General features: G+C 44.5%; 59 protein-coding genes (2 of these 59 running past the window's edge). 24 read left to right on the plus strand and 35 right to left on the minus strand.

Annotated elements, in window-relative coordinates; all coding sequences use genetic code 11:
• A protein-coding gene (locus EMP01_RS00815; RefSeq protein ID WP_161971181.1) for a 3-deoxy-D-manno-octulosonic acid transferase crosses the window boundary here: on the plus strand, window positions 1-635 show its 3' portion. 520 nt of this gene lie to the left of the window's left edge; the window shows 635 of its 1,155 coding nt (coding positions 521-1,155); its start codon lies off the left edge, out of view; its stop codon occupies window positions 633-635.
• Here the strand turns inward: EMP01_RS00815 and EMP01_RS00820 are convergent.
• The 9 genes from EMP01_RS00820 to EMP01_RS00860 all read right to left on the minus strand — a co-directional run bounded on the left by EMP01_RS00820 (window position 616) and on the right by EMP01_RS00860 (window position 8,570).
• On the minus strand, window positions 616-1,551 hold the full coding sequence (locus EMP01_RS00820; protein WP_129019600.1) for a hypothetical protein: 936 nt from the start codon (window positions 1,549-1,551) through the stop codon (window positions 616-618). The two genes, EMP01_RS00815 and EMP01_RS00820, sit on opposite strands and share 20 nt — an antisense overlap.
• A 36-nt stretch (window positions 1,552-1,587) precedes the next feature.
• Window positions 1,588-2,376 carry a hypothetical protein gene (locus EMP01_RS00825; protein WP_129019601.1) on the minus strand — a complete coding sequence of 263 codons (789 nt, stop codon included), beginning with the start codon at window positions 2,374-2,376 and terminating at the stop codon, window positions 1,588-1,590.
• Window positions 2,377-2,387: 11 nt separating this feature from the next.
• Window positions 2,388-3,014, minus strand: coding sequence for a glycoside hydrolase family protein (locus tag EMP01_RS00830; protein ID WP_129019602.1), 627 nt, complete (start codon window positions 3,012-3,014; stop codon window positions 2,388-2,390).
• Window positions 3,015-3,127: 113 nt separating this feature from the next.
• Window positions 3,128-4,144 carry a nucleoid-associated protein gene (locus EMP01_RS00835; protein ID WP_129019603.1) on the minus strand — a complete coding sequence of 339 codons (1,017 nt, stop codon included), beginning with the start codon at window positions 4,142-4,144 and terminating at the stop codon, window positions 3,128-3,130.
• Between the two features lie 20 nt (window positions 4,145-4,164).
• Window positions 4,165-5,445: a TCR/Tet family MFS transporter gene (locus EMP01_RS00840; RefSeq protein ID WP_129019604.1), complete on the minus strand. Its 1,281-nt coding sequence runs from the start codon at window positions 5,443-5,445 to the stop codon at window positions 4,165-4,167.
• 106 nt (window positions 5,446-5,551) lie between these two features.
• Entirely contained in the window at window positions 5,552-6,436 is an 885-nt protein-coding gene (gene ygiD / locus EMP01_RS00845) for a 4,5-DOPA-extradiol-dioxygenase (RefSeq protein WP_129019605.1), read from the minus strand.
• 144 nt (window positions 6,437-6,580) lie between these two features.
• A complete protein-coding gene (locus tag EMP01_RS00850) occupies window positions 6,581-7,111 on the minus strand; it encodes a YceI family protein (protein ID WP_129019606.1) in 531 nt (176 codons plus the stop codon).
• Between the two features lie 99 nt (window positions 7,112-7,210).
• Window positions 7,211-8,041: a helix-turn-helix domain-containing protein gene (locus EMP01_RS00855; protein WP_129019607.1), complete on the minus strand. Its 831-nt coding sequence runs from the start codon at window positions 8,039-8,041 to the stop codon at window positions 7,211-7,213.
• Between the two features lie 73 nt (window positions 8,042-8,114).
• The gene (locus EMP01_RS00860) at window positions 8,115-8,570 is read right to left on the minus strand and encodes a DUF1569 domain-containing protein (RefSeq protein ID WP_129019608.1); all 456 of its coding nucleotides are present in this window, start codon (window positions 8,568-8,570) and stop codon (window positions 8,115-8,117) included.
• 221 nt (window positions 8,571-8,791) lie between these two features.
• On the opposite strand from EMP01_RS00860, the gene EMP01_RS00865 reads away from it, so the two are divergent.
• Together EMP01_RS00865 and EMP01_RS00870 are read left to right on the plus strand one after the other, a co-directional pair.
• Entirely contained in the window at window positions 8,792-9,136 is a 345-nt protein-coding gene (locus tag EMP01_RS00865; RefSeq protein ID WP_129019609.1) for a hypothetical protein, read from the plus strand.
• Window positions 9,137-9,203: 67 nt separating this feature from the next.
• Window positions 9,204-10,589, plus strand: a complete 1,386-nt coding sequence (locus EMP01_RS00870) for a hypothetical protein (protein ID WP_129019610.1) — start codon at window positions 9,204-9,206, stop codon at window positions 10,587-10,589.
• Between the two features lie 62 nt (window positions 10,590-10,651).
• Here the strand turns inward: EMP01_RS00870 and EMP01_RS00875 are convergent, their stop codons facing one another.
• Both EMP01_RS00875 and mnmA read right to left on the minus strand, forming a co-directional pair.
• Window positions 10,652-11,383, minus strand: coding sequence for a hypothetical protein (locus EMP01_RS00875; RefSeq protein ID WP_129019611.1), 732 nt, complete (start codon window positions 11,381-11,383; stop codon window positions 10,652-10,654).
• Window positions 11,384-11,439: 56 nt separating this feature from the next.
• Entirely contained in the window at window positions 11,440-12,549 is a 1,110-nt protein-coding gene (gene mnmA, locus EMP01_RS00880; protein WP_129019612.1) for a tRNA 2-thiouridine(34) synthase MnmA, read from the minus strand.
• 168 nt (window positions 12,550-12,717) lie between these two features.
• Between mnmA and EMP01_RS00885 the strand changes: the two genes are divergently transcribed.
• The 3 genes from EMP01_RS00885 to EMP01_RS00895 all read left to right on the plus strand — a co-directional run bounded on the left by EMP01_RS00885 (window position 12,718) and on the right by EMP01_RS00895 (window position 15,354).
• On the plus strand, window positions 12,718-14,145 hold the full coding sequence (locus EMP01_RS00885) for a leucyl aminopeptidase family protein (RefSeq protein WP_129019613.1): 1,428 nt from the start codon (window positions 12,718-12,720) through the stop codon (window positions 14,143-14,145).
• 1 nt (window position 14,146) lies between these two features.
• Entirely contained in the window at window positions 14,147-14,926 is a 780-nt protein-coding gene (locus tag EMP01_RS00890; RefSeq protein WP_129019614.1) for an alpha/beta fold hydrolase, read from the plus strand.
• Window positions 14,927-15,126: 200 nt separating this feature from the next.
• Window positions 15,127-15,354: a hypothetical protein gene (locus EMP01_RS00895; protein WP_129019615.1), complete on the plus strand. Its 228-nt coding sequence runs from the start codon at window positions 15,127-15,129 to the stop codon at window positions 15,352-15,354.
• A 138-nt stretch (window positions 15,355-15,492) separates the two neighbouring features.
• On the opposite strand, the gene EMP01_RS00900 is transcribed toward EMP01_RS00895, so the two are convergent.
• The 3 genes from EMP01_RS00900 to EMP01_RS00910 form a co-directional block, all read right to left on the minus strand.
• Window positions 15,493-16,494: a dioxygenase family protein gene (locus tag EMP01_RS00900; protein WP_129019616.1), complete on the minus strand. Its 1,002-nt coding sequence runs from the start codon at window positions 16,492-16,494 to the stop codon at window positions 15,493-15,495.
• Window positions 16,495-16,578: 84 nt separating this feature from the next.
• Window positions 16,579-18,093, minus strand: coding sequence for a trypsin-like peptidase domain-containing protein (locus EMP01_RS00905; protein WP_129019617.1), 1,515 nt, complete (start codon window positions 18,091-18,093; stop codon window positions 16,579-16,581).
• 99 nt (window positions 18,094-18,192) lie between these two features.
• Window positions 18,193-19,218 carry an acyl-CoA reductase gene (locus tag EMP01_RS00910; protein ID WP_129019618.1) on the minus strand — a complete coding sequence of 342 codons (1,026 nt, stop codon included), beginning with the start codon at window positions 19,216-19,218 and terminating at the stop codon, window positions 18,193-18,195.
• 67 nt (window positions 19,219-19,285) lie between these two features.
• Here EMP01_RS00910 and EMP01_RS00915 point away from each other — a divergent pair, with 67 nt between their 5' ends.
• Entirely contained in the window at window positions 19,286-19,633 is a 348-nt protein-coding gene (locus EMP01_RS00915; RefSeq protein ID WP_129019619.1) for a 4Fe-4S dicluster domain-containing protein, read from the plus strand.
• Window positions 19,634-19,699: 66 nt separating this feature from the next.
• Here the strand turns inward: EMP01_RS00915 and EMP01_RS00920 are convergent, their stop codons facing one another.
• From EMP01_RS00920 to EMP01_RS00930, 3 genes are read right to left on the minus strand one after another with little or no spacing between them, the layout of a single operon-like run.
• Entirely contained in the window at window positions 19,700-21,190 is a 1,491-nt protein-coding gene (locus EMP01_RS00920) for a hypothetical protein (RefSeq protein WP_129019620.1), read from the minus strand.
• 5 nt (window positions 21,191-21,195) lie between these two features.
• Window positions 21,196-23,763 carry an Hsp70 family protein gene (locus EMP01_RS00925; RefSeq protein WP_129019621.1) on the minus strand — a complete coding sequence of 856 codons (2,568 nt, stop codon included), beginning with the start codon at window positions 23,761-23,763 and terminating at the stop codon, window positions 21,196-21,198.
• A gap of 43 nt (window positions 23,764-23,806) precedes the next feature.
• Window positions 23,807-24,112, minus strand: a complete 306-nt coding sequence (locus tag EMP01_RS00930) for a hypothetical protein (RefSeq protein ID WP_129019622.1) — start codon at window positions 24,110-24,112, stop codon at window positions 23,807-23,809.
• Window positions 24,113-24,305: 193 nt separating this feature from the next.
• On the opposite strand from EMP01_RS00930, the gene EMP01_RS00935 reads away from it, so the two are divergent.
• The 4 genes from EMP01_RS00935 (at window position 24,306) to EMP01_RS00950 (ending at window position 27,680) form a co-directional block, all read left to right on the plus strand.
• Window positions 24,306-25,205, plus strand: coding sequence for a DnaJ C-terminal domain-containing protein (locus tag EMP01_RS00935; RefSeq protein ID WP_129019623.1), 900 nt, complete (start codon window positions 24,306-24,308; stop codon window positions 25,203-25,205).
• Between the two features lie 3 nt (window positions 25,206-25,208).
• Window positions 25,209-25,499, plus strand: coding sequence for a chaperone modulator CbpM (locus tag EMP01_RS00940; protein WP_129019624.1), 291 nt, complete (start codon window positions 25,209-25,211; stop codon window positions 25,497-25,499).
• A 124-nt stretch (window positions 25,500-25,623) separates the two neighbouring features.
• The gene (locus EMP01_RS00945; protein ID WP_129019625.1) at window positions 25,624-26,802 is read left to right on the plus strand and encodes an acetyl-CoA C-acyltransferase; all 1,179 of its coding nucleotides are present in this window, start codon (window positions 25,624-25,626) and stop codon (window positions 26,800-26,802) included.
• A gap of 146 nt (window positions 26,803-26,948) precedes the next feature.
• Window positions 26,949-27,680, plus strand: coding sequence for a hypothetical protein (locus tag EMP01_RS00950; protein WP_129019626.1), 732 nt, complete (start codon window positions 26,949-26,951; stop codon window positions 27,678-27,680).
• Window positions 27,681-27,685: 5 nt separating this feature from the next.
• On the opposite strand, the gene EMP01_RS00955 is transcribed toward EMP01_RS00950, so the two are convergent.
• Window positions 27,686-31,198, minus strand: coding sequence for a hypothetical protein (locus EMP01_RS00955; RefSeq protein ID WP_129019627.1), 3,513 nt, complete (start codon window positions 31,196-31,198; stop codon window positions 27,686-27,688).
• A 247-nt stretch (window positions 31,199-31,445) separates the two neighbouring features.
• On the opposite strand from EMP01_RS00955, the gene EMP01_RS00960 reads away from it, so the two are divergent.
• From EMP01_RS00960 to rpsG, 5 genes are all read left to right on the plus strand, one after another.
• Window positions 31,446-34,202, plus strand: a complete 2,757-nt coding sequence (locus tag EMP01_RS00960; RefSeq protein ID WP_129019628.1) for a 2-oxoglutarate dehydrogenase E1 component — start codon at window positions 31,446-31,448, stop codon at window positions 34,200-34,202.
• Between the two features lie 69 nt (window positions 34,203-34,271).
• Window positions 34,272-34,607, plus strand: a complete 336-nt coding sequence (locus tag EMP01_RS00965; protein WP_129019629.1) for a hypothetical protein — start codon at window positions 34,272-34,274, stop codon at window positions 34,605-34,607.
• Between the two features lie 67 nt (window positions 34,608-34,674).
• Window positions 34,675-35,661, plus strand: coding sequence for an ADP-glyceromanno-heptose 6-epimerase (gene rfaD, locus EMP01_RS00970; RefSeq protein ID WP_129019630.1), 987 nt, complete (start codon window positions 34,675-34,677; stop codon window positions 35,659-35,661).
• A gap of 123 nt (window positions 35,662-35,784) precedes the next feature.
• Window positions 35,785-36,165 (plus strand): 30S ribosomal protein S12, encoded by a 381-nt coding sequence (rpsL, locus tag EMP01_RS00975; protein ID WP_129019631.1) that lies wholly within the window; start codon window positions 35,785-35,787, stop codon window positions 36,163-36,165.
• Window positions 36,166-36,245: 80 nt separating this feature from the next.
• Window positions 36,246-36,713, plus strand: coding sequence for a 30S ribosomal protein S7 (rpsG, locus tag EMP01_RS00980; protein WP_129019632.1), 468 nt, complete (start codon window positions 36,246-36,248; stop codon window positions 36,711-36,713).
• Window positions 36,714-36,787: 74 nt separating this feature from the next.
• On the opposite strand, the gene EMP01_RS00985 is transcribed toward rpsG, so the two are convergent.
• Both EMP01_RS00985 and EMP01_RS00990 read right to left on the minus strand, forming a co-directional pair.
• Window positions 36,788-37,093, minus strand: coding sequence for a hypothetical protein (locus EMP01_RS00985; RefSeq protein ID WP_129019633.1), 306 nt, complete (start codon window positions 37,091-37,093; stop codon window positions 36,788-36,790).
• 218 nt (window positions 37,094-37,311) lie between these two features.
• Complete coding sequence (locus tag EMP01_RS00990; RefSeq protein ID WP_129019634.1) at window positions 37,312-37,725, minus strand: MaoC family dehydratase; 414 nt, start codon at window positions 37,723-37,725, stop codon at window positions 37,312-37,314.
• Between the two features lie 160 nt (window positions 37,726-37,885).
• On the opposite strand from EMP01_RS00990, the gene EMP01_RS00995 reads away from it, so the two are divergent.
• The gene (locus tag EMP01_RS00995) at window positions 37,886-38,155 is read left to right on the plus strand and encodes a hypothetical protein (protein WP_129019635.1); all 270 of its coding nucleotides are present in this window, start codon (window positions 37,886-37,888) and stop codon (window positions 38,153-38,155) included.
• A 10-nt stretch (window positions 38,156-38,165) separates the two neighbouring features.
• Here EMP01_RS00995 and EMP01_RS01000 read toward each other — a convergent pair whose 3' ends face one another.
• Both EMP01_RS01000 and pyrE read right to left on the minus strand, forming a co-directional pair.
• Complete coding sequence (locus EMP01_RS01000) at window positions 38,166-38,738, minus strand: hypothetical protein (RefSeq protein WP_129019636.1); 573 nt, start codon at window positions 38,736-38,738, stop codon at window positions 38,166-38,168.
• Between the two features lie 10 nt (window positions 38,739-38,748).
• Window positions 38,749-39,378 (minus strand): orotate phosphoribosyltransferase, encoded by a 630-nt coding sequence (pyrE, locus tag EMP01_RS01005; protein ID WP_129019637.1) that lies wholly within the window; start codon window positions 39,376-39,378, stop codon window positions 38,749-38,751.
• Between the two features lie 59 nt (window positions 39,379-39,437).
• On the opposite strand from pyrE, the gene EMP01_RS01010 reads away from it, so the two are divergent.
• The 4 genes from EMP01_RS01010 to EMP01_RS01025 are packed head-to-tail and all read left to right on the plus strand — an operon-like array spanning window position 39,438 to window position 42,950.
• Window positions 39,438-40,073 (plus strand): NUDIX hydrolase, encoded by a 636-nt coding sequence (locus EMP01_RS01010; protein ID WP_129019638.1) that lies wholly within the window; start codon window positions 39,438-39,440, stop codon window positions 40,071-40,073.
• Entirely contained in the window at window positions 40,070-40,513 is a 444-nt protein-coding gene (locus tag EMP01_RS01015) for a GNAT family N-acetyltransferase (protein WP_129019639.1), read from the plus strand. Before EMP01_RS01010 ends, EMP01_RS01015 begins: the two co-directional genes overlap by 4 nt.
• A 57-nt stretch (window positions 40,514-40,570) precedes the next feature.
• Window positions 40,571-41,653 (plus strand): peptide chain release factor 2, encoded by a 1,083-nt coding sequence (gene prfB / locus EMP01_RS01020; protein WP_129019640.1) that lies wholly within the window; start codon window positions 40,571-40,573, stop codon window positions 41,651-41,653.
• On the plus strand, window positions 41,646-42,950 hold the full coding sequence (locus EMP01_RS01025; RefSeq protein WP_129019641.1) for a phenylacetate--CoA ligase family protein: 1,305 nt from the start codon (window positions 41,646-41,648) through the stop codon (window positions 42,948-42,950). Before prfB ends, EMP01_RS01025 begins: the two co-directional genes overlap by 8 nt.
• A 24-nt stretch (window positions 42,951-42,974) precedes the next feature.
• On the opposite strand, the gene EMP01_RS01030 is transcribed toward EMP01_RS01025, so the two are convergent.
• Together EMP01_RS01030 and EMP01_RS15575 are read right to left on the minus strand one after the other, a co-directional pair.
• Window positions 42,975-44,243: an NAD(P)/FAD-dependent oxidoreductase gene (locus tag EMP01_RS01030; protein WP_129019642.1), complete on the minus strand. Its 1,269-nt coding sequence runs from the start codon at window positions 44,241-44,243 to the stop codon at window positions 42,975-42,977.
• A 245-nt stretch (window positions 44,244-44,488) separates the two neighbouring features.
• Window positions 44,489-45,346 carry an energy transducer TonB gene (locus tag EMP01_RS15575; protein ID WP_202615967.1) on the minus strand — a complete coding sequence of 286 codons (858 nt, stop codon included), beginning with the start codon at window positions 45,344-45,346 and terminating at the stop codon, window positions 44,489-44,491.
• Between the two features lie 84 nt (window positions 45,347-45,430).
• Here EMP01_RS15575 and EMP01_RS01040 point away from each other — a divergent pair, with 84 nt between their 5' ends.
• Window positions 45,431-45,859 (plus strand): OsmC family protein, encoded by a 429-nt coding sequence (locus EMP01_RS01040; protein ID WP_129019643.1) that lies wholly within the window; start codon window positions 45,431-45,433, stop codon window positions 45,857-45,859.
• On the opposite strand, the gene EMP01_RS01045 is transcribed toward EMP01_RS01040, so the two are convergent.
• The 6 genes from EMP01_RS01045 to miaB form a co-directional block, all read right to left on the minus strand.
• Window positions 45,848-46,234 carry a DUF3037 domain-containing protein gene (locus EMP01_RS01045; RefSeq protein WP_129019644.1) on the minus strand — a complete coding sequence of 129 codons (387 nt, stop codon included), beginning with the start codon at window positions 46,232-46,234 and terminating at the stop codon, window positions 45,848-45,850. The two genes, EMP01_RS01040 and EMP01_RS01045, sit on opposite strands and share 12 nt — an antisense overlap.
• Entirely contained in the window at window positions 46,212-47,000 is a 789-nt protein-coding gene (locus EMP01_RS01050) for a HipA family kinase (protein WP_129019645.1), read from the minus strand. The genes EMP01_RS01045 and EMP01_RS01050 overlap by 23 nt, the downstream gene beginning before the upstream one ends.
• A 4-nt stretch (window positions 47,001-47,004) precedes the next feature.
• Window positions 47,005-47,913, minus strand: a complete 909-nt coding sequence (gldA, locus tag EMP01_RS01055) for a gliding motility-associated ABC transporter ATP-binding subunit GldA (protein WP_129019646.1) — start codon at window positions 47,911-47,913, stop codon at window positions 47,005-47,007.
• A 41-nt stretch (window positions 47,914-47,954) separates the two neighbouring features.
• Window positions 47,955-48,821 (minus strand): KPN_02809 family neutral zinc metallopeptidase, encoded by an 867-nt coding sequence (ypfJ, locus tag EMP01_RS01060; protein WP_129019647.1) that lies wholly within the window; start codon window positions 48,819-48,821, stop codon window positions 47,955-47,957.
• A gap of 67 nt (window positions 48,822-48,888) precedes the next feature.
• Window positions 48,889-50,208 carry a sigma-54 interaction domain-containing protein gene (locus EMP01_RS01065; RefSeq protein ID WP_129019648.1) on the minus strand — a complete coding sequence of 440 codons (1,320 nt, stop codon included), beginning with the start codon at window positions 50,206-50,208 and terminating at the stop codon, window positions 48,889-48,891.
• 19 nt (window positions 50,209-50,227) lie between these two features.
• On the minus strand, window positions 50,228-51,649 hold the full coding sequence (gene miaB / locus EMP01_RS01070; protein ID WP_129019649.1) for a tRNA (N6-isopentenyl adenosine(37)-C2)-methylthiotransferase MiaB: 1,422 nt from the start codon (window positions 51,647-51,649) through the stop codon (window positions 50,228-50,230).
• Between the two features lie 223 nt (window positions 51,650-51,872).
• Between miaB and EMP01_RS01075 the strand changes: the two genes are divergently transcribed.
• Complete coding sequence (locus EMP01_RS01075; protein WP_129019650.1) at window positions 51,873-53,414, plus strand: hypothetical protein; 1,542 nt, start codon at window positions 51,873-51,875, stop codon at window positions 53,412-53,414.
• A complete protein-coding gene (locus EMP01_RS01080) occupies window positions 53,411-54,256 on the plus strand; it encodes a tetratricopeptide repeat protein (RefSeq protein ID WP_129019651.1) in 846 nt (281 codons plus the stop codon). Before EMP01_RS01075 ends, EMP01_RS01080 begins: the two co-directional genes overlap by 4 nt.
• Before the next feature lie 379 nt (window positions 54,257-54,635).
• Here EMP01_RS01080 and EMP01_RS01085 read toward each other — a convergent pair whose 3' ends face one another.
• The 5 genes from EMP01_RS01085 to EMP01_RS01105 form a co-directional block, all read right to left on the minus strand.
• Window positions 54,636-54,860, minus strand: coding sequence for a hypothetical protein (locus EMP01_RS01085; protein ID WP_129019652.1), 225 nt, complete (start codon window positions 54,858-54,860; stop codon window positions 54,636-54,638).
• A 261-nt stretch (window positions 54,861-55,121) separates the two neighbouring features.
• Complete coding sequence (gene rplI / locus EMP01_RS01090; RefSeq protein ID WP_129019653.1) at window positions 55,122-55,565, minus strand: 50S ribosomal protein L9; 444 nt, start codon at window positions 55,563-55,565, stop codon at window positions 55,122-55,124.
• 15 nt (window positions 55,566-55,580) lie between these two features.
• Complete coding sequence (rpsR, locus tag EMP01_RS01095; RefSeq protein WP_124635268.1) at window positions 55,581-55,847, minus strand: 30S ribosomal protein S18; 267 nt, start codon at window positions 55,845-55,847, stop codon at window positions 55,581-55,583.
• A 57-nt stretch (window positions 55,848-55,904) separates the two neighbouring features.
• On the minus strand, window positions 55,905-56,246 hold the full coding sequence (gene rpsF / locus EMP01_RS01100) for a 30S ribosomal protein S6 (protein ID WP_237559440.1): 342 nt from the start codon (window positions 56,244-56,246) through the stop codon (window positions 55,905-55,907).
• Window positions 56,247-56,379: 133 nt separating this feature from the next.
• Window positions 56,380-56,900, minus strand: the 3' portion of a protein-coding gene (locus EMP01_RS01105) for a SprT-like domain-containing protein (RefSeq protein WP_129019654.1). It continues 121 nt past the right edge of the window; 521 of the gene's 642 nt are visible here — the last part of the coding sequence; its start codon lies off the right edge, out of view — the gene reads right to left on this strand; the stop codon is at window positions 56,380-56,382.

The following is a 56,900-nucleotide window of genomic DNA, read 5'->3' on the forward strand; positions in this document are numbered from 1 at the left end:
ATACCCGCCTGGACCGGGCAATGGCTATTGCTGCTGAACAAAAGGAAATAGAGGGGATTGCTACATTTAAAGGCAATGATCAGGTGATCGTAGCTGGTAGTACCTGGGCAGCCGATGAGCAACTGCTGGCAGAAACATTGAGCACCCTTCCCGAAGGCACCAAGTTGCTGATGGCACCGCATGAGATTGACGAGGTGCATATCAGGCAGATACAAGAGCTGTTCGGTTCGCAAAGCTGCCTGTACGATCAGCCCGAACGCTTTGCGTCAAGTCGTGTACTGATCGTCAACAAAATAGGACTACTGGCCTATCTATATCGTTATGCTGATTATGCCTGGATTGGTGGTGGCTTCAATAAAACGGGCATTCACAACAGCATCGAAGCAGCAGTATATGGCAAGGCATTGTGCTGGGGACCTAATTATGATCGCTACCAGGAGGCGCTGGACCTGATCGATTGCCAGGCGGCAAAATCATGTACACATGTTGAGGAGCTGGCTGCACAACTCCGTGAATGGCAGAGTGATACACAAAAATACACCTTTGCATCACAGGCATCATTAACATATGTCCTGAAACACAAAGGTGCAACACTGCGTATTATGCAATACTTAGCTACGCAAAATATTTTTTAACGGTGGTCAGTAAGGACTGATAGGTTTCATCTTCTTCCGACCAGTTATATTGTCCGCGCGCTTCATTGGCAATCCATTCTTCTGCTTCATCTAGTGTACTACAGAAGTTTATCTTATCCAGGGTTGTCTCGTAAGCTGTTTTATTATTCGAAAACAGTTCATTCATAAACTGGTACTTATCATTGATCCCGATAAAAGAGCGTACATCTTTAAATGATTTCTGAAACAAATATCCGGATGTAGCATTATGTTCCGGTGCTGATTTTCGTTCCCGTTCCGGCTCCGCTACTATTACCGGCTCAAGCTCCTGCTCTTCAGCGGCGGCAGGCAGCTCCAGGTGTATTTCAGACTGGATCGGTTCATCCATATGTTCCAGCACAGGCTTTAAAGCTTCTTCTTCCGCTTCCGGCATGGTCTGCACTTCAGCTACCGGCTCTTCTTCGGCCGGCAATACGGGTTCTTCGGTGGTAATCTCTGCTACTTCATCGACTACATGCGGTACCACTTCCTGCGGAGTTTCAGCAACGGCAACTTCAGTTTCTGCTTCAGCAGTTTCTTCTGCCACTGGCATTTCTGCTTCCGGTTCTTCCGTTTGTTCCGGCTCAGGAGGAATAACCTCCTGCACTGTATTGGTCACCACAGGAATGGGCTCGGTTACGGGTGTCGGTTCAGGTGCTGTTGGTTCAGCATCCTGCACAACTGTTTGTTCTTCAGAAGCGTGAGCAGCTGTAACAGGCTCTGCTGGCCATTCCGGGGCCGTAACAGCAGTATCTTCTGTAGCTTTACGCCATTCCAGCAGATCGGCATATAATACCCTGGTATAATCCAGCATAAGGTCTATATCTATTACTTGCTTATCGCCCTTCTGGTAATAAACATCCTGTATTTTCCGCAATAAGTTGTGTATCCGTTCCATGCTCAATGTAGTATAGCTACAAATATAAAAATCTTCTTAAAAAGTGAGTCCTAAAAGTAAGCCAATAGTTAAATGTTGGTCGAAATATTTTTCTTCTGCTATAATGGTCCGATCTCCGCCTCCTTTAAAAATGGCTACCTGAGCCGCATTGGTACTGCCATAACGGTTAGCCCCTACTTTGGTAGAAATATCCAGGCCTACCCTTATTGCTGAGCGGCCAAACAGCGGACGGCTTTGATAGACAGGTGTTACACTGAAGAGCGATAAAATACCGCCTAGATCTACAGGCTCTGTACCACCATAATCATAATCGATATACGCTCTTACATCTTCAGCCGGTTGTCCGCTAAGCATATAGCCTTGCTTTACCAGCACAACATCTGTTTTGTTATTGTTGGAAGAGAGGGCGGTATAGTTCAATTCCAGGCCCAGACGGCTACCGTTTTGCCAACGTTTGGCAATAATGCCTGCACCTACCTTTATTGTAGTATAATAATTGGTAAAATCGGAGCGATACAGGACTGTATGTTGCTCAGGATCGGTTACGGTAAATGCTGAGGGCTGCTGCAATATACCCAGTCCAAACCGCAGATAAAATCCGTTTTTCTCCCCTGTTGCATTCAGTGATAAGCCCAGGTTGCTTTTTGCCGGCAGGCTGATCAGTCCTCTTTTAGCCCCTTGTATATCCATGCCATTGATTTGCTGTTGCCAGGCTCCTTCAGCAAAAAAGCGAAAGGTAGTTTTCTTTTTCTGTGCCGATGCATTGATGCCCGGTGCTGCAATGCCCATCAAAGTCAGGCAGCAGATGATGTTCTTTATATTCATATTGCTCTGGTTTAGTAAATGCGAAAAGTATAGGTTGTATCTCTGAATATAACACCGTCTGTGGTCGTCAGTTCAGTAATAAACTGCTGTTGACTACCCGGTACAGCAGGTCCTTGTTTTAACCTGCAGAATACGGCCGGAACAAAATATTCCTGTGCGATATTCATCGATTGCAACACGGTATTATACGCCGCAGCATCAAGCCAGTTACGGCTATCCTCATCCATAAAGTCGCAGATGGCACTGATCTCGTCACCAGCATGATAGCTAGCATTATAATCATTCAGGGTATAGATATGAAAGGACCGGATCTGCTCCAGGAAATTATATCTTGGTGGGCCCGGTTTAAAGGCCAGGGCCTGATTGCCCAGGTGCAACTGATTGATCCCAGTCAGGAATTTGTGGGTTTCGATTTGGGTATTAATACCTAACTGATGGTAGCTGATTGTATCAGATTCCTGGATAACCTCCCGGGTAGAAAAACCGGATACGTTATCTTCAACATACCGTACAGGATAGCTATTGAGATTCTTGATCAGTACATTATAGGTATTGCGGGCACAGGAAGTAGCCCCTATGATCCAGGCAGTCAAGGTAAGGCCCGTAAAGGCAAAAGAGGTCAGTATCAGTTTTTTCATAAAAGGTAAATAAGGGTTGATAAGGAATATATGTCACTATATATAGACGTAAGGCCGTTATTGTTTCTTAGGGTGCATTCATAAAAAAAGGAGCATTTGTAATGCTCCTTTTTTTATTGCTCTACATCGTAGAAGATCTTGTAGTATTTACGCCCCTCTTCATCAATCCCCTGTTCGATCTGGCTGCGGTCACCGTGAATGTAAATATGAAAATTCTTATCCAGTTTGATCACACTTTTAAAATTACGGGCCTGCTTTTTGAGGGCTGCTGCAGAGATGTCAAATTCATTTTCTACCTGCACTTCATACTGCTGCTCATAGCCCTGCTTATATTGCGCAAAGCGGTCTATGATATCGGGCTGTGCCATTACTTCCTGCTCAAACTCATCCATACTGAAAGTTTCATGCTCTTTAAAGTACTGCACGGAGCGGTTCAGCAGATCGGCCTGATCGGCTTTAGACACATCAAAGGCCTGCGGCAGATCCTCCATCACAAAATTCTTGTACATAGACAGGGTTTGCGAGGTATGAAAATACTCATTCTGCTGTTGCTGTACTTTCAGGAACTCGTCAAACCAATATTGTGCTTCGGTAGATTTGTTGAGGTTATCAACAACGGCCACAATCGGGTGCTCATCCTGCGGGCGCTTAATAATCAGGCTTCCCTTATCCAGTTTATTAATGTTTACACCTTCTTGTTTTTCGATAGAGAAGTTATCATTTTTCGGATGCACCTTCAGGAACACATCTTTATTTTCTGATTTAAAAATGCCTATTGCCGGTACTTCCTCACCCTGAAAAACATAGTCAGGGAAGTATACCACATACAGTTCCCCACCCTTTACCTTAGGGTGAATACTCTTCTGGTACAAATGCTTGGCAATGGCCCTCGATTGCTCATGCAGGGTTTCCGGTGCTTCAAATATCTGTTGTGCATAAGTATAGACTTCGTTCAGCGACAACTGCGTTTCATGATAAAATTCGTAAAGGGTATCGAATTTAAAGGGAGATAAGAAATAGGTCTGCAATAAAGCATCTATCTCCTCCTCCAGGTGCAGCAGTCCATCCGATAGAAAATATCCTTCATCATTCGTCTTATTACCTACCTTATGTAAAGCGATTTGTAACATATATCAATCCTCTGTGTTTATTATACGGTTGTGGAACTATTCTTTTTGTCTTCTTCTCTCTTAGCCAGCTGGCGGTTATAATGAAACAGGCGACCACGGGTAAAGGTGTAATATGCCAGCAGGGCACTCAGTCCCATCAGCAAACCACCCAGCACAAATGAAGCCCCCGGGAAATATACCGGTGCTTTTTTATGGGTAAAGAAGTAGAATGTATTGGTCATCAGCGGAGGACCGATGATAGAAGTAGCACTCATCAGGCTGGTCAGTGCCCCCTGCAGCTCACCCTGCTCATTGGCCGGTACTTTCGAGGTAATCACTGATTGCAATGCCGGTCCTGCAATACCACCCAGGCAATACGGGATCAGGAAAGCGTACATCATCCAGCTTTGTGTAGCCCAGGCGAAGAGGAACATACCTATGGTGTATAGTCCCAGTCCCATGTAAATACTTTTCTCATTACCCAGCTTCGGATTGATCCAGCGGATCAGTACACCTTGTACCAGCCCCACCAGCACACCCATTACACCCAGGGAAATACCAATGGTTTTTTCAGTCCAGCCGAATCTGAACATGGTAAAATAGCTCCAGTTGCTTTGTACGGCATGAGAACCTACATATACCAGGGTAAGGGAAATAATGAGCCATAACAGTTCGGGATACTTTTTCAGGCTCAGCAGGGAACCGATAGGATTGGCTCTCTTCCAGTCGAAAGGGCGACGCAGCTCGGGTCTAAGAGACTCCGGCAGTATGAAGAAACCATACAGGAAATTGACCAGGCATAAAATGGCTGCTGCCATAAAAGGCACTTTAGGCCCCAGGCTACCCAATAGTCCGCCTAATAATGGTCCGATAATGAACCCTAAACCAAATGCAGCCCCGATCAGACCAAAATTCTTGGCACGATCTTTTTCTGTACTGATATCGGCAATATAGGCACTGGCAGTGGTTACGCTGGCACCGGTAATACCGGCCAGTACACGACCGACCATCAGCCAGGCAAAAGTTGGTGCGAAATAAAGGAATACGTAGTCGAGCGAGAAGCCCACTAAAGAAAGTAAAATAACAGGTCTGCGTCCGAATTTATCACTCAGATTACCTACTACCGGGGCAAATACAAACTGCGTCAGCGCATAGGCGAAGGTAAGCCAGCCACCATAGGTAGCCGCACCGCTGGCATCAACATGCAGCATATCTTCCAGTAATTTGGGAATAACCGGTATGATAATGCCCCATCCGATAATATCGATGAGTAAGGTGATAAAAATAAACCCGATTGCAGCATTCTTCTTGTTTTTTTGCATAGATCTTTGATTTTGAGCAAAGATAAATGCATTAAAACGATTTTCCCTATAGGCTTAAAGAGACTTATCCAAAAGATTATATGTTATAAATTGACATTAATTCTCATCAGGATATTTTTACAGAAGTCATGGTCAGTGAGCCGGCTACAGCCTTATCATTAAACAGATCAGTAGCTTCGTTTTTTTCCTGCAAAGCCAGGACATAGAGCAAGGGTAAGTAATGCTCGGGAGATGGGATGGCCAGGTCAAATGCACGGCCTTGCTTACGGAATTCGACCAGTGCTTTATGGTTGCCGTTCAGGATAAAATCTTTCATTTTACCGTTGGCTTCCAGGGCCCAGTCATATGCATAATTATCTTTATCAAAGTTCTGCCAGTCTACTGCACCAAGGTTGTGTACCATATTGCCACTACCAATGATCAGTACGCCTTTCCTGCGCAATGCTGCCAGTTGCCGGGCTATTTCATAATGCCTTTCCGGGCTTGCGGTGTAGTCAATGCTCATTTGTATGACCGGCACATCTGCATCGGGATACATATGTTTGATCACACTCCAGGCACCGTGATCCAGTCCCCAGCGGTCATCGAGGTGCACATCTGTTCCGGTAAGCAGGTCTCTGGTCATACGGGCCAGTTCCGGGCTGCCTTTTGCAGGGTATTCCACAGCGAAGAGCTCTTTCGGGAAACCACCGAAATCATGAATTGTCCTGGGCATTTCCATAGCCGTAACCATGGTTCCTTTTGTCTCCCAGTGTGCAGAGATGCAAATGATCGCTTTAGGCTTGGGTATACCTTTAGCCGCATTGCGGAATCCCTGTACAAATTCATTCTCCTCAATTGCATTCATCGGACTACCGTGTCCTAAAAACAAAACAGGCATTTTGTCTGTAGGGGTAAAGGTATCCGTCATCGTCTGCAGGGCGCCTAATTTAGTCGCTACACCTGCCAGGGGTAAAAGTGCCATAGTTCTTAAAAAATGCTTTCTGTTCATGATAATCAGGTACAAAATAGGAGCGATGTCCCTTAAACATCGCTCTGCACGGGATCAACCGGTAAACTAGTGGACAATCATTGCTGATCCAGGCACTGTTTCATTCAGTACCGCGCAGAGCGAGGGGTATAAAGGATAATTATTTTAGGCGGGTTGCTGTACAAACTGTACTTCTGCGTCGATTTTCACCTCTTCACTCACCAGTACACCACCTGTTTCCAGTGCAGCATTCCAGGTCAGACCGAAATCGGTACGGTTGATCTTACCTTTCACAGAGAAACCAGCTTTCTGATTACCCCATGGATCTTTGTTCACACCGCCATAAGTAACCTGTAAGCTTACTTCTTTGGTAACATCTTTGATGGTCAGATCACCGGTCAGGGTGTACTCATCATCATCAACTTTCTTGAACGATTTGCTGGTAAAGGTGATTGAAGGATATTGTGCCGCATCGAAGAAATCAGGGCTTTTCAGGTGACCATCACGATCGTTGTTGTTGGTAAATACAGATTCCGTATCGATTTTCACTGTAACCGGAGCGCTGGTAAAATCTTCACCATCGATTGCAGCACTGAACGTGCGGAATTCACCTTTCACATTAGTGATCATCAGGTGTTTTACTTTGAATAACAGTTCGCTGTGTGTTGGGTCCAGAGCCCATTTTACATTTGCCATAGTATTTTTTTGTTTAGATATTTACGTTTGATTTACAATGCAAAGATCCGACACAAAACATATGCGCTGGTTACACTTTTGAGACAAAGTGTTGTAAAATCAGGAAGCGATCTTTCTCATTTCTTCCCTGAACTCGGTCGGCGTCATGCCGCTTTTCTTCTTGAAAACATTGGTAAAATAAGATTTCTCTTTATAGCCCAGGTCGAAACCGATCTCAGATACCGTTTTATCTGTACTCACCAGCAAATGCTTTGCTTCGGTCAGTTTACGGGTCTCAATGATCTCGGAAATGCTTTGCTGCATGATGTTTCGGGCTATGAGGTTGAGGTTTTTGGTACTCATAAAGAGCATTTCGGCATAATAATTTACACCAAGCGGCCGCTTGTAGTTATCCTCCAGCAATTGCAGGAATTGCTTAAAGGTTTCATTCTGGGTTTGTACAATTGTATTGTGCTCAAGGTCCTGCTTGCGGCGCTCCGCTTCCATCATCGCGAAAAGGGCGCTCAACAGGTAGCGCAGCACGGTTTCATCCGGTGCAGGAGCCAGGGTCTCATCATGCATGATCTCACAGAGCTTGGCCATGCGTTCGAAACAGAAATCTTTGGGCAGGATAATGTTGGCACTATCGTGATAGAAGGCATATAAGTGAAATATCAGTTCCGGGATAAACTCGCTGCGAAAGCGCAATACCCAGAACTCCAGTTCCCCGTCTATAGCATGGGACTGTACCTTATGTAGCTTACCTTTGGCAATAAAGCTTACAAAAGGGGCATCCAGCTCTACCGACCGGAAGTCGATAAAATGGGTCAGATGCCCCTTTACTCCTATAATCAGTTCTTCGTAGCTGTGAAAATGCGGATTATTACTCCCCTGTTCTATGCGTAATGCCTCTTCGGGGGTTAATTTGAATATCCTTAGTTTTTCCTGCATAATGATGTAACCGGGCTTTTATGATGGATAAAAAGCAGAGATGTGGGAGTAGCTCTGTATGCTGTTTGTACAATTAGAGACCAAACTGTTTAAAATGATGGTCCAGGTGTTTGGCCAGCATGGTATTCCATTGTCCCGAACTCATTTTACCGAAAGAGTGCGATTCTTTACCTTCAAAATGAGCAGCACCCAGTTGTTGTACCTGGTGCATAAACCCGGTCAGGCACACTTTTTCCCGCTCAAAATTACGACTATCAGTAATGATAAAGCTGGGAGCGGTAGGCATACCCTCTTTATATGGCTTCGGACTGGTCACTATAGACTTCACCAGCCACTTCAGCATCAGTTTACGTAAACCCTTCGGAGCCGGATGTTTTTCCGGTTCAAAGATCATTTCATAAGCTACATTCAGGTGCGCCAGTACCTGTGGCGCATTCATTTTGCCCCATTTAGGCTGTGTTTCCGGTTTTAAGTTCTGCAAACGATCGAGATAAGACTGTACAACGTTTGCATCAAAGATGTTATTCATATACACATTGATTTATTCCGGCAAAAGAAACGAAAAAAGCAGACATTCCATGCATCGGCATGGTAACAATTTACGAAATAATCTGCGGTTAATATATAGTGTTCAACAAATCAATAATATATTAAAATAATACATATATTAACGTTCAAATAACATCATTCGCACACGAATATGAGAAAAAAGTAAATAATTTCATGCTTCACATTAAAAATATAACATCTATGATTAAAAAGATTTTTGCTTTATTAAGCCTTATTTTAGCGACAGTAACTAATAATATTGCATTTGCTTACGTAGAAATGGGTAATGCTTACGTTATGGGAAAATCTCTTTATTGTAGCGGGATGGCTCCATGCTTTTCTGATTTCAATAACGGATGCCAGCAATTTCAAAGTGGCACCAAGTACAAAATTTATAATGTTGATGGTAAAGGTGGCTGGACGGAATACATTATCTATTCAGAAAATGACGATGCAATTAACGAAAATAACAGAAAAAGCCAGCAACAGGGCTTTAATGAAGGCTCTACGTTCACAGTCGAACCGGTATCTGCTACTGCACATTAATGAATCATATCCTATTCAAACCGATCGCTGTTTATCGTAAACAGCGATCGGTCTTTAACCTGCATTTATGAAAGTTGTTTACCATTTCCTGTTATGCCTACTCTGCTGCGGGCCCCTATTGGCACAGAACAATTTGTTCATCGCTTTTAACATCAACGATTGCGCTTCCTGCAGCCGCAATATGAGCTATATAGCGCACCTTAATCCGAAGATCAAAAGGAATATTATCCTATCACAAAACCTGCGTAAGGATTCAGCTTATATTGCCGAGAACTTTTACCTGAATCAATATGGATTCAACTATATCTGGTCAGACAGCATGTATAAGCTGTATGCACCAGAAGGCTATTCCTCCATTGCCTTATTGCAGGATGACCAGGAGCATAGACTAATGATGCCACTAAAACAATTTATTCAGACCGGAGTTACTCTATTAAATATGTTGTCTCAGCCTTTGCTGGCCATAAATGCCGACAGCATGGACATCAACCCTCTAAGGTTGCAGAGCGAAGGCCTTATGCTCTGGATACAGGACCGTATAGGCATGCGCATTTACGCATATCACTTATTGACCCAAACCCACTTCATGCTGGAGTGTACAGATTCGATCAACAGTATGGCCTACGATATATTCAGGGGACCAAAGTCTTACAAAAAGGAGATGGGTGAACTGGCCAAACTAGGTGTACCTAAAAAGAATGCAATTGAAGATTTCTGGTATGATGGAGACAGCATTTTTATCCTTTGCAAACATAAATACGTCGACAGCACTATTAAAATCTATAATGATATAGTGGTCAATTATTTTTATTCGATTAATAAGTTCACTAAAAACGGCAGACATATCAGTACAAGCACATTACCAGTAAGCCTGCATACAATAGATAGTAATTACTATTATTTGCCTCGTCTGTATCAATATGAGGGTATAATATATAGTGCAATCGGACATGCTAACCGGTATCAGGCAGACAGAAAATATCTCTGTACCATACAGCAACAAGGAAATTCGTACCAGGCAAGTAGCTTATTACCCTTTACCCTTCCTCCAAAACATTATCGGGACGGGTTAAACCACTCGATCGCCTTGTATGACAAAAACTATTGTATGCTCCCTCTGGAAGGTGTTATCTATGACATGCAGAACCTGAAAGTGGCCTATGACCTGCACCTGGTTCCTGAAAACAATAAAAGCAGTACACTTTTTGAACAGCCGGAAATGTACATTGCAGATTTCAAAGTAAGCAAACAAGCCATCAGGGTTTTATATGCAGACAACCGGGACCATCAATATCACCTGGCCCTCTATAATCGTCAGGGCCTGCATCTGATAAAGGATACTGTTTGCTTCCCTATTGACCCAGTGACGGTATCGCCTGTTATCTGCGACTACAATTACAATATGCTGGTATTTACAGAGGCGGGTAAAATATGCATTAAGAAAGTGCTTTAATAAATAAAGAGGGATTTACGTTGTATCGTAAATCCCCTCTTTGTATCTTATAAAATTGATGCCTAGTTTTGCTCTACTGCACGCATTACTACTTCGTAACCGTGCTTGTAGCCAATATTAGGTTGATAGTACCAATAAATACGCTCTTTGTAGATCAGGCCTTTGCCATAAGCATAGATCGCCTGAGAATAATTACGGTCTGCATAGTTATCCCCAACAGGTACATTCGTTGTCTCATCCACTTCATTTACCGTAACTGTATTATAAAACGGATTGTTACCCGGATCATATGTAGCTCCTAAATTAGCATACTTATAATTCCATCCGTACTTATCTACCATGTATTCGTCCAGCTGAGGATCCAGTGTAGATACGGCAGAGTTACCATTCCAGTTAGCACCTTCTGCAACCGGGAAGATCATTTTCAGCAGGCGTACATTACCTTGTACCCATTCCAGTCCTGTAGCGGTTTTGGTTACCTGTATTACATCGCTCGGTACAAATTCCTGGCTTGAATTCTTGCGCCACATTACATTAATCGTATAGCTCAGACGGCCCTGGTTATCCTTGAAGCTGTCTACAACATCGTAACGCATCTGCGAGTGATATGAAACAGACGTTTTATTGAAGTCATCATGCTTGATTGAATCCACATCGTAAAGGATGTATTTTCCGGTTTGCAGGGGAAAATAGTTCGTATTATCGTATGGGGCTTCAGTTTCCTTTTTACAGGAAGCTAACATGAACACAGAACCGGTGGTGAGCGTTGCTACTACTTTAAATATATTGCGCATTATTGAAATCTGTTAAAAACCGGGACTAAGATAAATCAAAAATATTTTATTATGAACTATTTCAGGGAAATATTTCCGGAACGGATGATCCCTCCTGCGATTACATCATCTCCTTCATAAAAAACAGCTGACTGGCCCGGTGCAATACCGCTTACCGTATCGTAGAAGTTCACACGGATATTACCATTTTCTTCATTATACAGATTGCTCAGGCTTGGTGCCGTTTTGTAACGGATTTTAGTATCCGCTTCCATACCATCAGAAATGCCGGCATATTTTACATAATTAAGTCCTTGCACAATCATTTCGTTCTGCTCCAGGTCTACAGAGTCACCCAGTACTACCGTATTGGTTTCCGGAATGATCTGTGTTACGAAAGCAGGTTTACCCAGGGCTATATCCAGACCTTTACGCTGGCCGATGGTATAGAAAGGATAACCTTTATGTTTGCCCAGTATTTTACCTGTTTTATCTACAAAATTACCTCCGGATACAGCCGCTTCCAGCCCGTCTACATTACGTTTCAGGAACCCGCGGTAGTCATTGTCCGGTACGAAGCAGATCTCGTAGCTTTCTGCTTTTTTAGACAGTTCTATATAGCCCATATCAGCGGCCAGCTGGCGCACCTCTGTTTTGAGGTAATCACCCAGCGGGTAGATGCTGCGGCTCAGGCAGTCCTGCTCCAGGCCCCAGAGCACATAACTCTGATCTTTGGTCAGATCGCGGGCTTTGGAGAGTACAAAACGTTCGTTCTCTTCACGCACTTTTACATAGTGTCCTGTCGCGATAAACTCACAATCCAGGGCATTGGCACGCTTCAGTAAAGCAGACCATTTGATATGGGTATTACACAATACGCACGGATTAGGTGTACGACCGGCAATGTATTCATCTACAAAATTCTGAATCACCGCACCGCCGAATTCCTCCCGGATATCCAGGATATAATGCGGAAAGCCGTGATGCACCGCAGCCTGGCGAGCATCATTAAAGGAGTCGATATTACAGCAGCCGGTCTCCTTCTTACTTCCCCCGGAACTATCATAGTCCCAGGTTTTCATAGTGATTCCTACTACCTCATATCCCTGATGATGAAGCATTAATGCCGATACCGTGCTGTCGATCCCACCACTCATGGCCACTAACACTCTGCCTTTTTTACTCATGACTGCTTTTTGATAAATGAATTTGAACCTGCAAAATTACGAAAATATATGTTGATGGCTATTGCAATAAACTATAGTGCTATCAAGAAGCTTTCATACAGGCCAAATGCACATAAGCACTTGATGTGAAACACAATAATCTTTACCTTTGACCAAATTTTCAAGAGTATGTTTTTTAAAATTCAAAAAGCGCCGAAAGGCAATATTGTATATATCATTGATGCCAAAACCTCACTGACAGACACAGGTTTGAGCAAAGAAGAACAGGCTTATGTAACACAGCAGTTCAAAAATGAAGCCAAAATTTGCTCGGTTAACCAATATACCCACCAGGTATACCTGGTTATGCTTACAGCCAAAACGGAAGAGTGGCAGACTGCCGAACTGATCCGCAAACAGGGTGCCAGCCTGTGTACACAGCTGAATCAGCAAAAACTGACCGATATCCATATCCATAACTTATCAGGAAACAAACGTGCTGCTTACTTACTGGCAGAGGGTTTATCCCTGGCCAACTACCAGTTTCTGAAATACAAATCCACTGCTAAGAAGCTGACCAACAGCCTGCAGGACCTGTTTTTCTCTACCCAGAGCATTACTGTTAAGGAGTTGAACGAGCTGCAAACCATTGTAGATGCGGTATGCCGTGCCCGAGACCTGATCAATGAACCGCTGCAGTACCTGACTGCTGAACAATTAGGCAAAGAGCTGCAGCAGATGGGCAAAACCGGTGGTTTTAAAGTACAGGTACTGGGCAAAGCAAAGATCGAACAAATGAAGATGGGTGGTATACTGGCTGTGAATGCCGGTAGTGTACTGCCTCCGACCTTTACCATTATGGAGCATCGTCCGCAGAAGTTCATCAACAAAGCGCCGATTGTACTGGTGGGTAAAGGTATCGTGTATGATACAGGCGGATTGAGCCTGAAACCGACGCCGAACTCTATGGACCGTATGAAAAGCGACATGAGCGGTGCGGCAGTTGTAGCAGGTATTATGTATGCTGTGGCTATGCTGGACCTGCCTTTGCATGTAATCGGACTGGTGCCGGCTACAGAAAATCGTCCGGGCGAAAATGCTTATGTACCCGGCGATGTGATTACCATGTATGATGGTACTACCGTGGAAGTACTGAATACTGATGCTGAAGGCCGTCTGGTACTGGCTGATGCGCTGCATTATGCTAAAAAATTCAGACCGGAACTGGTAATGGACTTTGCAACCCTGACCGGTGCAGCGGCCAATGCCTTTGGCGATGTGGCCATCTGCGCTATGGGCACTGCAGGCCAGGCCACAAAAGATAAAATTCGCAACTGCGGACTGAACCAGTTTGAAAAAGTTGTCGAACTGCCTTTATGGGAGGAATATGGCAATATGATTAAATCAGATATCGCGGATCTGAAAAATATAGGCGGACCGGTTGGCGGTGCGATCACTGCGGGTAAATTCCTGGAGCATTTCACTGATTTCCCGTGGATGCACTTCGATATAGCGGGTGTATCGCATCATATCTCCGGCAAGGATTACCGCCCTACAGGCGGTGTGGCTATGGGTGTGCGCCTGATGGTCGATTTCCTCATGAATTTCGGCAAGTAAAATGAATCATTTTTCTCCTTTACCGGAGCAGGATGTCCTGGTTAAGGGCATCCGTATACATATGGCTATGCAGGAAGGCAATGGTATGCCCATCATCTTCCTGCATGATTCGCTGGGCTGCATCCGCCTCTGGCGCGATTTTCCGCAGCAAGCGGCTGCACTGACCGGCCAAGCGGTATATCTCTACGACCGTCAGGGATACGGACAGTCGCAGGCATTCAGCACTCAGTACCGGGAGCTGGATTATATGCACCGGGAAGCTGATACTCTGATCGATTTTATGGATACCTGTGGCCTGGATAAGGCTGCATTATTTGGCCATAGCGATGGTGGCAGTATAGCCCTGCTGGCTGCAGCAAAGTATCCGCAGCGCATACAGGCCATTATTACCGAAGGGGCGCATATTTTTGTGGAAGACATTACCCTGAACGGTATACAGGAGGCGGTGGAACTATACAACACCACTGCATTGCCCCGGAAACTGGCCAAATACCATGGAGACAATACCGATCCGGTGTTCCATGCCTGGGCAGATACCTGGTTGCGACCGGATTTCAGGAACTGGAATATAGAAGATGCACTGCATCATATTTCCTGCCCCACCCTCGTCTTACAAGGCGAAGAGGACGAATACGGCAGTCCGATGCAGGTGCAGCGCATACAGGAGCAGGTATCCGGACCGGTGGAGACCTGGCTTATACCCGGGGCTAAGCATACACCACATAAGGAGCAACCCGAAGTTGTATTACAGCGTTGCGTCGCTTTCTTACAAGAACAATAATTTTCACGGACTATCCGCAAGTAGGCAACGATTTTATTCGTCCTTTTGTCCGGCAACAAAAGGTGCAAAAAGATATTTCATCAAGGCGATTGCAGAGCACCGCCATTTTGTACTGTTGCGTGCATTGATCGTCTGAGCTTAACGTGTGATGCGTTCGCTGCTCGACGATCGCAGCTCCAACCAAAATGGCTATCGCTGTGATGAAAACAGCAAGCGATCTGTACAAATACAGATCGCTCGAAAAGCCTTATAAATCCGGCGTTACAAAAATCATTGGCTCAGTCGATAAAGTCGGGAACCACTGTCTGAGCGCAGCGAATTTGCGTTTACGACCGACCGATACCTTGATTTTAGCCAGGGATGTATACAGCCTTGATTTTTTGGCGCTACCTTTTGCATCAAGGCAAAATGTAGCAATAGATATATAAGCTACTTAAATCATAATGCTAAACTTTGTTTCCTTTAAGCGGATACTCAGTTAATTCTTTATACATAAAACCCTTGTTGCCGCGCCCTGCGGGCGCGGCAACAAGGGTTAATACCAGCTACGATAGCCGGCATAGTACTTAACGGTACGTCATGATCTTTACATCGGTATATCTTCCGTTCTCGTTCTCTACATTCAGCTGATAAGCATAGTTGGCATGGGCCAGACCCAGATCGCTCAGGGAAATGCTGCGCTCATGATCTCCGGCATTCAGACGGCCACAATCGATATGTGCTACCTGGCGACCCATCAGATCAAAGATGAGTAAATCTGCTTTGGAAGTTTGTGTCAGTGAGAAAGGAATGGTAGTGGTACCCGAATGCGGATTGGGATAGTTTTGTCCCAATTGCATATTCTTAGCGGTTTCTTTATCTATATTACCGATGCCTGTGGTACCGCTGCCCTGCACTGCCACTTCCAGATAAGCCTGGTAGCCGCTACTGTTGGGCGTCAATGTACACATCTGGTACTGGTATCCATCAGAAAATATATTGTCAGAGGCCAGGCTCATCGGATCGGAGCCCTTAGTATACACAGATGAGTTATTGGCGTAAATCTGGTTTTTGGTCGCAATATCAAAGGTAAACTGGGAGATCGCTGCATAATTGCTGCTTACATATACCTGGAAGTGGATATGACAAATACGGCCATTATACCAGCCCGGGAATATGGTCGTAAAATTCACATAGCCATCCGCATCGGTCATCTGGTACCCCCTCAGGTACGTAAGCCCTGCTTGTCCGGCATTATTACTGTTATCATAACCTGAATACAGGCCGTCTTTATTACAGTGCCAGATATTTACCCGCACATTCTTCATCGGCTCACAATTATTTACGCCCAGGATTCTGAGCTTTACCTGGAGTGGTGTACCCTGTTGACTTTCTGTTACATCGCTGCGGAAGAAAGTTGTGTTTGCTGTAAGATCCAATGGAAAAGGACCAGCCGTTTCTGTTGGAATAAGGGTACAGGAAGCAAGGGTATTGTTCTCATCAGTGCTGCCGGCAAAGGCTTTGGCAAAGGGAAGTGAGAGGCCGAGGCCCGCTAATCCGGAAGCTCTTAAAAATTCTTTCCTGTTCATAAAAAAATATTTGAGTTAATTAAGAATTATGTACAATTCAAAACTAACTCAAATATGTTTTTATCCTATACAGTTACCCGTCTTTTAGTCTATGCTTTTTTGCGGTTTACCGATATTATTGAAACTGTAGTAGTATGTACCGCCACTTCCGGGATAAACACCACCTAATTGTATCATATCATCAGCAGACAGGGCAGATTGGAAGTCTTCCAGTGTGGTTACTTTCTGGCCATTTACAGAAGTAATGACAAAGCCCTTTTTTATTCCTGTAAAATTCTTCAGTGCACCATCTGAAACAGCATCTACCACAATACCTCCACTGAGGCCCATACGAGCAGCATCCTGTTTCGATAATGCTTTGAAACTGGCGCCGAGATCATTGTAGGATGTACCGCTGGATAAGGCTTTGGCCAGGGCTCCTTTACTGGACTTAAGCTCAGCCTGGGTTTTGTACGATTTGCCATTTCTGCGGTAATCTACCTGTACTCGGTCTCCGGGGTTATAACGGGCTACCTGTTCTGTAAGCACACTGCTGGTGTTTACCGGTGTTCCGTTAATAGCGGTAATGAAGTCTCCTTTTTTAATACCCGCTTGTGCGGCACCGCTTCCTTCTACCACATCGCCTACATATACACCATTGGCATTATCATAGTCGCTTTTGGTAATACCCAGTTCTTTGGCCTGTGCTTCGGTCATATTGTTCAGGTCGCCCAGAGATACACCCAGGAAACCTCTTTGCACACTCCCAAACTTAATCAAGTCGTTGGCAATCTTGCGGGCCAGGTTGGATGGAATAGCGTAGGAATAACCGGCATAAGTGCCCGTTGGGGAAGCAATAGCAGAATTAATACCAATCAGCTGACCTTGTGTATTGACTAATGCGCCACCACTATTACCCGGATTCACTGCTGCATCGGTCTGGATAAATGACTCGATTGCACTGCGGGACTGGCGCTGGTTGATACCGATAGAACGGCCTTTAGCGCTGACGATACCTGCAGTCACCGTTGCATCCAGATTGAGCGGATAACCCACGGCCAGTACCCACTGTCCCAGTTTCACCTCATCTGAATTACCAAAGGTAATGGCAGGAAAGCCTTTCCCTTCGATTTTCAGTATAGCCAGATCGGTTTCCGGATCGGTACCGATTACTTTAGCGGTTTGTGTATTACGATTATTGAACGTCACCTGCACTTCATCTGCGCCGGAAACTACGTGGTTATTGGTGAGGATATAACCATCTTCGGAGATGATCACGCCCGATCCCCCACCCTGGGCATCCGGCATTTTGAATTGCTGCATACCGCCATCGCCCCAGAAATCAAAAGGATCTCTGGCCATAACAGTCTTGCCTTGCTTTTTGGTTCTGATATGTACTACCGATTTCACGGACTGCTCTGCGGCAGCAGTAAAATCGACCGGCTGCCCGACGACAGAGCCGCTGTTACTGGCATAATGCAGGTTGGCATCGCCGGTAGTTTGTTGGTTGGTAACTGGTGATTTGGATTGCTGCTGGTCCTGGAGCTTATCATAGGCCCAGGCAGTAGCCACTGACGTACAAACGGCAGCAGCCACAATAGGGATTGCTAACTTTTTCATTGTACTAAAAGCTAATTTTTATTGATTGAAACAAATTTAATTTTTAGTAGAAAATAATCTCGCTAAGCAAAAGTTTTTTAAAATAAATTTAAGAATACATTACAAATTCTGTAAGAAATCCATGGTATCTACCCCATCTGCATAGTCTGTCAGGGATGGATTCTGGTTGGCACCGAAGGCATAGCATTTACCGGATGCTTCAGGCCTCTCTTTCACCGTAATGCACTGAATATGATCATCCTGCTGCAGGCGATTGATCAGCTCCTGTTTATCATCATAATGTGTATAGTGTACTACACTGATCGGGGCAAACGGGGCAGGGTTTTCGACCATCAATATATGCCCGTTGGACATGTAATACTGCTTGTTCAGCAGATACAGGGCCAGCTGGAAGTCATAGTTGTTCCTAAACTTATTATGATCGCCATGGGCAATATAGGTATTGAATGATTGCAGTAAAGGCTCAAACTGATAATCTTTAGGTATATACACCTGGGTTACATTGCGGCAGCCCAGTCCGAAGAACATATTAATGTCATCTGACAATTGCTTCAGTTCTGTCGCGGATTCTGTACCATCAAGAATGGCAACAGAAGTCCTGTTTTTACGGATGATATGCGGGTATTTCTGGAAGTAGTATTCAAAATAACGGGATGAGTTATCACTGCCGGTTGCGATATAGGCATCACAGCCTTTCAGCATTTCTGAAACGGTTACTGTATCTGCAACTGCGGGCTCCCATTCGGTAAGTTTGGCTATAATATGATTCCAGAGTACTGTATCTTTAGAAGATAATTTCAGTTTCAGGTTGTGGCCGGAAATAAATCCGCAGAGGAAATCATGAAAGCCGACCAGGGGTATATTACCCGCCATTACGATACCCACCATTTTCGGCTCCGGGCGTTCTTGCATCAATGCAGGATATTGCGCAATCCAGTTTCGGAGCGCTTTTTCATCCAGGAAGGAAGTGGCAATATTGTGTATAGCCAGGCGGCAAAATTCGGGTGTAAACCATCCGTTTGCTCTGTGGGCACTATCTATAATGTCCTCCAGTTCAGCCGAAGGTTTCATGAAATATGTGCCTAATTGAGTCATCAAAGCGATCCTGTTTTCTAAAAGTATCATAACGGTTTGGAATTTATGCCGAGGAAATTGTAATTTTGCAGTCAAAATAAATAAATAATTACTTAAAATGGCTATAAAAATTACGGACGAGTGTATCAACTGCGGTGCTTGTGAACCGGAATGTCCTAATAATGCAATATATGAAGGCGGTATAGAATGGAAAATGGCAGATGGTACCGGCGTGAGCGGAGCCTATACCCTCATGAATGGTTCGGTAACCGAGGCCAACACGCCACATGATCCTATTGCTATTGATGTATACTATATATCTCCTGATAAATGTACCGAATGCCAGGGCTTCCACGAAGAGCCTCAGTGTGCTGCAGTTTGCCCTGTAGACTGTTGTGTACCGGATGAGATGTATGTAGAAACGGTTGAACAATTACTGGAGAAGAAGGAAAAAATGCACCTTTAATTCCTGAATATCTTTTTATAAAAGAAGCGGGCTGTATATACAGCCCGCTTCTTTGCATTATAGGTATCAATATCCGCCTATTCTGATAACTTCCCTGTATACATCCAGCTTGTCGGGCGAGCTGGCATAAAAGCGGCCGTTACGGGTAGTAATATTCAGGCGCACGCGTTGTTTATAATCACTATCGGCAATATAAGTGGCCGCAGTATCGGAATACTGGGCATTCAGTTCCTTATCTCCTTTGACATTAAGGTAAAAACATTCCATACTATCCAGTGTGGACAGTTTCAGTTCATTGCTGGCATTCACCATAAAATCAATTCCGGAGAGGTCTCCTTTCCTTAAGCGCATTGTCTCTCCCGGTGCCAGGGTAATATCCAGTTTAGTATCGTCCGGCTCGAGGAAATAAAGGTATATGGTACTATCCGTCTTATTTTTAATATCCAGCGAGGTCTCCAGAGTACTATCTACAGACTGAAAGAAGCTGAAGTATACAGGCAGGGTCTGCATCGCACTGTCCATCGTTTGCACCATGCCGGATCGGCTGTCGGACATGCCCGTATTCCTCGCTTTATCAAAAAACATTTTAGCTCCCCAGGCATCGAGCTGCTCATCGCTCATGACCAACTGAGTATTATCTCGATCACGATTATTATTACAACCTTTATCCATTATCCGGACAAAAGCGATGATGCAGACCAGGATGATCCAGATATAATTTGGTTTTGATTTCTTCTGAGGGGCGGCTCGTTTCTTCTCGGGATTAAGAGCGGTACCCGCCACTTTTTCGGCATATATTTCATGGTTTTCCCGGATCAGCCTCGCATTAGACGGATCTACATAATCCAGCTGTATCATTTGCTTGCTGATCAGGAAGCAGGTACGCTCATCAGCATTCTGTATTTCCACACAGAAATTGATCAGCACCATCGCCAGATCATCTTTCTGGCTGTAGAGATTATCCGGCAACCAGTTGATAAAACGGGCCCAGTTTTTCGTCCATGCAGCCACTTCGTCCTTTCTGTTCAGAAAGGTGGTTTTATTAAGGTTACGGAACAGGCGTATAGCCTGCTCCAAATAGCTGGTGGTACTGGCAAAGGCAGTCTCTCCGTCTCCCAGCAGAATCATCTGGCAATACACAATCCAGTCCGCAGCGGCATCAAAGTCATCTTTTGCCAGGCGCTGCTTCATCTCTTTATTAAACTGCGGAGCAAAGTACGGCGAGCAGAACCCGACAAAGGGTATATCTTCTTTTACGGTAGCAATATCGGCTGCAAACTGTTCATCAACAATGCCTGACTCCAGAAAATGCAGCAGGCCTTTGTGCGCCCATATCTTCTGGTGAAAAGCAAGCTGCACAATCATATTGGGCGATTCCAGGCAACTGAGAATATCTTGCTTGTTGTAGTCTATTTCGTCCAGCCGGATGATACCGGATGGCTCCATATTAAATTCAGCAGCAATCTGCTTTTTGGCCCGGGAACCATTAAGGGCTTCCGGGTCTGAGATTTCAATATGACAATATTCAAAAAAACGTATGGGTGATTTATACTGCATATATGCTATCCGATTCCGGTACCTTTAAAGTCTTCGTTTTTAACCTTGTAATCATTATGTACCAGCAGGTGTGTGATATTGTACACATGTTGCCTGAACTCATAATACTTCTCTCCCTGCAAGGCTGCATCTGCTGACTTGATAATGGCCTGAACCCCGGAATAATTGGTAAACTGATCCGGTGGTAGTCCTTTAAATCCTTCATAACGGGAGATCAGGTAGCTGAGGGTATTCCAGTGAATATCCCAGCCCAGATCATTGATCTTTTCTGTGGCTTTTTCTAATATAGAAGGATTGCGGCTGATGAGCACATGATGTTCTCCGGCAATCAGTTTCTGGAATTTCTGCACCAGTTCTTCTTTACGGAAATCGACCATGGCCATATGGTTTTCGCAGAATTCTTTGGCTTCAAAGTATTCATACCTCAGGCGCTCGAGCCTGTCTTCACCACCCAGCTTATCATACGCTTTGGAGATGCGGTTCAGCATTTCTGCGATCACGTATTTGGCATCGGTCCGATCCGATTCCTGCAGTTTAAACAGCTCTGCCTTATTCTGTGCTAGTTCTTTCAGAAAATCATTGGCCTGTATAGCCCATACATCATTATCGTCTGTACTAAACATTTTAATGCTGTTGCGTATCTCGTTTTCCAGATCGATATACTGCTCTTTAAGCCGGTCTACATTTACCTGCTTCTCCGACATGGAGAATACATTTTTAAATTCCTGCTGGGTCATCACCAGGAACACTTCGGTATGCAGCTCCCGGTTATCGGACATGGAAATATGTAACTCTATGTCCGAACCTTTGATCAGGTCAGAACTCAGGTCCTTGCCGGAAATCACGATGCAGGCAATAACCAGGTTAGATAAGGGGCGGGCAAAACGATCGCCCTCCATAATATTGATGATCAGTTGCTCCTCCGATCCCTGTTTGATGGTTTTGGATATTTCGCGATATAAGGTTCTTTTCTGCGGCAGGATGCTGTTCTTCTCAAAAATCAGTTCCAGCTTTGTGGTATGATTATCTTTATCATCTACCTCTATACAGATATCCTGAGGCAATGGCTGCCCGGAAATATTGAACTGCCCGTGGGTAATGCTGATCTCTTCCATTGCAGAGCGGATCTCATTCTGATCCTCATCATACACCCTCAGGTAAAAGGTATTATTGATGTTGGGCAGCAAAGGCAGAAACTCGGTAAACTTAGACCGCAGGGGTACAAATCCGGTATCAAAACCACCATCACTTCGGATAATGCGGTAGCTCTTGCTATCCAGCGCGCCTTCTGCTTTAATGATGAGTACTTCCTCCACATCCTTACTCATCTTACTGTAAGACACTTTTAATTGTACCGCAGCAGGCTCCCAGTCACTATAGGCCTCATCCACACCGTCCTCTCCGGTTGTCAGGCTGTTGAGTAGGTCATCTACATTCTGGCCCAGAACTATATTATTGTTTTTAGGCTGGTAATATTTATTGGCGGCATAGTATGCTGCGCCTATGGCTACCGCCGTGGTGGGGTCTATGGCTGAATTAACCGCAATACCGGTTGCAGCCTGCAATTGCTGCCGTACAAAAGGGATGTATGTGCTGCCACCAACCATCAGTATCTCTTCAATATCGCTGGCCTGTACCTGGTTACGGTGCAGGATGTCCAGCAACATTTTCAGTGTTTCCTGCACCCGCAGGTTTATGGTATCTTCAAACTGAGCACGGCTTACCGGAACGGCTACATTGTGCCGTGTACCTTCATGCAACAGGTCAAACTCAATAGTGGTCTGTGCCTGGTGTGACAGTTCTTTTTTAGCTTCTTCCGATTTATAGATCAGCTCATAAAACAGGGATTCATAGCGCCCATTACGGGACCTTAACTCCTGTTCAAAATTTTCTATCGCAAAATGCTCATTGATATAGGGTACGATGATCTGCTCAATAATGCCGAAGTCGAAATCTGCACCACCCAGGAAATTATTCCCTTCATGATCTACTACTTTCATTTCGCCTTCCTGTATGCGCATCAGGGCAATGTCAAATGTACCGCCCCCCAAATCATATACCAGCCAGTAGCCTTCCTTATCATCCGCTAACTCACGGCTGTTGAAGTAGGCCAGGCTCGCGGCTATAGGCTCCTGCAGCAGTACCACTTCTTCAAAACCGGCAGCCATGCCTGCCTTTTTGGTGGCATTGCTCTGCATGGTATCAAAACTTGCCGGAATGGTAATCACGGCCGCTTCTGCCTGCTCTCCGGAGTATATAAATTGCTTGAGCTCTTTCAGTACCAGTGTCGACAATTCTATCGGGGTCACATTTTCGTCCAGGCTTACGACATAAAACTTGTCGTCGGTACCCATACGGCGTTTGAAGTTGGCAAATATATTGATCGGGTCTTTGGTCAGTAACTCCCTTGCTTTATCTCCTACCAGCGTACGATCGGGGCGAAATGCCACGACAGAGGCCAGTGTATCTTTATGGCCGACCGGGTTTTTAAAAATCGTAACCTTTCCGTTTTCATATTTCGTGATCAGGGAATTGGTTGTGCCCAGGTCTATTCCAAAATTAATTGATTTCATGTTGATGTTTGATTTGTCTGAATGCTTGAAACAGGTGCACAGCCTATTCTACGATCACAATTCCTTTTTGTATCAGGACCATCTGTCCCTGCTGTTGCCGGTAGACAATCGGTTTAATGACTTTAGTGATTTTCATGTTGCGGCCACCCTCGCCTACAATGCTGGCCTCACAATCAGTTCGGCTTTCAGAGTATTTTTCCCCCAGGGGATTTATACAATGTAGCCCCTCTTCTTCAAAAAGGGTATAAATTTTATTGAAATTGCGCTCGAATTTTGCAGCTAACTGTTCCTGCTCTATCTTCTGGCCGATCTCGAATACCTGGTTGATCAGCTGTATGTCCTGTTGCATGTTTTATGGCATTTGCAGCAAATTAAGAAAAAAATCATTTTATTTCCCCTATCCGGCTGGTAATTATACACGATCTACCTTAATAATATACAATGTTTTAACATTACAGCCCTTTCGTATTACTCCTGCTTTGCGTATCTTTATTTGCCACGTCCCGACATGGCCATATCTCTGATCTTTAATACTTACCCATATGGAGTTTATTGATTACTACAAAGTCCTGGGCCTGACCAAAGAGGCCAGCTCAGAGGATATTAAAAAAGCCTACCGCAAACTCGCGCGTAAATACCATCCCGATCTGAACCCGGACGACAAGGAAGCGCAGCAGAAATTTCAGCAGATCAATGAGGCACAGGAGGTACTGAGCGACCCTGAAAGCCGGAAAAAATATGACCAGTATGGCAAAGACTGGAAGCATGCAGAACAGTTCGAGCAAGCCCGCCAATCGCAGACCCGGCAGGGTCAGGCATCAGGTGAGGAGGCCTATGGCAACTGGGGCGATTTCGGTGGCGGAGATCATTCCGATTTCTTCGAGGCCTTTTTTGGTGCACAGCAGTCCGGCAGAAGACAGGCCCGCTTTCGCGGCGGAGACATCTCAGGTGAGATGAACCTGAAACTGTCAGATACCTACCATACGCACAAACAGACCTTCACCGTAAACGGCAAAAATGTGCGCATTACTATCCCGGCAGGTATAGAAGACGGACAGAAAATAAAGCTGGCAGGTTACGGACAGCCGGGGGCCAATGGCGGCCCGGCAGGTGATCTGTACCTGACCATTCACATAGAGAATGATACCCTCTTTAAACGCTCCGGCAATGATCTGCACCTGACGGTAGACATTGATCTGTATACCGCTGTATTAGGCGGCGAGGTTTCTGTAGGTACACTGGACGGACAGGTGAAGTTGAAGATAAAACCAGAAACCCAGAATGGCAGTAAAGCACGCCTTAAAGGCAAGGGCATGCCAGTGTATAAATCAGAAGGCCATTTCGGTGACTTATATGTAAGCTACAATGTGCTTTTGCCCACGGGCCTTACCGAAGCGCAAAAGGCTTTATTCAAACAATTATCTGAACTTCAAAAATCATAAGATATGCAGCAAGATAATCTGATACTGGTAAGCCGCTATTGCAGTCTTCATGATCTGGACCAGGGCTTTATTACCGAGCTATACCGGTATGAACTCATAGAAATCATCACTATTGAACAGGAAGATTACCTGGATATGAATCGCCTCAATGAACTGGAACGCATAACCCGCCTGCATCATGACCTGGGCATTAATATCGAAGGCATTGAAGCCATCGTACATCTGCTGGATAAAATGGAGCAACTGAACCGGCAAATGCTGACGCTGCGTCAGCGACTGAAACAATATGAATAGTCTATTGCATCATAACTCATTACTATAATGAATATATATCTCATTGGCGGATTGTTAAGTTTATGATTTTTTATGTGATTAAAATCTTAAATTTGCGTCGTTAAAAAAATTAAATATTCATAAAATGAAAGAAGTTGTAATAGTATCGGCAGTACGTACGCCAATGGGTAGCTGGGGTGGTTCTTTAAAAGATTTCTCTGCGACTCAATTGGGTGCAATTGCCATTAAAGGTGCCCTGGCTAAAATCAACATGGACCCGACTGCAGTAACTGATGTAGTAATGGGTTGTGTGATGCAGGCTAACCTGGGTCAGGCTCCTGCCCGTCAGGCGGCTAAATTTGCCGGTCTTAAAGACGAGGTAAACTGTACTACTGTAAATAAAGTATGTGCCAGCGGTATGAAAGCGATCACTATGGCGGCTCAGGCGATTATGCTGGGCGATGCTGAAGTGGTTGTTGCCGGTGGTATGGAAAGCATGAGCAATGTACCTTTCTATAGCCCTAACATGCGTTGGGGAAATAAATATGGTAATGCGACTATGGTTGACGGTCTGGCTAAAGACGGTCTGACGGATGTATACCATAACTATGCAATGGGTAACGCTGCCGAGAACACTGCTGCTGAAATGAACATCAGCCGTGAAGCTCAGGATGCTTTCGCTATCGAAAGCTACAAGCGCAGCCAGGCTTCTGTAAATGAGGGTAAATTCGAGAACGAAATCGTTCCGGTTGAGATTCCTCAGCGTAAAGGTGATCCGATCATCTTCGCTAAAGATGAAGAACCATTCAACGTAAAATTTGATAAAATCCCGCAACTGAACTCTGCTTTCGTAAAAGGCGGTTCTGTTACAGCAGCTAATGCGTCTACCATGAATGACGGTGCTTCTGCACTGGTATTGATGAGCAGAGAAAAAGCAGCAGAACTGGGCCTGACCCCTCTGGCGGTAATCCGTGGTTATGCAGATGCTGAACAAGCTCCTGAGTGGTTCACTACTTCTCCTGCTAAAGCGGTACCTGTTGCCCTGACTAAAGCTGGTCTGAAGATCGAAGATGTAGACTTCTTCGAACTGAACGAAGCATTCAGCGTAGTAGGTCTGGCTAACTGCGAAATCCTGAAACTGAAACCTGAGCAGGTGAATGTAAATGGTGGTGCAGTTGCTTTAGGTCACCCTCTGGGTTCCAGCGGTTCTCGCGTTGTGGTTACCCTGATCAATGTACTGGCGCAGAACAACGGTAAAATCGGTGTTGCCGGTATCTGTAATGGTGGTGGCGGTGCTACAGCAATCGTTATTGAAAAACTGTAAGGATTATCCTTTATATAATTTCAAAAGAGCATCTTCGGATGCTCTTTTTTTATACCTGCTAAAGAAAAGAGACATAAGACATACTGAGGTGCATCCCGTCGCGTTATACAATCAACTCACTACTTTTAGACTAAAATATTATCCTCATGCGCAAATCTCTTGTATACATTTTCTCTGCTGCTATAAGTTTTTCATCGCTCCAAACCATTGCCGGACCACGTAAACATTTCTTTTTCTTCCAGCTTTCTCCCAACATACAGCGACCGCTACAGGTGCAGGAAAGCCCTTATCAGAATATCATAAAGACATCGGGCTTCGGACTCACTTTTGATGCAGGCTATTCGCAGCAGCTATACCGTAATCTAAGCCTTGAAGTAGCACTGGGAGGTAATATGTACCAATATGTAGTACGATCCCGTGTTCTTTCATACAATATACCAACATATGCCATACATGTGGCAAAGGTTGATTTTAATGAAAGACCCTTTGCTTTGGGGCTGTCCATATTGCCAACATACCATTTCGATCTTGGTCATACAGGCATGTGGCGGGCAGGAGCAGGTATAAAGCTCATCGTCGCTCCAACCTATACTGTATCTACCGGAGCACAAACTACCTCAGACATAGGCACCACACATATATTCTATACGGCCACAATGAATTTCCCAGGAGGTGTTAAACCTGCCTTTACCGCGTTCATAAACAAACAACTGCATATTAACCAGGCAAAACTGGAATTGGGTATAACAGCCAATATCTATCCAGATCCAATGGCTACGGGAAGCTTCCAAATTCAGAGTACATATAAAAACAGTGCAGGAACCCTCAAGTTTTATGGCAGTTCTCTGGGGATTAACGCACGGCTCAACCTGAACTGATCGTCTTACAATATCGCCCTTAAGCTCATGGTACCGGTATGGATTGCCTTATTGGTACCGGGTTTGCGGCCATCATACTCCAGCGAGAATTCTATGCTTTTATTGATACGGGTAGTCCAGTTAAGGTACCAGAGCCAGTTTGCGCCCTTAGATAGGGTCTCCAGCATTGCAAAGCTGAGTGCGGTATTGGGTGCTCCATTAAAATCAATATAACTATACGCTGCCCTTGCCTGTATATTTCCCGAAGAAGGAAAACTAAGGCGGCTATCCACTGAAATGTTCTGTATGCGGGCAAATTGGCCTCCGTATGCAGCTCCGTTCTGACGATGCTCCAGCTTATAAGCAGTAGATATTCTCATACGACTGTTGTATAAAAATAATATTGATGGCTCAACGCCTTTGAAGCGGAGTGCATAACTTCTGCCATCATCCAGCGGAGAGGAAAAGGCCCTGGAGCCATGTGTGACGGCACACATAAAAGTGTAATTCTTATTCCATACCCAGCGCAGCTTTTCATTATGGCGCAGCAGCGACTGTCCTTCCAGCCCGTAGGTCAGCAAAGATTTATTGCTGTTATAAGTGGTGGTATAATCGAGTCCCCAATGGGCGCTGCTTCTATTGAAGAAAATAGTATTGTTCAGACTGGTCGCTGCAGCTATGATACCGGTATCACTGAAACCTCCTGCGAAAGGATTAAAAGAGCGAAGCCCTTCACTGTATAATATACGGTTATTGACCTGCACCGAAAACTGGTCGCTGAAGCGGGAAACGAAGCGCTGCGCTGCATTCCGGCTCTTCAATGACCGCCACATATTATCCGGACTGATCTGCAGACTGAAGTTCAGGTTACTGAAATTCACTTTTACATAATCATTGGTCGGTGTGATGACCCGTATAAATCGTTTCTGATCATTATAGACCGCCAGTTCAAACTCATTGGACTGCTGCACCCCATCTCCGTTATAGTCGATCCACATATAAGTACCCTGCCCTGCCGCAACCTCCACATAGGTAAACTGCCGCTTTTGTTCCTGCCCGGTACCGAAATCATATACCAGTCCCGGCACCAGCAACCCTTTGGCAATAATTCCGTTGTAATTGATCCTGCCCAGTAAGGTAGAGCCCTCAGTCTCTTTGGACCACTGACTATTGTCGATCTGCAGCAGGCGATAAGATCCGGTAAAACTTAACTGCTGTTTTTTCCAGTTACGTACCGTTACACCCGCCTCTACGGTATGGCCTTTATTACCCAGCGCAAAACCGCCAGCCAGCGGCGCCATATCCCTGCGGAAGGCGTAGCCTAAATTTAGCTGTACCGGACGGGACTCACTGGTTTTGAAATACAGCCTGGATATATCGAAATGGTAGGCATTCCATAACAAAGTATCGGCCACCCGGTTTTTAAGTTCATTATATTCTTTCTCAAACCGGAAGCCCAGCAGGGAGCCTTTACGCGCGGAAGTGTACCATTCTGTATAAAAATTGGGGCGGATAAATAAACTGCTTTCGGTCAGGGAGCGGCTGTTCATGACACTACCCTGCACTCCTGCCCGCAGGCGCTTGGCCTGGTACAAGAAATTGAGCTGATGCCTGTTGGCCAGGTATGCATCTCCCCTCTTATATATCGTAAAGTCGTAACCGAGGTTACCCTTCTTTGTATGCGCAATATTGGTCGATACAGTGGCCAGGTGCTCATCGGCGTGGGCCTCCGTAGCAGTAATGTTCCAGTCACGGCCAAACTCTACATTACGGTATGGAGCAATGGCCATAAAGCGGGCATCGACAAACTCGTAACTGACCTTGTTCTGCCACTTCCATGGTTTATGCAGCAGGCTATCCTTGCCCAGGAATCGGGCTTCTTCATACCAGATTTTTCCGGCACTACCCCAATGCTCCCTATTATTCAGGCTGGAGAATGTATTGGGTGAATAATTGCTGGAAGCCCATTCTGCACTGAGGGTCTTAAAGCTATCGATCCGGTAATCTGCAGCACCGGTAAATACCTGTTGCTTCTTTGGTGTGACCAGCAGGATCTTGGGCTCATAATTTCCTTGCGGAATGCCATTGAGCGGGGCTACCCAGCTATAAGAGCGGCCATTGGTATTCAGGTTGGAGATAACATAGTTCCCCTGGTTTTCTCCGACATAGCTAAAGCCCAGGCTGTACACCACATCATTCGGATTAGTGGTATACACATACACTCCGGGATACAATACACTGTTCACCGTAGTATCGGTCTTGCGGTACAGGATTTTATTGGCCGCAAAGGTATCCAGTGCTTCTGTGGTAAAATACGCCTGATCTATATTATCACCGATCGTGCCCAGGAAGGCTTTCTGATCGGCGGTAAGCGACTGTACAAAACTCTGGTTCCGGGCATCCTGGTTGGAATAGGCATTAAAGCGGAACGTCCATCGGGAGCCTATTTTCAGCTCGTCTGACACGAACAGTAAAGTGTTCAGATAATTGCGTGCCTGGTATTCAAAATCAACCTGTATACGGCGGTCTTTGGTGATCAGCCTGCGCGGCATAAAGGTAACCTCTGCTGTATTGTAATTGATCACATAATCCTTGTCTTCTCCACGGGTCATCAGCTCACCATCTATAAATACTCTTTCGGTACCGGCCAGTACAATAAAGTATTGCTCTCCGTTATCGCCCTGCAATTTATAAGGCCCCTGATTGCCCTCTACGCCCTGAAAAATATTTCGGGTAAACTGTCCCTTGGCCATGGAGCCATTGAGGGTAATACGGTTCTGTACCTTATTTGTTTTCAGTACAGTACCCTCATAAGCCAGGCCCTGTACCCTTTTGTTGTAATTGAGAAAATAGCTGGCCGGCCGCTCCATATTATAATCTCCGGCGGTCAGTTTGTGCCTGCCCTTTTCGAAGGTCACATACATTTTATCAAACTCCTGCAGGCGCTGAGTGTTACCCTCGGGCTGAAAAGGGATATTATTATCCGTAATGGCCGCTTCTATCCGTACACTATCCAGGATATAGCCATTCAGTTGCAGGTTGAACTGGGAGTTGAGTACTACGTCCTGGTTATTGCCTACAGAAAGGCTACGGCCATAGTTTCCGCTATAATCAATGGCATTGAAATTGACGAAATTATTGCTGCCGGCATTTGCCGTAGCACCATCGTAACGGTAGCCGATCCCGCCCATAGCTATATTACTGTCTATAAGGCTGGCTCTTTTGTGGCTGTATACCCGGTCGAAAGACAGGGGTAATCTGCGGTAACTGATCTGTACACTATCTGTGGGGCGGGGGCTGCCCGATTTCCAGATGAGGCGGTTATGTGTATAGTCTACCTGGTATAATTCCGGAGATACACTTTCCAGTACCAGGCTGCCCATGGCTATACCTAGTGTATCTATCTGCAGGGTATCCTTATTCAACAGCATATTCCGTTGCACCCGGTTGCCCTGGGGCATGGGTGTCTGGGCATTGCCACATAAGGGATGCAGAAATATGACCAGGAGCAGGAAATAATATGTATGGATGCTTCTCAATGGCGAGCCGGTTCCTTGTGGCTAATTAACGTGCAAAATACCCGAAACATTTCTCAATATGCCTAAATTTCGGTCAAATCCATAAATATTGATTAAAAAAGGGGGATAAAATCTGATTTTCCACAATTTATTGGGCATTTCATTTTTGTTTGTTTTATATTTGTGCGTCAGAAAAAAGGCTGTTGCAAAACAGTCCTTTTTGTAGTGTTTTTATTTTTTGAAAATATCCAAATTCTTCTAAGAAAAAATGAAAGATTTTTCTTTTGTCACCAATTCGCATCCGGCTTTTATCGAGTCTTTGTACAATGATTACCTGAAAAACCCGGAAACCGTTGACCCGGAGTATAAAAAGTTTTTCGAAGGCTTTGATTTTGCTATCTCCAAAAACGGTGCGACAGACGCCAAAGCTACTGCAAGTATCGGCGGCGGTGTGACCCTAAGCAACGACCAGCTCACGAAAGAGTTTGCCGTATACGATATGATCCGTTCTTTCCGTAAAAGAGCGCATCTGATTGCTGATACCAACCCTATCCGCCCACGTGTGGATCGTAAGGCTAAACTGGCGGTGAGCGATTTTGGACTGAGCGATGCGGATCTGGAAACAGAATTCTTTTCCGGTACTTTTATTGGTCTGGGCAAAGCGAAACTGAAAGATATTTATCAAAAATTAAGTAAAATTTACGCCGGTTCTGTTGGTATTCAATATACCTATATCAACGATACCGATACTTATAACTGGGTGGAAGCACATTTCGAGGCTTTCATGCAGGAAGAATTTACGTTTGAGCAGAAGAAACGTATTCTGCACAAATTGAATTATGGTGTAATCTTCGAAAAATTCCTGAATACTAAATTCATCGGACAGAAAAGATTTGGTCTGGAAGGTGGCGAAAGCATGATTCCTGGTCTGGATGCAATGCTGACTGCTGCTGCTGATGAAGGTGTACAGGAAGTTATTTTCGGTATGGCACACCGTGGTCGTCTGAATGTGCTGGCTAATATCCTGCGCAAAACATACGACCAGTTGTTCTCTGAGTTCGAAGGCACTATGCCTGCCGATATGACTATGGGCAGTGGTGATGTGAAATATCACCTGGGCTTCCGTTCTATCGTGAAAACGGCTAATGAGAAAGACCTGAATCTGCAATTATTACCTAACCCTTCTCACCTGGAAACAGTAGACCCGGTTGTTGCCGGTTTTGCCCGTGCCAAGTCTGATGCGGTTTATAACTCTGACTACAGCAAAGTATTACCGATCCTGATTCATGGTGATGCTGCCGTTGCCGGTCAGGGTATTATTTATGAATTACTGCAAATGAGCAAACTGAAAGGTTATGCTGTTGGCGGTACCATTCACTTTGTGATCAACAACCAGATCGGCTTTACTACTGATTTCGATGATGCCCGTTCTTCTATCTACTGTACCAGCCTTGCGGCTATGGTACATGCTCCGGTACTGCATGTAAACGGTGATGATCCGGAAGCTGTAGTGAAGGCTTGTATCTTCGCAGCGCAATACCGCCAGAAGTTCAATGCAGATGTCTTCATTGATATGGTATGTTACCGTAAGCACGGTCACAATGAGGGCGATGAGCCTAAATTTACGCAGCCGAGCTTCTATGCGCTGATCGAAAAACACAAAAATCCAAGAGAAATCTATACAGAATACCTGATGACCCACGGTACGCCTGAGGCACAAAACCTGGCGAAAGACATGGAGAAAGTATTCTGGGATGAAATGCAGGCACGCCTGGATGACAATAAGCAAAACCCGATGCCATATACCTACCAGAAGCCTGAACTGGCCTGGCAGGAACTGCGTAAGGGCCAGGAAGAAGATTTCGTAAAATCTCCGGACACTGCTGTAAGCACTGAAGTAATTACCGAACTGTTCCAGAAACTGATGAAATGGCCGGAAAGCTTCAACCCGCTGCGTAAAGTACAGAAATTACTGACGGATAAAGTGAAGCTTTTTGACGAAAGTCAGAAGATCGACTGGGCAACCGGCGAGTTACTGGCCTTTGCTACTTTACTTAAAGAAGGTTACGATGTGCGCCTGAGTGGTGAGGATGTGAAACGTGGAACGTTCTCTCACCGCCACGCTACATTAAGAGATGAAAAAACAAATGAAGAATATAACCGTCTGGCGCAGTTGTCTGACGATCAGGGTAAATTCTTTATCTATAACTCTTTACTGAGTGAATATGCTGTATTAGGCTTCGATTATGGTTATGCTATGGCTAACCCGTCTAACCTGGTATTATGGGAAGCACAGTACGGAGACTTTGCCAATGGTGCACAGATCATCATTGACCAGTACCTGACCAGTGCAGAACAAAAATGGCAGACACAAAACGGTCTGGTAATGTTATTACCACACGGTTACGAAGGTGGTGGTCCGGAGCACTCCTCTGCCCGCCTGGAACGTTTCCTGCAAATGAGCGCAGAAAATAATATTTATGTAACCAATATTACTACTGCTGCTAACTACTTCCATATGCTGCGTCGTCAGCTGGCCTTACCATTCCGTAAGCCGGTAGTAAACTTTGCACCAAAAGCAAACCTGCGTCACGTACGTTCTTACTCTCTTGTTACTGATTTCACTACCGGTGGCTTCAAAGAGGTGATCGACGATCCGAATATTGAAGATGTGTCTAAAGTAAAACGTGTATTACTGTGTAGCGGTAAAATCTATTTTGACCTGAGTGAAAAGCAACTGGCAGAAAACAGAACTGATGTTGCAATTGTACGCCTGGAGCAGATACATCCTTTACCTCAAGAGCAACTGAATGCCCTGTATCAGAAATACAGTGGTGCGCAATGGCTGTGGGTACAGGAAGAGCCTAAGAACATGGGTGCTGCATCATTCCTGAAAATGAATATTAACAAACCGATCAACCTGGGCTACCTGACCCGTAAGGCCAGCGCTGCTACAGCAACCGGATTTGCCAAATTACATGCACAGGAACAACAAATGCTGGTAGACCAGGCATTTTCATTCTAAAATAGTTTAACAAAACAAGAATAATTTATATTTTTGCGTCACGTAAGACTCCTAATTCATTAAATAAATATGTCACATTCAACACACGAAGAAAAACCGCTTATCTCTTCCAAAGCAGCAATGATGTTTGCCTTAATCATTGTCGGCCTTATCCTGGGTACAATGAACTTTGTAAAGGCAATGAGTCATTCTGAAGAAGGTCATGGCGGTGGTCATGGTACAGAAGCCACTCACGGTGCTGCAGGTCACGAAGGCGCTGCTCATGAGGCTACAAGCCACGAAGCTACCGGTCATGAAGCGACACACGATACTGCTGCGGCACATGCTGCAGAAAGCCATGAAGCTAAAGACAGCACGCACCACGAAGCTGCTGCTGAGCATCATGAAGCCGCTGCAAAACACTAATAAGAAAAAATTAAACAAGAAAAAGGTTAAGCAATTGCTTAACCTTTTTTAGCCATATAAGATGAGTATGATACCTAAAGACGCCACGATTGTAGTAACAGGAGCCGCCGGTTTTATCGGCAGTGTGCTCACGGGTTACCTTAATCAACTGGGCTATGAGCAACTGGTATTGGTAGACGATTTTTCGGTAAAGGCCAAGACCAATAACCTCCTGGATAAAATTTACATGGCCAAAGTACACCGGGAGCAATTCTTTGACTGGCTTGAAGAGCATCCGGGCAGAGTAGATTTTGTATTTCACCTCGGTGCACGTACTGATACGACCGAGTTTGATGTAGAAATTTTCAAAAAGCTGAATGTCCGCTATTCAAAGGATATGTGGGAGTACTGTGCCGAAAATGGTATTCCTATGGTATATGCCTCTTCTGCGGCGACCTACGGTGACGGAGACCTGGGCTATGAAGATAATGAAGCTGATATTCCGCAGCTGCAGCCCCTGAACCCTTATGGTGTATCCAAACAGAAATTTGATATATGGGCATTGGAGCAGCACAGCACACCACCCTTCTGGGCCGGGCTCAAGTTCTTTAATGTATATGGCCCTAATGAATACCACAAAGGCCGCATGGCCTCTGTGATTATGCATGCCATGAACCAGATCGAGAAGAATGAGGGCGTAGTGAAGTTGTTTCGATCCCATAAAGAGGAATACAGTGACGGAGGTCAGATGCGTGACTTCGTATATGTAAAAGATGTGGTCAAAGTATGTGTGTGGCTGATGGAAAACCAACCTAAAAGTGGTATTTATAACCTGGGAAGCGGTAAAGCCCGAACATTTAATGATTTAGTTCGCGCAATTTTCACTACCTTGCAGCTTCCTGAAAGAATCGAGTACATAGATACCCCCGAAGATATCAGGGATAAATACCAGTATTTTACAGAAGCAACTATGCAGAAGCTGAAGGAAAGCGGATACGCGGCACCGTTTTACACTTTGGAAGAAGGCGTAGCAGACTATGTAAATGAGTATTTAAAAGAAAAAAAATATTATTAATTATAACTTATTCGGATCGCGAGTAATCCACAAAGTGTGTAAAATTCAAAAAAGTTTTATATAATTTTGTTTGGTAAATAAAAAAGAATCAGTACCTTTGCAGTCCGAAAAATTTTAAAGAGAATGCCAACTATTCAACAATTAGTTCGTAAAGGACGTACAGTAATTAAAGCAAAATCAAAATCTCCGGCTCTGGATGATTGTCCACAACGCCGTGGTGTATGTACGCGTGTATATACTACAACTCCTAAAAAACCAAACTCTGCGTTACGTAAAGTAGCAAAAGTTCGTTTGACTAATAAAATTGAGGTTATTGCTTATATCCCGGGTGAAGGTCACAACCTGCAAGAACACTCTATCGTATTGATCCGTGGTGGTCGTGTAAAAGATTTACCAGGTGTGCGTTATCACATCGTACGTGGTGCATTGGATACTGCCGGTGTTAAAGATCGTAAACAATCTCGTTCTAAATACGGTACGAAAAAAGAAAAAGCAAAAAAATAATTAAATTAATTATTGCAGCTGAGTAAAGTTTATTTTTAGTCTTGAAGTAACAGCCTGTAATAAATGTAAAAATTAAAAAAATGAGAAAACAACAAGCGAAGAAATTACCTTTGGCTCCAGATCCAAAGTTTAATGATAAATTAGTTACCCGTTTCGTAAACACTTTAATGTGGGAAGGTAAAAAAACTACTGCATTCACTATTTTCTATGATGCAATGGAAAAAGTATCTAAAATCACTGGTGAAGAAGGTTACGAAATTTGGAAAAAAGCATTACAAAATGTAACTCCAGCAGTAGAGGTTCGTAGCCGCCGTATCGGTGGTGCTACTTTCCAGATTCCTTCTGAAGTTCGCCCTGATCGTAAGATCTCCCTGTCTATGAAATGGTTAATCCGTTTCAGCCGCGAGCGTAACGGTAAAACAATGGCTGATAAATTAGCTAACGAAATCGTTGCAGCTTCTAAAGGTGAAGGTGCTGCTTTCAAAAGAAAAGAAGATACTCACCGTATGGCAGAAGCGAACAAAGCATTCGCTCACTTCAAAGTTTAACTTAAAATTTTTCGGAAATATTAGCCGTTCTGCAATCAGAACGGCTATTTTCTTTTATAAAACTTTTGCTACTATTACTTTACCGGACCTACCGCCCTGCGGCAGATAACGGTGGCATACATTTGCGTAGCGGTATGTGTACTATTGTATGCAGCAGTATAAGCATTCACTTCAGCATCTGTATTAAAGCCAAGTTTATTACTACTTACTAAGCCCCATGGGCTGTTTACCTGATATACATCAAGACGCACAGTAAGTATATAACCTGACAGGCACGGCTCTGTTGTGACCTGAGGCACGGCAGAAACTTCAGGAATTGCAAGATATGAAGTGGTCAGGAATAAAAGGGCAGACACGCCCGTAATCATTATTTTTTTCATTGTAAATTGATTTAAGAATTAATAAGGAGATTAGTTTTGTATTCGCGAAATACAACTGTAACTTATCATCTTAATCACTTTTCTGAAAGAGTAACTTTATCGTCTTGACATCTGGGTTCATAACTATGTATGTAAGTTGCCTTGTCAAGATAAACGCATTACGCAAAACAAAAAAAGCGCTCTTTTACAGAGCGCTCTCTAAAATGTCTTCAGTTATTTTACTCCCAGACATACTGTTTTTTGTTCATTAATGTTGCTTCGCCGGAAATAGTCTGTGCGCCGCTTTCCACCTCGAATACCTCACATACATAAGTGGCACGGTTCTTCTCCAGAAAGATTTCTTTTACCGTGATCACACCTTCGTATTCCTTGCCGGTAAACATCGGACGCATCCATTTCATACTCTGCGCCATATACACCGTACCATCGGCATACCATAAGGTGCCGAATATACGGGTAAAAATACTGGCTCCTAAAAATCCGTGTATAATACGCTGTCCGAAAATACTGTCTTTGCCGGCCTGCTCATCAATGTGCAGGGGATTAGTGTCTCCACTTACTTTTGCATACATGTCCACTTCTTCCTGTGTGTAGCTGAATTTCTGTTTGAATTGGTCGCCTACTTTAAACATAGTCTTACTGGTTTAGTGTATAATAATAATCTAAATATAGATTTTTTATACCTAAAGTCAAATTATCGCTGTATTATTTTACAGTAACCTGTTTAGTACGACATATCCTGGCGTAGTCACTTTGTTCCTTTGCAATATCAACATTAAAACAAAGCGAATTATGAATACTTATCAGACAGTTGCCCGCAACAATACCATCAGCCTTAATACAACAGATACCAGCCTGTATCAGGAATTGATGGCAAAAGTTATCAGTGAATTCAGTAATGATATGCTGAGCTACAGCCAGATGCTGGCTATAGCCGAACAGGAAATACAGCTATTGCTGATCGCGGTGGCTAAAAACGGGAATAAGGTCAATATCAGCCAACTGGCGCCACGCAATATCCGCCTGGCTATACTGAACCGCCTGAATAAAATTGCAGCCTAAAACGGGCTTATTATCCCTTTACGGACAGATCTTGAATGCATTGCTCCCGGATCGTCCAGAGCTCCTCAAGTGTATAGGGTATTTCCGGATGTTTCAGTAACCATTGCTGCAGGTAATTGCGGTGATATTGCACCTTGTATCCTGTAATCTGTTCTGGTAAGATGGTCGTTTCGACCAGAAGGTCTGGCAGAAAATCTGAAGGCTGCGCATGGGCATGGGTACAATCGACTCTGATACCCGCTACAGAAAGGTAGTTATGCGCCTCGGGAATATAGTCAAGTTTATGAGCAGCCAGGGTGGCCGCTACACGCGGTGTATTCTTTCCGCTCATCCGGAAGATGCCCATACAGAGCAACACATTGCCCTGGTTATGTATACGAGCCAGCTGAAAGAGGAGCGCATGCTTGGTACTGCAGGTACCACGGCCTTCTTCCAATACACTTTCCAACCTGGTTTTATCCGGGTTTCTACCATATGGCAAATGCCTTACATACTGTAAGGCATTGCTGAAATTATATATACCTTTCTGCAGAAAAGCTACAGAAAGGGGATCATTTGCGGTAATGGGAAAATCGAATTCCATCGGCGCCGGATTATTGTCTCCAGGTAGATGGGCTTTCTCTCCATTCCATCAACTGACTCAGTTGCGATTCAGTGATGATGTTTTGCTTCATACCCACCTCTACCAGCGCATTGTAATTGCTGATGGTATGGAATGGTACACCAGCCTCGCTGAAAGCGATATCTGCTGCCGCAAAACCATAAGTAAACAGTGCGACCAGTCCGATCACTTCACCGCCAGCCTGACGGATCGCTTCTACGGCTTCCAGACTGCTTTTACCGGTAGAGATCAGGTCTTCTACTACCACTACTTTCTGACCCGGCTCCAGTACACCCTCAATCTGGTTGCCCAGACCATGTCCTTTCGGCTTGGAACGAACATAGATAAATGGTAAACGCAGCAGATCGGCAGCCAGTGCGCCATGCGGGATACCCGCTGTGGCAACGCCTGCGATAGATTCTGCATCACCAAACTTCTCCAGGATCAGGTTGGCCAGCTCGCTCTTTACATAATCTCTTACATGAGGAAAAGATAACAGCTTGCGGTTATCGCAATACACTGGTGACTTCCAACCGGAAGCCCAGGTAAATGGCTCGTCTGCATTCAGTTTCAAAGCCTTGATTTGTAATAATTTTTCGGCGAAAATAGTAGCATTACTCATGACGGCAAACTTACATCAATTAACCGAATTTTTTGAATATTTCCGCTTACCTTCGCTATATGCACTTTACTCAAAAAATCTATATCAACGATAAACCCCTGATCCTTACCAACTCTGCAGAGCAGTACCGTACGGAGCATCCGCTGAGCAAAGGATATGACCTGTTCATCGGGGCCTTTCACCGCAACTTCAGGCTGGCTAAAAAGCACCTGGAAAATCCGATGGCTACCGGCGTGATTATTGAAGATATTGATGTAGAGACGATACAAAGAGAACTGAACAGTTATTTCACCCCTATTATCGCCGCTGGTGGTGTTGTACGCACCGGAGAGGGTAATGTACTGATGATCTACAGAAGGGGCAAATGGGATCTGCCTAAAGGCAAACTGGATGAAGGTGAGGATATTGCCGACTGTGCTGTTCGTGAAGTTATAGAAGAAACCGGGCTGCCGCAGGTGCAACTGGCCGATATCATCGGTACGACCTACCACATCTACACAGAAAAGAAGAAAGATATACTCAAAACAACCTACTGGTATCATATGACGGTAAAAGAGGCTTATACGCTTGTACCCCAGGCGGAAGAAAATATCGTAGAAGCCAAGTGGGTGCCGGTGGCAAAACTGCCCGAATACCTGAAATTATCCTTCAATGGCATTAAGGATGTCTTAAAAACAGCGGAGGTGCTGGTATGATCTGGCAGGCAAAAACCTTTGCAGCATTAAGTAAAGAGGAGTTATACAAAATATTACAGGTACGCAATGAAGTGTTTATCGTGGAACAAAAGACTTATTACCAGGACCTGGATGATAAAGATTTTGAAGCGATGCACATTTTCCTGAGCGATGATGATGGTAGTGTACTGGCCTACTGCCGTATTATGCGTGCCGGTGTAAGCTATGAGGAATGCTGCATAGGCAGGGTCCTCACCAAACCTTCGGCAAGGGCACATGGCTATGGCCGCATCCTGGTACAGAAGGCACTGGACTTCCTGAAAGAGGAATGGAATACCACCGCCGTCCGTATCAGCGCACAGTGTTACCTGCAGACATTTTATGAATCATACGGGTTTATTGCCACGGGCGAAACCTACCTGGAAGATGATCTTCCCCATATTGAAATGTGGAAACCCTGAGGTTTCTGCATTTTTTTTATCTTTGCGCTACTCACAATTTTTTGAATTTCCGGAAACATGACGATAGAACAATTAAAAGTAATGCGGGACCGTGTGGCGCATCTGAAGCAGTTTTTAAAGGTCGAAGACCGCACAGCCAAGGCTGACAGCGACTTTCAGCTCTCCCTCGCACCTGGCTTCTGGGATGATGATACACGTGCTACCGGTGTCATGAAGGAAATCAAGATCAACAAATACTGGATCGAACTTTTTAATAATGTACATACCTCTGTAGAGGACTTTGCGGTACTTTTTGACTTCTGGAAAGAAAATGAGGCTACGGAAGAGGAAGTAAAAGTAGCCTATGAAGCAGCGATTACGGCCCTCGATGAAGCCGAGTTTAAATCTACCCTGAACGAACCGGAAGATGAACTGACGGCTATGCTGCAGATCAATGCCGGTGCGGGCGGAACGGAAAGCCAGGACTGGGCCGAAATGCTGGCCCGTATGTACCGCATGTATGCGCAGAAACAAGGCTGGACGGTGTCTGAGATTGACTGGCAATGGGGCGACGGGGCCGGTATTAAAACCTGTACACTGCAGCTCGAAGGTGAATTTGCTTTCGGATTACTGAAAGGCGAAAGTGGTGTGCACCGACTGGTACGTATCTCTCCGTTCGATAGTAATGCCCGCAGACATACGTCTTTCGTATCTGTAAACGTCTATCCCCTGGTAGATGATACGATCAATATTGAAATCAACCCCGCCGATATTAAAATGGAAACCTCCCGTAGTGGTGGTGCCGGTGGACAGAATGTAAATAAGGTAGAAACCAAGGTACAGCTGACCCACATTCCTACAGGTATTGTTGTGGTATGTCAGCAGGACAGAAGCCAGCTGGGCAACCGCGAACTGGCTATGCAGATGCTGAGAAGCCGACTGTACGAAATTGAATTGCAGAAACGCAATGCGATCAGGGATGCGGCCAATGCCAATAAAAAGAAAATTGAATGGGGTTCTCAGATCCGATCCTATGTATTCCACCCGTACAAGATGATCAAAGACCATCGTACCGATTATGAGGTGGGCAATGTGCAACCTGTAATGGATGGTGAGCTGGACGGATTCATTAAAGCATACCTGATGGCAGGCAATGAATAAACAATACGGACATACATCTATAGACCGGGCAGCACCCGCAGCTATTGAGGCATTTCAGCTGCAGCGCATACAAGCACTGCTGCAATACCTCAATAGCCATGCTCCGTTTTATCAAAGATTATTTGCTGCTCATGGAATTGATATCACTGAAGTCAACTCCATAGAGGCTTTCCGTAAGTTACCCCTTACCAGTAAGGAAGATATACAGGCGCACAACTGGGATTTCCTTTGCGTACCCCGATCGGCTATTGCCGAATATACGGCTACATCCGGTACACTTGGTCAGCCCGTAACCATTGCGCTTACTGCTGCTGATCTGGATCGACTGGCCTATAATGAATACTGTTCGCTGCAACTGATGGAGCTGAGCAGTGAGGACAGCCTGCAACTGATGCTGACCCTGGACAAACAGTTTATGGCCGGTATGGCATACTATAAAGGGGCACAGCAGCTGGGTACTGCGGTCATCCGCACCGGACCTGGCCTGCCACAGATGCAACTGGAGGTGATGCAGCGATTGCAGCCTTCGGTACTGGTAGCGGTACCTTCATTCCTGGTTAAACTAAAAGAATATATTGCGTCCACTCAAACGGAACTGCATACCCTCAGCCCCCGTAAAGTGCTGGCCATTGGTGAGGCAGTAAGGGACAAAGACCTGAACCCAAGTATACTGGCCCAAAGGATACAGGAGGGCTGGAACCTGGAATTATTCGGAACCTATGCGGCTACTGAAATGCAGACGGCCTTTACAGAATGTACTGCTCATCAGGGCGGACACCTGCAACCGGAATTGTTGTACGTGGAACTATTGGATGAGAATGGCGATCCGGTAACACCGGGTACAGCCGGGGAAGTAACGATCACCACACTGGGTGTAGAAGGCATGCCTTTACTGCGCTACCAGACCGGCGATCTTTGTGAGGGCTATTATGAAACCTGTGCCTGCGGCCGCACTACAATGCGCCTGGGACCGGTTGTTGGCCGCAAAAAACAAATGATCAAATATAAGGGCACCTCTCTCTACCCTCCTATGGTGGCAGAGGTATTGCACCGGATGGCTTTCATTTCAGAATATGTGATTGAGATTACGCAGGATGAATATGCGCAGGATATGCTGGTATTACACTTACACAGCACCGATCCGGATGCTGTAGATCATAATAGTCTGAAGCAGCAGTTACAGTCAGCCTTAAGGGTTTTACCACAGATAGAATGGTGCAGCCTGGAGCAGATAATGCAGATGCAATTTCCTAATGGCTCCAGAAAACCGTTACGGTTCCGGGACAGGAGAGCCTAAGCCTCCTGCCCTTTCCCCAAAAATTTAGTTATGTATATCCCCGTTACGCTTATCTGAACGGATAATCAGACGTATGGTAGGATCATTTGTGATAAAGCTCCACATCCAGCTGAAGAATAGTTTTACCTTGTTGCGGAAACCGGCAATAGGCATAATGTGTATCAGCAGCCAGGCCATCCAGGCGATAAAACCTTTCATAAAGCTCTTCGGCAGGTCTACTACCGCTTTGAATTTAGAAATGATAGCCATACTTCCCTTATCCTTATAGGTAAATGCTTTCAGGGCATTACCCTGCTGCAGGTTCACAAAATTCTTAGCCAGTAATTGTCCCTGCTGTATGGCGGGCTGTGCCAGTTGCGGATGCCCGTTGGCAAAGGCTGCATCTGCGGTCATATAACAGATATCTCCGATGGCAAATATAGCATCCGTTCCCTGCACGCGGTTATATTCATCTACCAGTATCCTCCTGCCGCGTCCGATGCTCTCGGCCGGCAAGCCCGGTGCTTCTTTGGCGATAACACCCGAAACCCAGATCAGGCTGTAGGTTTCAATTGTCTCTCCATTAGCCAGGTATACATGATCGTCTTTATAATCCTGTACGGCTACCGAAAGCTTGATTTCTACACCCAGTCGGGTGAGCTGGTCGTAGGCTTCCTGCTGCGATTTCTGGGTCATCGGCCCCAGTAGATTTGGACCGGCATCGATCAGTACAATGCGGGTATGAATACCGTTCAGCTCGGGATAATCTTTTTCTTTGACATGTCCTTCCATTTCGGCCAGCATTCCGGCTACTTCTACACCGGTAGGTCCACCTCCGGCGATCACGATGGTCATGAGTTTGCGGCGCTCTTCAGGATCGGTAGTACGACAGGCACATTCCAGATGAAGCAGTAATGTATTACGTATTTTCAAGGCATCATTGATATTTTTCAGCGGCATGGCTTTTTCCTGCACGCGTTCCATACCAAAGAAATTGGTCTCTGTACCCATAGCCAGTACGAGGTAATCGTACGTGAGGTTACCATTATCTGTTTCTATATACTTTTCGGCAGCATGTATCTGCTTCAGATTACCGTTGAAAAAACGTATATTATCTTTTTCCTGGAACATCCTGCGGAAAGGATAACTGATATTGGAAGGTTCGATAAAGGCTGTCGCAACCTGGTAGATAAGGGGTGGGAAGAAGTTATAGTTATTTGTATCGACAAGAACGGCTTCTATACCGGATTTACCGGCAAGAGATTTCGCCAGGTTCATACCGGCAAAACCACCACCAACAATGACTATTCTCATAATCTGAGTTTATTAGATGAATGCAAACAGGAAAATTCCTATGCTCTACTATACCCAGGCTTAAACTAAAATAACACTCGAACAGAGGGTCTGTAAAGGACGGGAATACTCCCTGATAAAATCATGTAAAGTTAAGAAAATCAGTACGCACAGCCCCCTTTTTATATCCATATTTATGTTAAATCTCTTGATGAAAACGCCCGCCGGAACGAGACCGGCAGGGCGTGTAACAGATGAGAAAATCATTATCTGAATGCGAAGCGGATAGGTATGGTCATCTTTACATTCACGGCAGTTCCCTTTTGTTTGCCGGCTTTCCAGCGGGGTGCATTTTCCAGTACCCTTACCGCTTCCTCACTACACCCGCCGCCAACACCTCTGGCCACCTTAACCCGGGAAATGCTACCGTCTTTTGCCACCACAAAATTTACGTATACGGTCCCTTCTATTTCATCCACACGTGCTGCCTGCGGATACTGAAGGTTATCGGCCAGGTATTTCTTCCAGGCCTGCATACCACCGGGGAACTCCGGCATTTCATCGGCCATATCCCTTACCCTATCATCCATCACTACCGGTCCTGTAGCCAAAGCAGTATCTTTCGGATCGCCTTTACGACTGAGCAGATCACCGGTCGGCCCATCGGACAAGCTATTGTCCATTGCAATCGCGGTACCATCTGCCAGCCCGGGATTATCGACCGGTCCGGCCAGTGCATCTTTATCGGGCATTTTGGCGATAGGCTTGTCTGCTACCGGATCTTTTACGATAACGGGGTTGGCAAAATCAGCTGTCTTTGCAGTGCGCCCGGTGTGACCAATAGGCTTTCCGATTTCCTTTTCGGGTAAGTCAAATTCATTAATTTGAACAACAGCCGTATCTGTTACTACAGGAGATTTACCCGTAATGGTTAATTCGGCATCGTCCGTCTTGTCTTTTGCGGCTAATAGTGCCAGCAGGCCTACTATAGCCATAGCCATCAGGCCGGCTTTGATCATACGGCGATTGTAATTGTTACGCAGCTCATAAGCACCATATTGTTTGTTGCGATGAGCAAAGAGGATATCCAGGTATCCGGTGGCGGGAGGGATGTGCGTATTCATAAGATCGTATTTACTTAATAAACACAATCCTGATTTTTTTCCATAAAATTTTCTATTTTGCTACTGCACTCTAATACTCCTTTTATGCCACAAACCAAACTTACCATAGCAGCAGCACCTTACGGATTTGCTACAACAGATGACCAGGGAATCGTTACCCGTATGGACATTCGCCCGGAATTGGGCGGCAACAACAGTGGCAGCAGCCCTATGATGTTATTGCTAAATGCCCTGGCAGGCTGTGCCAGTATTGATGTACTGATGATCCTGAACAAAATGAAAATACCGGTACAGGATTATACCGTAACTGTAGATGGAGAAAGGGAAAAAGATAAGGAGCCTGCTTTATGGCAGACGATTCATATGCGCTTTGCAATGAAGGGAGATCCGGCGATGGAGCCTTCTGTAAAACGCGCCATTGATCTGTCTCTGGACAAATATTGTTCGGTAGCTTTTACTTTAAGAACAGGCGGAGCCACGATCACCTATGATCTGGATATCTCAGCAAACTAATTGCTGCAGTAGTTTTTCTGCTGCAGCCTCAACATCCTGGGCATAGCCCGGGTGTATGGAAGAGCATTGTACAATAGTGCTGCGCGTAGCGCTCAGCCAGCGGAAGCGCTCTGCCTTACCCAGGCGGGCAATAGGCGAACGACAGGCTTTATCGCCGGAAGTAATGCGCTCAAATCCTTTAAGATGTGCTGCAATCAGGTCCAGGTCTATATGGGCATGCAATGCCTGTAACCGTACCCCATCCAGGTAGGTTTTGCAGATCAGCAGATTTTTCTGTTTACAATACAGCAGTATGCCTGCATTCATGAATTCTTCCCGTTCTACACGTGGAACAATACGGATTACGGCATACTCATATAAGAGCCAATCTTGCATCCAGCGCTTGTTTTACAAATTTATCACTGTGCAGCACGCGCTGCGTTAAAAAGTTGAGGTATCCTTCTTTGATCTCTTCGAGGCTGAGTTCCGGTTCTGATAACTGCAGCCATTCTTCCGGAATGGCATTAATGATTGCACGCAGCAGTTCCGGTGTAATTGTTTGTACACCTTCAGCCGCCACCGCTTCCAGTTCAGTCGCTTTGGGCAGCAATACATGCTCCTTGATCATCGCAAACGGGCTTTGCGCAAGGTTGTCGCGGCTGTCCCAGTTATGATGAAAGTATAATGCTGCTCCGTGATCGATCAGCCAGATTTCTTTATTCCAAACGAGCATATTGGTATTGCGGGCCGTGCGGTCAATATTCATCAGTAAGGCATCGAGCCATACGATTTTAGAGGCCGTACGGGCATCCAGATCATGTACTTCGGGATCGAAGGTCAATGCACCACTAAGGAAGTGTACGCCCAGATTGAGGCCGGTACTGGCTTTGAGCAGGTCTTGTATCTCCTCATCCGGTTCGGTTCGGCCAAAGCCTTCTGCCAGGTGGGCAAATACCATTTCCGGCATATGCAGTCCTAATGCACGGGCCAGCTCTCCGCCGATAAAGTCAGCAATCAGTGCTTTGAGGCCCTGCCCTGCCCCACGGAATTTCAATACATACAGGAATCCGTCATCGCCCTCTGCAATGGCCGGTAAAGAACCACCCTCGCGCAGCGGACTGATGTAGCGGATAACATTTATATGTCGAATGGGATTGATCATGATTTTATTTCTTGGTCAGCGTACGGAAAATCTCTTCCAGGCTACGCGATTCGGTCTGTAAAGACTCGATGATATAATCTTTTTCTACCGCCCATTGCATCAGTGATTTGCGCAGCTGATCGGGTTGTGCGGTCTGTAAGGCCCAACGGTTACCCTCCAGTTGTTTCGCAGACTCCAGTTGCTGTAACTGCTGTAAAGCTGCTGCTGTAACCGGTTTATCAAACTGAACGATGAGTGTATTCTTATTACTCTGGTGTGCCTGTATGGTACCGATAGCATCATCGGCAACGATCTTGCCGTCATTGATAATGATTACCCGGCTACACATGGCCTCTACTTCCTGCATGATATGCGTAGATAAGAGCACTGTTTTTTCCTGCCCGATCTGTACGATCAGGTCACGGATATCGGCCAGCTGATTAGGGTCCAGACCACTGGTGGGCTCATCCAGGATCAGCACATCGGGGTTATGAATCATAGCCTGTGCCAGTCCTACTCTCTGCTTGTATCCTTTAGATAATTGTCCCAGCTTTTTATTGACTTCCTTGCCCAGGCCGGTCATATCGATCATGGCCTCTACCCTGCTTTTCTTATTGCTGAGCTGGTGCACGCCTGCTGCAAAATGCAGGTACTCGCGTACATACATATCATAATACAGGGGATTGCTCTCTGGCAGGTAGCCTACGTGACGACGCACTTCCTGCACATTTTTCACAATATCAAAGCCGCAGACTGCAGCCGTTCCGGAGGTGGGCGGAACATAGGTTGTCAGCATCTTCATTGTAGTTGATTTTCCGGCACCATTCGGCCCCAGGAATCCTACGATACTTCCCTTTCCTATTTCAAATGAGATATGATTGACAGCCACCTGTTCGCCATAATGGCGGGTCAGGTCTTTAACTATAATAGACAATGTCGGTAATATTTTAAATAATAATACTAAAGATGGATGGCTTAGCTGGCCAGCCCCAGAGCCTTAAAGGTATTGCCCTGGTTCAGGTCTCCGGTCTGGAATCCTTTCTTAAACCAGAACATGCGCTGATCGGAGGTGCCGTGTGTAAAAGCATCAGGTACTACATAGCCCTGTGCTTCCTGCTGCAGCTTATCATCACCGATGGCATTAGCCGCTTTCAGCGCGGCTTCCAGATCGCCCGGCTCCAGGATATTGCGCATGCGCTGTGCATGATATGCCCATACCCCTGCATAGAAATCGGCCTGCAACTCCAGTGCTACAGAGTAGCGGTTATATTCGGCTTCGCTCACACGACCTCTTAACTGCTGCACCTTTTCGGAGGTGCCCATCAGGTTCTGAATATGATGTCCGACTTCATGTGCAATAACATAGGCTACTGCAAAATTGCCGGGTGCATTAAATTTTGTTCTTAACTCATCACAGAAACTCAGGTCGATATAGACCTTAGTATCCGCAGGACAATAAAATGGTCCCATAGCTTGCTGCCCTTGCCCGCATGCGGTTTGTGTAGCACCACTGAACATGCGCAATTTTGGTGCCTGGTAACTTGCCCCTGCCTGTCTGAAGATCTCGCCCCAGACATCTTCTGTACTGGCCAGTACTACTTTGATCATCTGTGCAGTAGAATCATCTGCAGGATTGGCCGTAGTTGTCTGTTCATACGAAGAACTCTGGCTGTTGTTCTGCATCACATCACTGAAGATGTTGGTAGGGCTTTTACCCATCAATAATCCGATCACTACAATAAGGATGGTACCGATACCGCCACCGACGGCAATACGGCCACCACCGCTCATCCCGCGTTGATCTTCTACATTATCGCTTTCGCGTTCTCCTCTCCAGCGCATAAGTTTAGTGTTTTTAAGTTTTTTACAGAGGTATAAATGTACTGTATTTTCCAGCGTGAAACGAAATTTATTCGTCTATATCGTACTCTTTAATCTTACGGTATAAGGTTCTTTCCGAGATACCCAGTTCATGGGCCGCATCCTTACGCTTGCCTTTATGTTTCTGCAGTGCTTTGGTGATCAGCTCTCTTTCTTTGTCGATAAGGGAGAGCGACTCCTCTACTTCTTCATGATGATCCAGGCTGTCGGGACCGCTGAGGATCACCGGGGCTCCGGAATTCTGAGGATAGTTTACATAATTGTTAGGCTCCGGGGTAACGATAGGTCCTGCATTCTGGCTGCTGTAATTCGGCATGGAAAATCCATCTCCGGACATTGGTGCATTATTTACTTTGGTCATGCTACTCGTCATGCCACCACCGGTATTCTGCTGCTGTAACAGTTCAAACAATAATTGTTTGATATCGTTAGAGTCTTTTTTCAGATCGAAGAAGAGCTTATACAATATCTCCCGCTCTGTGGTTCCTGCGCTTTCAGAGGCCGTAAAAGACTTCATAGGTGCAGACTCCGCAGGGGCGGCCAGCATAGGCATATTACTGCCCTGTGCAGACTTTGGCAGGAAATTGTTTAGTCTATCTGCCGTTACTAATTTATCGGTAGAGAGTACAGAGATCTGCTCTGCCATATTTTTCAGCTCACGCACATTGCCCGGCCATGGGTAGGACATCAGTGTGTGGCGTGCTTCATCATCTAACTGTATCGGGGTGGTTTTATAGCGCTCTGCAAAATCGATCACAAATTTGCGGAACAGCAGGTATACATCCTCTCTACGCTCCCGTAATGCCGGAACGCGGATCGGAACAGTATTTAGACGATAATACAGATCCTCCCGGAACTTACCTTCCTGTGTCAGCTTCAGCAAATCTTTATTCGTTGCAGCAACTACACGTACATCTGCTTTCAGTACTTTGGAGGAACCTACGCGGATAAACTCACCGGTCTCCAGCATACGCAGCAGGCGCGCCTGTGTACCCAGGGGCATTTCCCCGATCTCATCCAGGAAAATGGTACCACCGTTTACGGATTCAAAATAACCCTTACGCTGATCGCTGGCAGAGGTGAACGAACCTTTTTCGTGTCCGAACAGTTCTGAGTCAATCGTGCCTTCCGGTATCGCACCGCAGTTGACCGCAATAAAGGGATTATGCTTGCGGGAAGACAGGTTATGTATGATCTGCGAAAATATCTCTTTACCTACACCACTCTCTCCCATAATGAGTACGCTCAGATCGGTGTTGGCTACCTGAGCCGCTACCTGCAGTGCATAGTTCAATGTGGGATCATTACCTATAATTCCAAATCTATTCTTAATCGATTGTAAATCCATAATGGGTTAGTTTAGGATACTATACAGCAACAATTTCACCAATCAGTGTGCCACTGGTCGCATCGGTAACTTTGACAGTTGCATAATCGCCTTTTTGTAAATTATAGTCTCCCTTAGGGAATACGATCACACGGCTCTGGCTGTTACGGCCGGACCAATGCTCTTCGCTACGTTTACTGGTATTCTCGATCAGCACCTCGTATGTCTTACCGATATCGCTTTTAAAGATGGCTGCACTCATTTTGCGTTGCAGGGCTATAACTTCATCCAGGCGACGGCTCTTCACCTCATCCGGCACGTCATCTGCATAACGGCGTGCAGCCAGTGTACCTGGTCTTTCAGAATAGATGTACATATAAGACAGATCGTAATTGCTGTATGCCATTACTTCCAGGGTCTCCTGGTGATCTTCTTCTGTTTCGGTACAGAAGCCGCAGATGATATCGCAGGTGATTGCACAATCCGGGATGATCTCACGGATGCGGTCCACTTTTTTCAGATACCATTCTTTGGTATAGGTACGGTTCATCAGCTGTAATACGCGCGTAGAACCGCTCTGCACCGGCAGGTGTATATTGTTGCAGATATTGTCATACTTCTTCATAGTAAACAATACCTCATCAGTAATATCTTTAGGATGCGAGGTACTGAAGCGTACCCGCAGTTTAGGCGATACCAGTGCTACCAGCTCCAGCAGGTTGGCAAAGTTCACTACCTCAGAGCCATCATCATTGGTATGATAGTAGCTGTCTACATTCTGTCCCAGCAGGGTTACTTCTTTATACCCCCTGTCTACCAGGTCCTGCACTTCGCGCAGGATAGATTGCGGGTCACGGCTGCGCTCGCGGCCACGGGTAAATGGTACGACACAGAAGGTACACATATTGTTACAGCCACGCATAATGCTCACAAATGAACTTACGCCATTACTATCCAGACGGATTGGTGCAATATCGGCATAGGTCTCTTCACGGCTCAGGAGTACGTTTACTCCTTTCTGACCTGTTTCTGCTTCTGCAATCAGGTTAGGCAGGGTACGATAAGCATCTGGACCTATAACCAGGTCTACCAGTTTTTCTTCTTCCAGCAGCTTGGCTTTCAGGCGTTCGGCCATACAGCCCAGCACGCCCACCAGCATATCCGGACGGTTCTTTTTTAATCCTTTGAAATGTACCAGGCGGTTACGTACCGTTTGCTCTGCTTTCTCGCGGATAGAACAGGTATTGACCAGCACCAGGTTAGCATCTTCTATGATTTTTGTTGCGCCGAAACCGTGTTCGTTCAGGATAGAGGCAACAATTTCACTATCATTAAAATTCATGGCGCATCCATAACTTTCGATATAGAAATGCTTCTCAAACTTCTTTTCAGCTTCCAGCTGTCCCCCGTAAGCCTCGCCCTGGCGAGCCTCATCCATTGTCTTATTATGCGTTTCTAACATTGTTCAAAAATATAAGCTACAAAATTACACAATCCAGACAATTAACTGACAAAATAGCAGCAAAAATTTAGGTTAAGGTTCTAAGATTGTATCAGTACAATTGAGTATCGACCATCTTTCATTTATTAAATATTTTTTTTACTTTTATATTATACACAAGCGCTCCTCGAATATGAACCCCAAATGTGTGATTTTATTCTGTATTGTAATACTTTATCATATTATGGCATCCGCTCAAACGATTAAAGAGCGCCTCATATTAACAGACTCTGAAGACTCACTACTATTAAAGGGATATGCCTCATTTGATAAGAATGGAGATTATTGTTTTACCATATACAAAGATGAATTATACTATTGGATTACCAATACAGATACCTTTGGTGGATATAACTTTATTGGAGGAGCATCGGGTCCAGGTGGTGGAGTAAGCTATCCGAGTACCTTTAGCCAGCCAGAAAATACTCCATATATTTACAAGAATTACCATGGTAAGCAGATCTATGGACCAATAGTAGGCAAGCTTGAAGACTACACTACCAGTGAAACGTACAATCATATTGCTCTGATGGCATCTTTGAAAGATTCTATCTACTATTATATTGATGGGCGACTTATTTCCAGCCATCGAAAAGAGCCCGGCAAAGTATATGATCTTCACCAGGAATGGGTTGCATTTAATTCAAAAGGCAATGCAATCTACTCCGTGAAGGATAAAAAATGGTATTATGTATATGCTAATAACCGTGTTGTTGACAGTTCGAAGTTTGAGTACCTTAAGTTAGCCATTAACAATAATGGAGATTACATTTTTGCAGAAGGCCGAAAACCAGAACAACCCGTTAAGAATTATGAGTATATGTTTTTTATTCACACGACTGATACGATATTGGATACTGTGAGGACTGTATGGTATGCTCATTTGAAAGATAACGGAGCGTACTACTTTAGCGGATCAGATAAGGCACTAGGTTACATAGCCATTAATGATCATATGTACAAGAATATCGATAGCATAGAGAATATTGCCCTGATTGACAAAAACACCTACCTTTTTTCCTTTACAGAAGCAGGGAAGAGAAAAATCAATGCAAATGGAAAATCATTTGAATATGACTTTGAGCGCATCTTCCTTCCAACCCTTGATACAATAGGCAATTTTGCCTGTTACGGACTTAAGGATTATTATCTGTATAAATTCATCAACGGAAAGAAAGGTAAAAATCCAATATCTAAATATAATGTAAGACCAAAACCACTTTATATTAGCCCTACCGGAGCATCTCTCCATTATTTCAAAACCGATGATTCAATATATATATACCGGGATGAAAAACTCATACTACCCCCTATTTCTGTCAACAGTAATTTTGGCATGCAATTTCAGGAAGATTTCACCTTTTTACGCTCAAACTATGAAGTTCCCAAAAACATCAATTCATTACTGTACCTCGAATATAATAATGCAGGATATATGATATTTAATGGTGAACTATCAAAGCCTATGCCACCATTCCTGTTTAAGGATGAGGATGAGACAAATGAAATTGGATCCATTATAACAGGGGGTATGAATGATAAGGGCTTTTTTATTATCCAGAAAATTGGAGACAGAAAATACTTAATTAATATCAATAACAGCGTATACCAAGAATTAAGCGGTATAGACAATCTTAATGATCAAGACTGTTTCTTTGATGGAAAATCCTTAATATTTTACGGCACAAAAGGGCGCTCCTTTTACCAATTTACCCTGAATATATGAGAAAGTTATTTTCTATTTTGTTCGTTTTAGCTTCTGTAAACGCATTCAGCCAGAAAATGCCTTCAGATTATTTTTCAGAGGCATCAGTCTTTCTTGAGAAAAAGGAGTTTCAAAAAGCTTTAGACGGATACCAGTATATTGTAGATCGATACCCCCAAAGCGAGCTATACCCAAGAGCTTACTTCAATACTGGTTATGTACATATGCTCAAAAAAGACTACGACCAGGCAATTTACATTTTTAAAACAATCTTGCACAACTATTTCAATGAAAAAGAAAGTCTAGGCGGAGCGCTCATGGATGATCCTTATACTAATTACCAGCATAGAGCAACAGAGCTATTAAGTACAATCTACAGTAAAAAGCAGATGTTTGATAGTGCCTTATATTACTTTACCTTATCAGATACTGCCTATGTGTATTTATCAGACTGTGGTAATGAGCATGACAAATATGAATTTCATAAAGCATTAAGATATGCCGAGCTTTATAAAAATATCAATCAGACTGATAAAGCGGTAAGAAAACTCTTACCTATTATATTTGCCCCTCAAGGGAGGGATGTAATTGTCAATCAAAGATTACAACTACTATTAAAAGGCCAGAAAGGACTAAAAAATGAGTTAGACAAAGCGCTGGAAAAAATTTATCCCAAAGACATAACAAAGGAAACATATACTAACATCCACTACTACTTCCATTTTCTGGATTTAGAGGTAAGAATTCCCAATGCGTTGATAGAAGAAAAAGTAACTTTTGGTGAAAAAAAATTATTAGATAGAGAAAAGACAATAGCAAAGATTCATAAAACCAGTTTTTATCTAATGATAAAGGGACTTTAAATTATATATTAATTCATAAGTGTATTTGGCCTATTAAACATATATTGTTAAGTCATTCTTAGCCTTGAGAAAGTAACATGTTTCAAAATTTAAATAACTATTATTTATTAAATAATCAACGCATAATCATCTTCCCTACTCTCCAGATATTGTGTAATATTCTAGGATAAAAGATGATAAGCCCCATCATCCATAATGAGGCAATCATAGTTTATACTACAGCGCTTGTAGCCAGTATACATTTGTGTAAGTATATGCTGCAGCATGATTTCACTCCTAATCACCCATAAACTCATCAAACAATAAACTTGTAATTCTCTTTTAAAAAATCCCTTGCTGTACAGCAAGGGATTTTTTAAAAACATTTTCCGCATTCAGCTTATTTCAGCTTGCAGCTTACGTCAGAAAACATAGCATAGTTTGCATTTAATGCGTCACAAGCTTTCTTTGCGTCAGCTTTAGTTCCTTTAATAGTAGCTGCAGCACTGGTTTTATTACCATTGCCGTCATTGTAAGAACACTCACAAGAATAATCTTTCTTACAAGAGGTAAATAAAGTTCCAACCAGCAGGGTTGCAGCTGCAACCATAGAAAATTTCTTCATACTTTTTTGTTTAGATTATTTAAAAATGCGCTCAAAAATAATCATAGTTTTCATAAAACCAAACCCTTTAGTCACCAAACAGTGTATATTTATTTTACTTATTCTACAAATTACTAAATTGATTACCAGCTGTTTAGACGCATATTAGAAATGTTCATTTTCAGGTTATATGGCAATATACCTGTATTGATTTCTATTCATTCTACATAAAAACAGAGGCCAGCAAATGCTGGCCTCTGTTTAAAATATATTGTGCAAGAATTACTCTGCTACTACGTCGAAAGTTAATTCAACCAGGTGATCTTTACCAAAGTCGATTTGCGCTTTGTAAGAACCCGCTTCTTTAATTTCGTCTAAGATAGAAATGCGACGACGGTCGATTTCATATTGCTTTTGCTCACGGATAGCACGTGCCAGTTGGATAGAGGTAACAGATCCGAAGATTTTACCATTCTCACCGATCTTAGCAGTCAGTTTTACCGGAGTTTCCAGAGCAGCTTTAACGCTAGCAATGTTAGCCAGTAATTTTTCTTCTTTTTTAGCAAGTTGCTTTTGACGCTCTTCCTGGATTTTCAGGTTAGATGTAGAAGCTTCAATAGCATATTTCTGAGGAATCAGGAAGTTACGAGCGTATCCCGGACGAACGTCAACGATTTCGTGCGCACCACCTAAATTATCTACTTCTTTTATTAAGATTACTTTCATTGTTTAAAATTTTTATTACTTTAATAAGTCAGTAACATAAGGCAGAATTGCCATCTGGCGTGCTTTTTTAATAGCATGGCCTAATTTACGTTGGTATTTCAGGGAAGTACCGGTGATACGACGAGGTAACATTTTACCTTGCTCGTTTAAGAATTTTTTCAAAAATTCAGCATCTTTATAATCAATATATTTGATACCTAATTTTTTGAAACGGCAGTATTTTTTTTGACGGTTCTCGATACGAGTACTGCTCAAGTATTTAATATCGTTATTTCTAGCCATTTTAATAAAATTGTGGTTGAATGAAAATTAGTTTACGAATAATGTAACGGGCCCGGATTAAGCTTTGTTACGTTTACGAGTGTTATACTCTACAGCGAATTTATCCAGGTGAGTCAGCATGTAACGCATTACAGTCTCGTCACGGTTCAATTGAACTTCAATTTTAGCGTTAACGTCTGTTGGTGCAGTGTACTCAACTACTGTGTATAAACCTGTAGTTTTCTTTTGGATAGGGTACGCTAAAGAACGCAGACCCCATGGGTTTTCGTGAACCATTTCACCACCATTCTCTGAAATGATAGAAGTGAACTTTTTCTGAGCAGCTTTGAAATCTTCCTCGGATAAGATCGGAGTGAAGATGATCATCAACTCATAGTTCTGAATGTTTGATGTTGCCATAAAAAAATGTTTTTTAATAAGATTAACCGATTATGCCTAAGGGCTGCAAATGGACATCTTTTAGTACGTCTAAAAGGTGGCCCTTATTTTTTCGGACTGCAAAGGTATTTATTTATTTCTAAATTGACAAATTTTAATTGCTACTTTCCCGCACCAGCGGCTTGACCTGTACCACTCCGGCAAAGAGATAATCTCTCTGGGTCTGCAGATCACGGCAGAGATAGCGTGTACGGCGTTTGTGCAACAACTGATATACCCTGCCCTCTTTGGTTACAAATTGTGCATTGGCCGGCAATTGTTCTACCCAGACCAGGCCATCGGTACCCGGCTCATCGTATAGAGAAAGGGCTTTGTATAAGGTAGGATCGGCACAGGACGAGGCTTTGAGGCCCTGCAATGATGCTTTGATCGCCTGCTCCAATGCTGGCGGAAAGATACCCTGCCCCAGGTAACCGGATAAAATATTGCGGAAAATATCCTGCCATTCTTTGCCATGCGGGGCTATACGGTTCTGATAGCGCACGAAGGCTTCCAGATGGGCCAGTTCATGCAGTAAGGTAATCAGAAATGAATACGGATTAAGGTTGCCGTTAACAGTAACCCGGTGAAAAGGGGCTGTTTTTACCGGTTGACGGTAATTGCCCAGTACGGTCT

The sequence above is a fragment of the Edaphocola flava genome (assembly GCF_004118155.1).
GTDB lineage: Bacteria > Bacteroidota > Bacteroidia > Chitinophagales > Chitinophagaceae > Edaphocola > Edaphocola flava.

Excerpts from the sequence above, each read along its gene's own strand:
- EMP01_RS00820 (WP_129019600.1), bottom strand. The coding sequence starts at position 1,551 with ATGGAACGGATACACAACTTATTGCGGAAAATACAGGATGTTTATTAC.
- EMP01_RS00825 (WP_129019601.1), bottom strand. The coding sequence starts at position 2,376 with ATGAATATAAAGAACATCATCTGCTGCCTGACTTTGATGGGCATTGCA.
- EMP01_RS00830 (WP_129019602.1), bottom strand. The coding sequence starts at position 3,014 with ATGAAAAAACTGATACTGACCTCTTTTGCCTTTACGGGCCTTACCTTG.
- EMP01_RS00835 (WP_129019603.1), bottom strand. The coding sequence starts at position 4,144 with ATGTTACAAATCGCTTTACATAAGGTAGGTAATAAGACGAATGATGAA.
- EMP01_RS00840 (WP_129019604.1), bottom strand. The coding sequence starts at position 5,445 with ATGCAAAAAAACAAGAAGAATGCTGCAATCGGGTTTATTTTTATCACC.
- ygiD (WP_129019605.1), bottom strand. The coding sequence starts at position 6,436 with ATGAACAGAAAGCATTTTTTAAGAACTATGGCACTTTTACCCCTGGCA.
- EMP01_RS00850 (WP_129019606.1), bottom strand. The coding sequence starts at position 7,111 with ATGGCAAATGTAAAATGGGCTCTGGACCCAACACACAGCGAACTGTTA.
- EMP01_RS00855 (WP_129019607.1), bottom strand. The coding sequence starts at position 8,041 with ATGCAGGAAAAACTAAGGATATTCAAATTAACCCCCGAAGAGGCATTA.
- EMP01_RS00860 (WP_129019608.1), bottom strand. The coding sequence starts at position 8,570 with ATGAATAACATCTTTGATGCAAACGTTGTACAGTCTTATCTCGATCGT.
- EMP01_RS00865 (WP_129019609.1), top strand. The coding sequence starts at position 8,792 with ATGATTAAAAAGATTTTTGCTTTATTAAGCCTTATTTTAGCGACAGTA.
- EMP01_RS00870 (WP_129019610.1), top strand. The coding sequence starts at position 9,204 with ATGAAAGTTGTTTACCATTTCCTGTTATGCCTACTCTGCTGCGGGCCC.
- EMP01_RS00875 (WP_129019611.1), bottom strand. The coding sequence starts at position 11,383 with ATGCGCAATATATTTAAAGTAGTAGCAACGCTCACCACCGGTTCTGTG.
- mnmA (WP_129019612.1), bottom strand. The coding sequence starts at position 12,549 with ATGAGTAAAAAAGGCAGAGTGTTAGTGGCCATGAGTGGTGGGATCGAC.
- EMP01_RS00885 (WP_129019613.1), top strand. The coding sequence starts at position 12,718 with ATGTTTTTTAAAATTCAAAAAGCGCCGAAAGGCAATATTGTATATATC.
- EMP01_RS00890 (WP_129019614.1), top strand. The coding sequence starts at position 14,147 with ATGAATCATTTTTCTCCTTTACCGGAGCAGGATGTCCTGGTTAAGGGC.
- EMP01_RS00895 (WP_129019615.1), top strand. The coding sequence starts at position 15,127 with ATGAAAACAGCAAGCGATCTGTACAAATACAGATCGCTCGAAAAGCCT.
- EMP01_RS00900 (WP_129019616.1), bottom strand. The coding sequence starts at position 16,494 with ATGAACAGGAAAGAATTTTTAAGAGCTTCCGGATTAGCGGGCCTCGGC.
- EMP01_RS00905 (WP_129019617.1), bottom strand. The coding sequence starts at position 18,093 with ATGAAAAAGTTAGCAATCCCTATTGTGGCTGCTGCCGTTTGTACGTCA.
- EMP01_RS00910 (WP_129019618.1), bottom strand. The coding sequence starts at position 19,218 with ATGATACTTTTAGAAAACAGGATCGCTTTGATGACTCAATTAGGCACA.
- EMP01_RS00915 (WP_129019619.1), top strand. The coding sequence starts at position 19,286 with ATGGCTATAAAAATTACGGACGAGTGTATCAACTGCGGTGCTTGTGAA.
- EMP01_RS00920 (WP_129019620.1), bottom strand. The coding sequence starts at position 21,190 with ATGCAGTATAAATCACCCATACGTTTTTTTGAATATTGTCATATTGAA.
- EMP01_RS00925 (WP_129019621.1), bottom strand. The coding sequence starts at position 23,763 with ATGAAATCAATTAATTTTGGAATAGACCTGGGCACAACCAATTCCCTG.
- EMP01_RS00930 (WP_129019622.1), bottom strand. The coding sequence starts at position 24,112 with ATGCAACAGGACATACAGCTGATCAACCAGGTATTCGAGATCGGCCAG.
- EMP01_RS00935 (WP_129019623.1), top strand. The coding sequence starts at position 24,306 with ATGGAGTTTATTGATTACTACAAAGTCCTGGGCCTGACCAAAGAGGCC.
- EMP01_RS00940 (WP_129019624.1), top strand. The coding sequence starts at position 25,209 with ATGCAGCAAGATAATCTGATACTGGTAAGCCGCTATTGCAGTCTTCAT.
- EMP01_RS00945 (WP_129019625.1), top strand. The coding sequence starts at position 25,624 with ATGAAAGAAGTTGTAATAGTATCGGCAGTACGTACGCCAATGGGTAGC.
- EMP01_RS00950 (WP_129019626.1), top strand. The coding sequence starts at position 26,949 with ATGCGCAAATCTCTTGTATACATTTTCTCTGCTGCTATAAGTTTTTCA.
- EMP01_RS00960 (WP_129019628.1), top strand. The coding sequence starts at position 31,446 with ATGAAAGATTTTTCTTTTGTCACCAATTCGCATCCGGCTTTTATCGAG.
- EMP01_RS00965 (WP_129019629.1), top strand. The coding sequence starts at position 34,272 with ATGTCACATTCAACACACGAAGAAAAACCGCTTATCTCTTCCAAAGCA.
- rfaD (WP_129019630.1), top strand. The coding sequence starts at position 34,675 with ATGATACCTAAAGACGCCACGATTGTAGTAACAGGAGCCGCCGGTTTT.
- rpsL (WP_129019631.1), top strand. The coding sequence starts at position 35,785 with ATGCCAACTATTCAACAATTAGTTCGTAAAGGACGTACAGTAATTAAA.
- rpsG (WP_129019632.1), top strand. The coding sequence starts at position 36,246 with ATGAGAAAACAACAAGCGAAGAAATTACCTTTGGCTCCAGATCCAAAG.
- EMP01_RS00985 (WP_129019633.1), bottom strand. The coding sequence starts at position 37,093 with ATGAAAAAAATAATGATTACGGGCGTGTCTGCCCTTTTATTCCTGACC.
- EMP01_RS00990 (WP_129019634.1), bottom strand. The coding sequence starts at position 37,725 with ATGTTTAAAGTAGGCGACCAATTCAAACAGAAATTCAGCTACACACAG.
- EMP01_RS00995 (WP_129019635.1), top strand. The coding sequence starts at position 37,886 with ATGAATACTTATCAGACAGTTGCCCGCAACAATACCATCAGCCTTAAT.
- EMP01_RS01000 (WP_129019636.1), bottom strand. The coding sequence starts at position 38,738 with ATGGAATTCGATTTTCCCATTACCGCAAATGATCCCCTTTCTGTAGCT.
- pyrE (WP_129019637.1), bottom strand. The coding sequence starts at position 39,378 with ATGAGTAATGCTACTATTTTCGCCGAAAAATTATTACAAATCAAGGCT.
- EMP01_RS01010 (WP_129019638.1), top strand. The coding sequence starts at position 39,438 with ATGCACTTTACTCAAAAAATCTATATCAACGATAAACCCCTGATCCTT.
- EMP01_RS01015 (WP_129019639.1), top strand. The coding sequence starts at position 40,070 with ATGATCTGGCAGGCAAAAACCTTTGCAGCATTAAGTAAAGAGGAGTTA.
- prfB (WP_129019640.1), top strand. The coding sequence starts at position 40,571 with ATGACGATAGAACAATTAAAAGTAATGCGGGACCGTGTGGCGCATCTG.
- EMP01_RS01025 (WP_129019641.1), top strand. The coding sequence starts at position 41,646 with ATGAATAAACAATACGGACATACATCTATAGACCGGGCAGCACCCGCA.
- EMP01_RS01030 (WP_129019642.1), bottom strand. The coding sequence starts at position 44,243 with ATGAGAATAGTCATTGTTGGTGGTGGTTTTGCCGGTATGAACCTGGCG.
- EMP01_RS15575 (WP_202615967.1), bottom strand. The coding sequence starts at position 45,346 with ATGAATACGCACATCCCTCCCGCCACCGGATACCTGGATATCCTCTTT.
- EMP01_RS01040 (WP_129019643.1), top strand. The coding sequence starts at position 45,431 with ATGCCACAAACCAAACTTACCATAGCAGCAGCACCTTACGGATTTGCT.
- EMP01_RS01045 (WP_129019644.1), bottom strand. The coding sequence starts at position 46,234 with ATGCAAGATTGGCTCTTATATGAGTATGCCGTAATCCGTATTGTTCCA.
- EMP01_RS01050 (WP_129019645.1), bottom strand. The coding sequence starts at position 47,000 with ATGATCAATCCCATTCGACATATAAATGTTATCCGCTACATCAGTCCG.
- ypfJ (WP_129019647.1), bottom strand. The coding sequence starts at position 48,821 with ATGCGCTGGAGAGGAGAACGCGAAAGCGATAATGTAGAAGATCAACGC.
- EMP01_RS01065 (WP_129019648.1), bottom strand. The coding sequence starts at position 50,208 with ATGGATTTACAATCGATTAAGAATAGATTTGGAATTATAGGTAATGAT.
- miaB (WP_129019649.1), bottom strand. The coding sequence starts at position 51,649 with ATGTTAGAAACGCATAATAAGACAATGGATGAGGCTCGCCAGGGCGAG.
- EMP01_RS01075 (WP_129019650.1), top strand. The coding sequence starts at position 51,873 with ATGGCATCCGCTCAAACGATTAAAGAGCGCCTCATATTAACAGACTCT.
- EMP01_RS01080 (WP_129019651.1), top strand. The coding sequence starts at position 53,411 with ATGAGAAAGTTATTTTCTATTTTGTTCGTTTTAGCTTCTGTAAACGCA.
- EMP01_RS01085 (WP_129019652.1), bottom strand. The coding sequence starts at position 54,860 with ATGAAGAAATTTTCTATGGTTGCAGCTGCAACCCTGCTGGTTGGAACT.
- rplI (WP_129019653.1), bottom strand. The coding sequence starts at position 55,565 with ATGAAAGTAATCTTAATAAAAGAAGTAGATAATTTAGGTGGTGCGCAC.
- rpsR (WP_124635268.1), bottom strand. The coding sequence starts at position 55,847 with ATGGCTAGAAATAACGATATTAAATACTTGAGCAGTACTCGTATCGAG.
- rpsF (WP_237559440.1), bottom strand. The coding sequence starts at position 56,246 with ATGGCAACATCAAACATTCAGAACTATGAGTTGATGATCATCTTCACT.